Consider the following 57,671-nt stretch of genomic DNA (forward strand, 5'->3'; position numbering starts at 1 on the left):
TGTATTGGGTTCGCAATAACGAAGGGAAGGTTTGCTTCAGCACAGTGTATTGGGTTCGCAATAACGAAGGGAAGGTTTGCTTCAGCACAGGCCATAAYAAATGGCATTTCTAAGCGACCTGTTGCTTCAATAACGATGCGTTCAGGATGGTGTTTCTTGATTAAGTTAACAGCTTCTTTAATTCCTTTCTCATCGTTTTTGACGGTGAAAAAGATATCGAGAGGTCGGATATATATATCGAGCTGAAACTTACCCGTATCGACACCGATGTTAATGTTTTGATTAGTTTTTGAATTCATAATAAGCTAACTCTTGCTTGCAAATGCGGGTTCGAGACCCAGTAAACTATTCGAGTGTTTTGCTTGGAGTCCTTTGTCGCGTTCTTTCTTGTTATCGGTCTCTCAATAGAGGAGCCAGCAATCAATCGAACTACGACAAGGAAAGCTTTAGTTGCAGCTAAAGCCTGGGTCTCACATTACCCGAAACAGGGAAGTATTTGTAAATTAGGTGGGTTTATTATCCATACAAGCTAATAAATAAGGACAAAAAACAGTTTGCTGTTTTCGTTCCTCAACATTTTAGCAAACAATTTTTTGCCCATTATTAGGGCGTTAGATTTTTATGCCTACATCAGTATTCTAAGCTACTAAGGATAGTTTCAATGATTAAAAAAGTATTATTAGCTTCTTTGTTAATTGTATCAATTTCTGTTTCAGCCAAAGAGGTTGGAAATTCACCTGATAACTTATCAAATGAAGATAAGCTGTATGGTTTGTCATTATTTTGGAAAGAAGCAAGCGACAACTTTGCATTTTTTGATCAAGTACCTGATTTAGATTTTGATAGTGCATATAGAGAATATATCCCCAAGGTACTAGCTACTGAAACAACTTACGAGTATTACCGTGAGCTAATGAAATTTAATGCTTTATTACAAGATGGGCATACTAATATCTATTTACCTAAAGAACTTTCTTCGAAGCACGTAGGTTGGCCAGGTTTAAGTTTAACTGAGGCTGATCACCAAGCTGTAGTTACTAAAGTGGAAAAGGAACTACAATTTGAAATACCCTTAGGCTCTACTATTATCTCCGTTGAAGGAGTTGATTTAGAAACTCATTTGAAAATTAAAATCATGCCTTATATTGCAAGTTCAACCGAGCACATTTTATGGAACAATGCAGTAAGGGATATGTTAGATGGCGCACCTAACACCAAGGTTAATTTCACTATAAAAACTCCATCAGGGGAATTCAAAGACATAACTCTTACCAGAAATTCACGCCACCAACAAACAGATAAAGTATCTTTAAAACAACCAAGTTCCAATGGAGAACTACTTGAGTTTAAGTGGTTAGATAATGAAGTGGCTTATATAGCTTTGAACGGGTTTCATGATGAAGAAATTTTGCAACACTTTAATTCTGCTTACGAAAATATTAAAAAGTCTAAAGCTCTAATTATTGATCTTAGATTTAATGGAGGTGGCAACTCAAGCATTGCTGCTGAAATATTGTCTCATTTTACAAATAAAGACTTAGAAGGGGCAATTTGGAAAACCAGAAAACATATTGCTGCGTTTAAAGCATGGGGAAACTATAGTGAAAAATATAAAAGTTATGCCCAAGATAATGCATGGGAGGCAGGTGCTATGGAATCGCTCAAAGCAAAAGAAAATAGTCATATTGTACCTACCTACGTGTTGATTGGGAGGCATACCGCCTCAGCAGCAGAGGATTTTTTAATCTATGCAGATAAGCTAAAGCATTTTACTACCGTTGGTGAAAAAACATATGGAAGTACGGGGCAACCAATTTTCTTTGATTTACCAGGGGGTGGGTCTTTCAGAATTTGTACTAAAAGAGATACATACCCAGATGGGAGAGAGTTTGTAGGATATGGTATTACCCCACAAATTATTATTGATCGTATGCCTGAACATCTGAGATCAGAAAAAGATATTGTACTTTCTAGCTCTATTAAACAGCTGAAAGAAAAAATCTAACAAGAAATTCAACAAGGACTAAATACAGCGGGCTGTTCGCTTCGCTCCATTTTAGCCCACAATTTTTAGCCTGTTAATTAGGCGTTAAGTGCTTTGGAGATATCGCGCATTAAGATAGTAATAGGGAGTTTTTTTTGTGTTGGTCTCGTTGAGGCTTTAAGTGATTACCTCATTTATATTCAGGTAATTTTACCAATGTTACCTGAAGTTCAGGCTGTACCAGTTTTCTGGTGGCTTATCTTATTTTCTCCTCTTATTGTTGTCTGCATCGTTATCGGAGGGTTGTCTAAGTCGGTAAAAGGCATAGTTCCACTTGCCACTTCAGCTTCAATTTCTATACATTTATATAATCAAATTGCTGCAATACTTAATCTTCCTGGTCATGCTAAAAGTTGGGCATTTGAAGCTCCCTTAAAGTTTTGGTCTATTGGACTCGGCCTTCAGACAATGTTTTGCTTCTTATTAATGCTCATTGGGTATGCTATCGTAACGTATTATGTACATCGCAAAGTCAGTACTTGACAAGCGCCTGCAATCTGTCCTCCGGCCACTGTCACCTTTTGTGCAAAAGTAATATGTGGGTCAGTGTACACTTTAATTTATTACCTTTCCTAATCCCACGAGCGATTCTATCCCCTTTGCGCTTACAAGCTTCTGTTCAGAACCATACTAACTTTAAATCATTTATCTCCCCCACATGACTATATGCGAACAAATAAGTATGTTCGACACAGGTCGAACGCTACTTCTAGGCTAGAACAAATTACCAGCAATCTATTGCTGAGTGTGTGATACTTTAAAGTATTAAAAGACTGTTCAATTAAGTCATTAAAATAAACCTCAACTCTATGAATTATTGGGTATAAATGTATGTGGATAGCACTGACAATACTTGCCGCTTTTATGCAATCTTGGCGTAATGCATTTCAAAGTGAGCTGAGTCAGCAAGTGAAAGTCAGTGGTGTCACCTTGGCGCGCTTTATTTGGGCAGGTCCAATTGCTGCTTTATACCTTTTCAGCCTTTATCAATTTCAACCCAGTGAGCTTCCCAGTTTTAGTTATCAATTTTATGCTTTTGTCATTGGGGCATCTTTGATGCAAATTTTGGCTACGGGATTGATGGTTAAACTATTTCAGTTAAAGAACTTTGCTGTTGGTGCAGGGCTTGCGAAAAGTGAGGCCTTGGTCGCGGCGATATTAGGTGTGCTGTTTTTTGGTACGAGTCTGAGTTTGTTAGGCTGGATTGGTGTGATAATTGGTGCGGTGGCTGTAATGCTGTTAAGCACTCAACGGGGTGTTAAGCGATTATCGCTTAATACCATAGTGCTTGGTATTGGCAGTGGGGTTGCGTTTGCGTTCACATCCCTTTGGGTACGAGAGGCAAGCTTGCTGCTCATGACTGACTCAGCGATGTATGACCCTATTCCATTTACCCATAGAGCTGCTTGGGTGTTGTTATCTGTTATTGGTCTACAGACATTGATACTGGTCAGTTACCTTGGGATTAAAGACCGAGCGACATTACTGGCGCTTTGGCATAGACCAAGGTTAACGCTTTCAATCAGTGTGTGTAGCTGTATCGCTTCTATAGGTTGGTTTAGTGCAATGTCGTTGCAAGCTGTGCCTTATGTGAAAACCTTAGGTCAAATTGAAGTGTTTTTTACTATGCTCATTAGCGTATTTTGGTTAAAACAAAAAGTGAAGGTTAACGAAATATTGGGTTTAGTCTTAATAGCACTAGCTGCAATTTTGGTGATGTGGACTTAACATTTAGCTGCAGCTGACGGGGTAACCCCATTTGGGGTTTAATGCCTTATATTGATTTTAATTTGTTGTTTTTTCGTACTATACTAGCCTGAGTAAAACCAAGAAGTCTTATTCAGGGAGTGTTTTATGATTCACCTTGCTCGACAACTGAGTGTTGCCATAGGCTGCACTAGCCTCTTATTTACATTAAGTTCTAATGTTTACAGTGCCACTCTTTCGACAGAAAGTTTAGCGCCTGAAGGTAGCCAATTATCAGGTGCCGCAAATTTTACTCCCGAACAAGTTACCCCGCCTCAAGACAGTGAGTTTGATTGGCTACAGTTAACTTCGATGGAGCTGTTAAAAGGGGAAATAAAAAACCTGTATGATGATCAGCTTGAGTTTGAAAGCGATGAACTCGACACTCTTTTTATTGATTGGGATGACGTTAAAGTGCTGCAAAGTGCTGGCACGGTCAGTATTGGCTTTTTAGATTTAAGCACCCAAAGCGGACAGTTATTGGTGCGTGATGGTAAAATGTTTATTGACGGTAAAGAGTTTCAGCGAGAGCAAATTCTGACCATTATCGCAGGCGAGCAAACTGAATCTAATTACTGGTCGAGTAAAATTAGTTTAGGTGCCAACTTTAGATCGGGTAACACTGAGCAAATTGATTACAGTGCTATCGCGAAAACTAAACGCAGAACCACTGAGTCTCGATTTAATATCGACTATATCGGTAACTATTCTAAATCAGACAGTGAAGAGAAAATTAATAACAACCGTATTAATACCAACTTCGATTGGTTTTTATCTAAGCAGTTTTATTTGCGCCCTGTGTTTGCTGAGATTTATACCGATAAGTTTTTAAACATTGAATACAAGCTAACTTTAGGTTCGGGTTTAGGTTATAACATCATTGATACTTCGAAAACCGAGTGGAGTATTTCAGGTGGTCCAGCATATACCTATACTAAGTTTAATAATGTCGAAGCGGGAGAAAGCACAGACAGTAGCTCCGCAACTGTGGTAGTTGAGACGGTTTATGATACCGAAATAACCAGCGATATCGATTTTATCACTTCTTATCGTGTGCAATACGGTGATGATGATTCTGGTGGTTATACTCATCATGCTTTAGCGACACTTGAGATTGAGTTAACGGATATCTTCGATTTAGATTTATCGTTTGTCTGGGATCACACAGCGAGCCCTCAACCTGATTCTGACGGCAATACGCCAAAAGAAAATGATTACCAGTTTATCGTGGGTTTTGGTATCGATATCTAACCGTTAATCGCTCTCAGTTAAAGTCAACGAATCATCAAATTAGGACCTATTGAAAGGTCCTTTTTTATGTCTGAAATTCTTGTTGTGACAATAATAATTAATACTCAGTTGGCTTACGAGTAAACCAAGCGTTGCGCCCGCGAGAATATCGCCCAAATAATGATAATTTTGCAGTAATTGCCCTAGCACTACCGCCAACATCGCAAATATCCATACCAACTTAAAACGGGGGAAACATTGCCAAAACAACGATGCGAATGTAAACGTCAATAGGGTGTGTCCTGACGGGAAAGAATGAAAGCCTGCCGATAAAGAAAACGGATAAAATGCCTCTACGCCATGGGATATCCAAGAGAGGTTATTGTTAGTCCAAGTTTCTGGCCAAGTGCGGCCAAACACTATCTTGGCGCTGACTCTGATAATAGTGGCGTTGATTGCAACCAATAAGATGATATTTCTTAGATGATAAAGGCGCAGTTGATAGGGCTTAGTTAGGCTAAGCACAACGATGATGAAGGCCAATATTTCCAGCACCAAAGGACTTTTGGATAATGACTCTAGCACAGCATGTGTTTGGCTTGAGTAGGCAAAGCTGGCTATTTTTACATGCATTACATGATGTATATATTCAGCTAGTGGGCGGTCAAAGTAGGTTATACAAAATAAAACCCCAAGCAGCATGCTGATATACCCTGCAACAATGGCAGGCTTGAAAGGTTGGTAAGTGGGCGTAAAAGTCGGTTTGGTCATAAGACTAAGGCAGCTTTTTATTAGTGAGTACAAGGCTGTTTGTATAAGCTCAAGGTTGTTATTTTAAGGCTCAGGGCTGTTATCTTAAAGCTCAAGGCTGTTTATATAAGCTCAAGGCTGTTATCAATAAGTCTAGCGTCAATCCTATAATGAGCTGACATCATCCACGAGTTGGTCATTCACAGGGGTAGCAATATGATGATACTTCGCCCGTGACGTGACATAGCCATTAATTTGATGTATTTCAGTTTGGCGTTGGTGCGCAATATCTTGATGCATTGAGGAGTAGTTATTCGCCGTCAGTGCGATAACCTGATAGACGTATTCAACCATTGCTGGTTTGGATAGCATTACGCCGTCTGCATTAGCCACCATGATACATTCGTCGATAATATTATCTATGCGTGTTTGGTATTGCGGTTTGGCGAGTTGACCGTTACGGCACTGTTCTATGGCCGTAAGTGGATTAATCGCACAGTTGATGACCAGCTTTTGCCAGAGGGCTAAACGAATGTCCTCGCTTACGTGACAATCAGGTATTGCTTGGGTTAACAGTGCCAATTGCTTCTCTGTTAATTTTTTGCCTTTTAAATGGCCCAACATTGTCTTACCTGTACCGGTTTGACGCACATGAAGCTTGTTGCATTTTAATGCCGCTTGCGATGTTGTGCCAAGATAAAGGTTAATGTCGTCTCTTTGATGTTGTGCCAATAAAGCGAGGGTATCTAAATGCGGTCCCATGCCATTATGCAACAACAGCAATGTGCAGTGCTGCGGCAGGCTATCGATGAGTGGCCTGATGGCATGCGTTACTTGATAAGACTTTACACAAACGATGATTAACGAAACTGAGGCAAGTTGAGTGTGAGTTATCGTGTTTACATCGCACATCACCCCTTCAATGATCTGTGTCTCGTTGGTGGCTTCCTTTGAAAAAGGTTCAAATGTCAGTGCGTGTTCTTTGATTAAATCCCTACCGAGTAATATCGGCTGAGTGAACTCAGATAACTGCTTGTAAACCAACATGCCGATGGCGCCAGCACCAAGAATGGCAACCGTAGGTTTAGTGGCGGCAACCGTTTTGGTTGTGTGAGGTTGAAGCATAATGGGCTCGCTTATTATACTTTTGAAGCAGGTTTAGGGAGTAATTTAGCCGCTTGGTACTTTCTAAATACAAACAAAAATAGATAGAACAAAGCAATCCCCAGTACGTCAGCGACCACATCGGCTACCGAGGCACTTCGGTAAGGTATTTGGGATTGGATAACTTCAATTAAAATCGCATAAGCAGTGAGGACAGAGCACATCCAATACCATTTAGGCTTAAACGCAAAGTAGGCGAGAAACGCCAACCCTAAAAAGCTGACCGTATGGCCGACTTTATCCATATTTGAGAAGGTAACTGGGTAATTAGGTTTGGAAAAGACTAAGTAACTCACCACAAGTACTGCGACTACAAATGCGCCTGTAAAAAAAAGTTTTAATTTCATGCTGTGGTTAACTTAGCCTGATGCAATATCGTTTCGATGCAGCAATGATAGAAAATACCACGATTAATGTCATTAACTTCCAGATAATTATTGTTTTCTATTTTATGGAGGGTTTGCCCTGTGGTGGAAAATGCTAGAATAGTGGCATCGTAAATAGGGGAGAACTCCAATGCCATCTATGGATATTGTGTCAGAAGTTGATGAAGTCGAACTACGTAATGCTGTCGAAAACTCACGTCGTGAGCTTGCTGGGCGTTTTGACTTTCGTGGTAAAGAAGCTGAAATCGAACATAAAGATAATGTGGTTACACTGAAAGCTGAAGATGATTTTCAGTGTCGTCAATTGGTGGATATTTTACGTATACAATTAAGTAAACGTAACGTTGAACCATCAGCGATGGAAGTGGATGAAAAGTCAGTTCATAGCGGTAAAACCTTCAGTTTAAAAGTAAAGTTTAAGCAAGGGATTGATAGTTTAATTGCCAAAAAGTTGGTTAAACAAATCAAAGACAGTAAATTGAAAGTACAATCGGCGATTCAAGGCGACTCTGTTCGTGTGACGGGTAAAAAGCGTGATGATTTGCAAGCGGTCATGCGCTTAGCAAAAGAGTCCGAACTAGGGCAGCCTTTTCAGTTTAATAACTTTCGTGACTGATTAGTTTCAATTCGCTTATTTGAATGATGCAAGCGCCGTAGCCGTTAAAGGTTACGGCGTTTTTTATTATCTAAATCATTAATCGATAAAAATTCATTTTTTATTTAAGTTGTGAGCGTTTGTGGTCGCCTTGTTGCTGCACACCTTTCATTAAGACACTTTAAGATTCGCGTTATGAGCACTGCAAAAATGAAATTTGCCATCGATGATGGTTCTACCAATGTCAAAATCAGCTGGATTGAAAATGACAAAGTACATTGTGTGACTTCTCCTAATTCGTTTAGGAAAGATTGGAAAAGTGCTGCATTACTCAATGGAAAGAAGATATTTAATTATCAAATAGGTTCGACCAAATACACCTTTGATGCCACATCGGACAGAGCGTTATCAACCACTCATGTGGCATATCAGTACGATGATTTAAACCTATTATCAGTGCATCATGCCTTACTTCAAACGGGTGTAGCGCCATGCCCTGTGAGCATTTTGGTCACCTTACCAATTACTGAATATTACAATGCGGATGATTGCCAAAAGAATGAAGCCAACATCGCCCGTAAAAAAGAAAACTTATTGCGTGAAATTTCGCTCAATAAAGGTGAGTTATTCCAGATAGTGGATGTTGAAGTGCTGCCTGAAAGCTTGCCTGCGGTGTTAACAACGTTAGTGGATTCTGGTATCAATGCCTTTACTAAATCGTTAGTCATTGATGTTGGTGGCACAACCTTGGATATGGGTGTGATCGTCGGTGAATTTGATGACGTGTCGAGTGTATACGGCAATGCCACTATCGGCGTGTCTATGGTGACAGACGCCGCGAGAAAAGCCTTGGCAGCAGCTGATAGTGACGCAAGTTACTTGGTGGCAAATGAGCTAATTAAGCACCGTCATGACCGTGAGTTTGCTTGTGAAGTTATTAATGATTTAAGCAAAGTTGATTGGGTGCTTGAATGTATTGAGAACAAAATTCAAGAACTCGGTAATGCAATTGCTTATGAAGCCAAAACCTTTATGCGTAACCCTAACCGCGTTTATCTTGTGGGCGGCGGCGCTATGCTGATTGAAGAAGCTGTGCATGCCGTTTACCCAAGCTTAGGTGAAAAAATCGTGTTACTTGAACAGCCTCAAGAAGCCTTATCTCGTGAGATCTGTTGTTATCACGCAGCTTAATAGGTAACTTTTATGCGAATTCAGTGCACATTTAATTTAGCGCCAGAGCTACATAAGCAACATAGCTTTGCTATTGATAATTTAAGAGCTTGGCAAGAAACGGAAAAAAGCCGTGGTGATGATAAAGATATTGCCCTTCAGCGGCGCAGTCACTTTCATCGAGACATCTACCTCAGCGGCCTTTATTTGCACCAAGTCTCGGCTGATTTACCTAGGCTTATTAGTGAGCAATATCATGTGGATGGCGTCAGTGCTGCTCGATTAATGAAGCAAATAAGCTTATTTGATGACACTGAAAGTGAGCCAGCAATAGAGCCTAGCCTTGCCACATCGCATCAAGGTCTAGAGGAAGCTCAATGGCAACAGTTAGAAGTTATATTGGCAAGCCACCGAGAGGAAGTCTTAAAGCAGCAGGAGGCGAGTGCACAGCAAGCGCTTCAAGCGCAGCAAAGCTTGTATCAAAGCCATTTTGAAAAAATGCAGCTCAATACAACAGAAGCCGTCGGTGGATTAGAAACGTCGCTGTGTGGCAAGTTTACCACTGAACTGCAAGAGACAATTAACAGTGCTGATATTAATCGTGTTGATATTAATTGTGTTGAAATTAGTAATGCGCTAACGACATTAAGCGAGCAAGTAGCAACGGTTGAACACAATAACCAAAAAATGCTATCAGCTCTAACACAACAAATTGAATCAATGTCGGCAAGCTTGCCTGATAATGTGCTTTCAGCTCAAGATAATCTTGAGCCATTCACTGATATTCAAACCGCCATTGAGACTAATCAAAAAGCGATTCAGCAGTCTATTTTGCTATTACAACAACAGTTAACCAGCCAATTTCAAGCGGTAGCAGATAAGCTTAATCAAGGATTATCGATCAGTGGCTCCCAAATGGGCGCTACAGAGTTGGCTGAGTCTCAGCTAACGTCTCAATTGGCTCGAGCCAGCAAAGTTAAGTCAAAAGGCTTGTGGTAACTGCAGTGCTGTATATGTAATGCGTATAAAAAAGCCCAACCTTAAGTTGGGCTTTTTGTTGTGACTAATTGTATTCGATGACGTGTGAATGCTGCTGTGCAGTATACGTGTAGAGTCTGTTAACTCTGCTAAGTGAGTTTATTGGCATCACTGTTTACGTCAGCGCTTTTTTCGTTAGCGCTATTTGCATCAGGGTTTGCTGATGCTGTTTGCTTATCAGCCTGTTGGCAGGGGGGAGGGTAGCGCTGTAATAAGCTAATCATCAATAACACGGGGAAGCCAATTAAACTGGCAGCAATAAAGAAGTTAACGTAGCCAAATGCGTTTACATATACCCCAGAAAACCCTGCAATAAACTTAGGGAATAGCAGCATAATTGACGACAGTAATGCATATTGGCTGGCACTGTATCCGCTGCTAGTTAAGCTGGATAGGTAAGCAATAAAGGCGGCAGTTGCAATCCCTGCACTAAAGTTGTCTACCGAAATGGCAAAGGTTAAAAATGGCACGTTGTAACCAATATACGCCTGCCAAGCAAACAGTAGGTTGGTGACTGCAACAAGTAAAGCACCGACAAACAAAATCTTCATCGTGCCATAACGCATAATTAAAATGCCGCCCGCACCAGCACCGAGTAACGTCATGATTAATCCATATACTTTACTTAAAAACGCAATTTCTTCTTTGCTAAAGCCCATATCGACGTAAAACACATTTGCCATAATTCCCATCACAATATCTGAGATCCGATAACAAGAAATCAGTAATAAAATCAGGATGGCACTTTTACCGTAGCGCTTGAAAAAGTCGACAAATGGCAACACGCTTGCACTGTATAACCAGGCCATAGCACTTGCCATTTTAGTCGGGTATTTTTGAGCAAATTTTTGCTTTAATTGGCGTTCGTTCTCATCAGCATCTTTAGTATCAACTTGAGGCTCCTTACAGAATAAGGTGGTAATGAGCCCCACTGACATGAGCATTGCCATGACAAAGTAAGCGGTTTGCCAAGCCTCTAAATTATAGTCAGTGTTACCTGGGTCAACCCATGCGGCGATAGTTAATGCGCCAGCTGTGGCCACTATCATAGCGCCGCGATAACCCACTTGGTACGCAGCAGCTAATGCCGCTTGCATGTCTTGCGGTGCAGATTCTATTCGAAAGGCATCAATCACAATATCTTGAGTGGCAGAGGCAAAAGCCAGAATGAGAGCAAAAATGGCTAGCTGTTCTAAATCAACGAGGGGATCGCTTTGCGCCATACCTAATATCGCAGCTACAAGACCAAGTTGGGCAAAGATCATCCAACCTCGTCGCCGCCCAAATAACCGTGTAAATACTGGCAGTGCCATTCGGTCAACCAATGGTGACCAAGCCCACTTAAAGGCATAGGTGAGGGCTATCCAGCTAAAATAACCGATAGCCGCACGGTCAACACCGGCTTCTCTAAGCCAAAAGCTAAGAGTGGAAAACACCAGCATGAGAGGCAAGCCTGCAGAAAACCCAAGCAATAACATTGCAAGGACACGTTTGTGATAATAAACAGATAAGGCTTCACGGGTACGAGATAACAGTTCTGACATTAAGGCAACTGATTGAAGGAGAATGGCTCTAGCTTATGCTGCGCTGCTCATTGGTTCAAGCCATTCTGATTGGAAATTTAACCTATTATAAAAACAGGGATAACAAAGGGAAACTTTTGGTTAATTTGTCGGCCGTAAACCGATACAACCTGATGGCATTGTGCCACCTATATTAATGTAATCGCAGCAATCATCGACTTGTTGACGTAAGAATTGATTACCTCTAATTACAATCGCGGGCCATTGGTCAAAACAATGGAGAAGATGCCAAAATACTTTTTCTGTGTCGGTAGGAGTTTGGGGTTCGAAAGTCGGGCTATCGGCAATAGATTGCCACTCTTCGAGTACGTCCCACATGTAGAGCTTAATTTCGCTGTGCTCTAATTGGTTATTTAAAAATGCTTTCCCATAATAGGCAAGCTGCGGCGCCTTTGTTTCTATGAAGTCATTTGGGGTCATTGATGACATCCTTTTTTAAATACAATCCATGAACAAAATCTGATAAATGAATACAAGAGTGTGAGCTTGTGTTGTCACACGGAAATCAAAACACGGGAGTAAAACAGTGAATAGGTTAGGTAAGTATAGTCAGGATTGTTGAATATTTACTCGAATTTACATTGTCATCGAAAATTCAGTGTTTTGTTCTGGAATAATTTGTAAACCAAAGATAACAGGCTAAAAAAACTGGAGTAAAATCAATGTTTCACTCCAGCTGTTGTTGAAAAAATGATTTAATAAAAAGTGGTAATTATGGCCCTTTTTTATTTTTTCAGTAGTGTCGCTTTATTCAGTTTGATTTCTTTGATAGGAAAATCAGGCCAGTTTAATTCATCGTTATGGCCAGTCGGCACATAAGACATAGCTTCTAAAACTGCCATCCCTTCAATGACTTCGCCAAATACCGCATATCCCCAACGGCGTTTTGAAGGGTTAAGGTTTTTATTGTCACCGACATTAAAGTAAAACTGACGGGTCGCAGAATGCGGATCATTATCACGAGCCATGGCAATCGTGCCCATACTGTTTGATAACCCGTTTCCTGATTCGTTAAATAGCGGGTCCATAGATTCACGTTCTTCAAGCTCAGGGCTCAGGCCGCCACCTTGAACAACAAAATCAGCGATAATACGGTGAAAAATCGTATTGTCGTATTCACCTTTAACGACATAAGTAAGGAAGTTGTCGACAGTGAGCGGGGCACGGGTGCGATCCAATTCAACGACGATTTTACCCATAGTGGTATCAAACTCGACTTGTGGGTAAAGCGTGTTAGGTTGAATATCAATGGCGGCTTGGCTCACCATGGATGTCAGTAACAAAATGCTGGCAGCAATCCACTTTAGCATGAGATCTTCCTTATTCGGGGTGAGTGTTATTGTTGTAAAAACTGATGCAGTTCTGCATCGTTTATGATTTTAGTGGTTAACTCATCAATGAGTTTGTTCATGTCTAATTCAAGCGTGGCAAAGTCAGGGCTAAATGGGCCTTTTAACATACCTCTTGCGTTGTAAATCTTAGTGAATTCTTGGTTCTCGTTTTTTGCGACAACATTGATAGTTAGTGCTGTTTTTGCTTCAAAACCGAATGTTGACTCTGTGACATCTGTAAGTAGATAGTCTAATTGGAATTGTGCGGTATGGCTGGCCGCTGGGTCGACTTGATAACCAGCATTTCTCATTGCCTTTTTAAATACGTCATCAAGCTGTTGCCTAATAGGTTCACTTGGGCTGACCAATTTTGCAGCTTCGCCTTCTTTGTTAAATCTCACAATAAAGTTAGCTTTACGAACGTCAATGGTGCTGACTGCAACAGAATCAAAGCGATCAATTTTATACTCTGATACAGGCACATTGGGGTTTAGTGCAATATGAGTGGGAGTATGACTGGCGCAAGCGGTTAAAAATAGGGCGGAGCAAAGCACTAATGACAATGATTTCATAACTAAAAATAATAAAAAATGGTGGGCTCAGAATAACAGATTTTAAGCACCAATCCAGCCTAATTAGTGCAGTTAATTAGCGTAACCTGATATCTATATTGAGGATTTGAGCGGTAAGAATCTTATTCGCAAACTCACGCTATTTGACTTCAACTGTTAATTTGTTCACGTTAGAGTAATTAGTGCGCAAGCGTAATAAACCACATACAGAGATAACACACGGAATAAGTATGTCAATGAATCACTTACAACTTGCACCTGACAAGCTAATGAATGCTGAAGGACAACCTATATTTGGTCATTTTGATGGTGCGGTATCAGATCTAAGCATTAAACAGTTTCACTATTTCAATGAAATGGATAAGCCTTGCTCTTGGTGGGCAAAGTACTTTGATTATAAACAGTTTCAATTTATCAATATCACCACGCCTCGATATATCATTGGTGTTGCTATAGCTGATATCCGCTATGTTGGTAGTAGTTTTTGTTATTTGTATGATATTGAAAAAAACCGCTTAACTGAAACTCAAGCTTTAAAGCCACTGTCATGGGGAATGTCGGTTTCGCGCTCTCCTTTGCAAGGAAAAGCCCGTATTAAGCACAAGCAAGGTCCTATTGTTTTTTCCATCAAAGAAGGCGTATGGCAACTCAGTATTCAAACTGACGATATTCAGGCCGAGTTAACGTTAGAGCCGCCTGTGCTGAGTTTACCTATGAGCTTATGTACCCCAACGGGGTATAACGGCTGGACGTACACCCAAAAACACAATGGCTTAAAAGTTAAAGGCAGCTTAACCATTAAGCATGAGCCACAGCCTTTACAATACGCACTTGGCGGCTATGACTTCTCTGCGGGGTATATGCGCCGTGAAACGAGCTGGCGCTGGGCGTCAATCAATGCGCAGGTTGAGCATGGTGTGCTTGGACTTAATCTTGCTGCTGGCGTAAATGAAACCGGTGCAACGGAAAATGTGCTTTGGATAAATGGCGAGCGACATTTATTGCCTGCGGTTAAGTTTGATTTTAATCGACATGTAAGTGACGATTATTGGCAGCTTAGCACCGCTGATAACCAAGTGGATTTGACCTTTAGGGCGTTAAATTGTCGTAGTGAAAAACGCAATTTTGGCTTTTTGAAAAGTAACTTCAGGCAGTACATTGGTTATTTTAGTGGCCATATTATTGATAATAATAACCGTAAACATGTTTTACGAAATCAGCTTGGGCTGACAGAAGATCATTTTGCTAAATGGTAGGCCTTGTTTAATAACGACATGCAGGGTTCAGAAACTAACATCAAGAAACTAACATCAAAAAATAAGTTTAAAATAATAATAACTAGGATGGACATTCAATGGATTTGAATTCAATTATCGATCACCCCGAAGCACTACTTTTAGTACTTGCGCCTGTGTTCTTTATTTGCATTTTATTGGAGTGGTTTTTAGGGGATTTACGCCACAAATTACCGCTTTCTGCTCGTTATCAAAAAGCGGAGGTCTGGTGTAATGTTTGTTTAGCTGGCATGCATCAATTGACTGACATTCTTGCTGGCCTGTTAATCGCGAAAGTGTATTTATACTTTTTTGGTTGGAAGTTATTTGATATTGAGATGGGGGTACTCAGTTTTCTCTTATTGATGGTGTTACAAGACTTCTTTTATTACTGGTTTCATCGTGCAAGTCATCGGATCCGTTGGATGTGGGCCGCACATGTGGTGCATCACAGCTCTGAAAATATGAATTTTAGTACAGCCTTCAGGCAGAGCTTAATGTATCCATTGGCTGGAATGTGGTTATTCTGGCTACCCTTGATAGTGATTGGTTTTGAACCTAATTGGGTGGTGTTTGTGGTATTACTGAACTTAGGGTTACAGTTTTTTGTGCACACCCAAGCGGTGAAGACGCTTGGACCAATTGAGTGGATTTTTAACACGCCTTCCCATCACAGAGTTCACCATGGTCAAAACCCTGAGTATATCGATAAGAACTATGCTGGGGTGTTGATCATATGGGATAAGTTATTTGGTACCTTTGAGCCTGAAAAAGCGACGGTTATTTATGGGATTACAAAACCGGTAAATAGCATGAATCCGATAGTGGTTAGCTTTGCTGAATGGCGAGATATGTTCAAAGATGTCAGTCAGCCTGACTTATCGATTAAGCAGCGCTTGTCGGTGTTATTCTCGCCGCCACAACAAGAAACGTCTACAAAGAAGTAAGCACATAAGCTGCTAATTCCTGTCGCTAGATACTCTTTCAATGATATGCGTTTATGCACTTCTTAGATTGGGGATTTGGGTGATTGTGGCAAATGAAGCTTTATTGATCAGGTTAGGGGCGAGATAGGAAATGGCCTAACCTACATTATTGATACCTGAAAGGGAGTGGATACCAATAAAGTAGGTTGAGCCAAATAAAAAAGGGCTCTTTGGGTACAGCCCCAGCTTAAATTATCTTTAGCTAATTCATTAGCCTGCATTAATTGAACCGCTGAGCAATGAGTAGTTAATCGGCGACTCATCAACACGAGGACAAATGTTTTTTACGATAGAGATAATGTCTTGCTAAACTGATTAAACTCGACCTTGTCTACGATTGCGCCTTTATGCTGTATAACAAATGCAGCCGATTTAGAGGCGAGGTCAACGGCATCTAATACCGCAATACCATTCATTCTTGCCCCTAAATACACACCGTTAAACGAGTCACCAGCGGAGGTGGTATCCACCACATTCGTGACAGGTTTTACCTTAAATTCAACTGGCTCTGATTGGTTAAATAATGCAACGACAGATTCAGGGCCATTTTTAATGATGAGCTCGTCAATGCTGAATGGGGCTAAAAAACCTATCATGTCAGCAGCGTTATTTATGGCGTAAAGTTGTTCAAAATCGTCAATACCCGGTAGCAGAGTATCGGCGGCATGAAATGCCAGCTCAAATTGCGCTTTGGCTTCGTTCGGGCTTTGCCATAATCGAGGTCGATAATTTGGATCAAACACGATTTGCACACCGGATGCTTTTAATTGTTTCACCATAGACCAGAAATCATTTCTGGCCTGAGGCTCTACAACAGCTAATGAAATGCCTGAAAAGAAAAACATATCACCAGCAGACAATTGCGCTATTTGTTCAGATTGAATGTGCTGCATAACTTGACGGGCTGCAGCATTTTCACGCCAATAGGTAAAGCTACGCTCACCATATTCATCCAACTGTATCGAATATAAACCAGGGATCTTTGTGTCCGATGTAAACACTAAATCCGTACCAATGTTCTCATCTTTAAAATACTGAATCATATTAAGGCTGAATGGGTCTTTACCTACCGCTGTGACCAATTGCACGTTCACATCTGTAAACGTGCGCTTTAGGTAAACAGCCGTGTTAAAAACATCACCAGCGAATGATTGCTTCATGGTGTTTGATGAGGTTGTCATCAACTCAATCATACATTCGCCAAGTAAAAACATGTTTTTCATTTACGGAGCCTTATTCACAAGGATTAAAAAATATTGCTAAGTTATTGAGGCTTTTTGACAGGCTCAATTTTAGGAATCAACACCCAAACAGCAACAATGGCAATAACAGCTAATGACGCGCCAATAACAAACGCTGGTGTGTAGTTACCGTCTGCAGTGAGGTATGGCACTAACGCTGTTAAACCTAATGCACCTAATTTAGCAGCCATGCCAGAGAAACCTGCTAGTGAACCAACGGCTTTTTTACCGAATAAGTCACTAGGTAGCGTTTGCACATTACCAATAGCTGTTTGGAAGCCAAATAAGATCACCGCCATAATGATTACCGCAGTTGTTGGGCCACCAGGACTCGCCATGCTAATGAGTGCTGGGAGCATGATTAAACAACCTAAAGTGATCGTCAGTTTACGGGTCTTGTTAATATTCCAACCCGCTTTTATGCGATTTTGCGCTAGCAAACCACCAAACCAAGCTCCCAGCATTGCACCTACATATGGAACCCAACCGTAAATACCGATAGATTTAACATCCATACCGTAAACTTCGTTGAGGTAAATCGGGATCCAGAATACAAATAACCACCAAATAGGATCGATTGCAGCAGAGGCAATGATCACGCCCCAGCTTTGTTTGTGCTTTAACAGTTGACCTGTTGTTGGGTTATATTCTTCTTGGTCGCATTCACCTGAATCGTCAGTTACTTTTTGACCTGTAAGAATATATTCACGTTCTGCTTCGGTGATCCAAGGGTGAGACTTAGGTGGTGCTTTAACCAAGATAATCCATGGAATAAGCCACAATAGACCGACTAGACCGATAACCACAAAAATCATTTGCCAGCTAAAATAAACTGTCATGTAAGCAATGAGTGGAATAGAAATAATACCGCCAATTGCTGCACCAGAATTGAAGATACCTTGTGCTAAGGCACGTTCTTTAGCTGGGAACCAATCAGCGTTACTTTTAGCCGCTCCAGGCCAGTTACCTGCTTCTGCAACACCGAGTATGGCGCGGAAAAAACTGAAACTTAATGCGCCTTGAGCGAATGCATGTAACGCAGTCGCAATCGACCAAACACCAATTGATAGAACAAACCCTAGGCGTGTACCGACCCAGTCAAAAATTTTGCCGAATATGGCTTGACCAAAGGCATAAGATAAAATGAACACAATAGAGATATTGGCGTAAATCTGTTTACGTTCTAGGGCAGACTCGTCAGGGAAGATGTCTTCCACAATATCAGGCCACAGTACGCTAAGTGCAGAACGGTCAATGTAGTTAATAATTGTCGCAATGGCGATCAATAAAATTACCCACCAACGAAGGTTGTTGATTTTCATGCTAATCCCTCTACAAAATCTTCTCGAGCAGGACTGAAAGTATCAATTAAAATACCGCCAGTTGGGCAGGTTGCCCCATGGTCTGCATGGGGCGGAATGAAACAACTGTCTCCAGCTCTTAGGATTTTAGTGACACCATCGATATTGAAGTGAAATTCACCTTCAACAACATAAGTCACTTGAGAATGACGATGGGCGTGGTTATAACCAATAGCACCTTTCTCGAACCAAATTTTGACGGCCATTAACTCATGGTTAAAGCCAAGCATTTGGCGTTTAAGACCGCCACCGATATCTTCGATTTCCGTTTCATTGCCAAATGAAAAGTGTTCACTCTGTTTCATTGTTAACTCCTACTGCGAAATTTGTATTAACTGGTATCTAGTGTCAAAACTGTATGTTTTGCCTAGATAAGAAAAGCGCTGGGTTGTGTTGTTATCTTTGTTGTTGTCCAAGCTATTCTTGGTTTGGTGGTTTATGGCGAGTACAAAAGCTGTACTACCTTGATTACTGAGAACGCTAAACCCGACAATGCTGAGATCACCTTGACGTTCATAAGTTAGGGTCTCTAAATTGCTGGTGGCATTAAGGGTGTATTCAGCCGATGGGTTATATTCGCCATGGGGCTCCAATACGCTTACAAAACGATGTTGCTTGCTATTGGTACGTTGAATAAAGCTATGCTCATTACGTAGGTTAAAGTCAGGGTCATTGGCACCTAGCTGAGTAAATAACACGTCAGTATTGCCATCAACGATACTGCTATGGGTATAAAACAGACCGTTGTCGTTTAACCAAGTGACTTTTGCTACCCCTTTTTTAGGCGTCGCATTCGCTTTAAGCCACAGGTGTTGATAACCCGCTTGTTTACCCAATGGGGTTAACTTTTCCGTTGCAGCTTGACGAGCAAAGTTGCTGTCGATTAGTTGCCCTTGGTAGTGTAATGGCAGATCATATTGATGTGAGTTGTTGCTATTAACCTCGACGATATCAAAGACAAGTGGCGTGTCTTTGTCATCAACTTTGACAGAAACCAATGCCATGGTTCGGCTTATATTGACGTCATCATAAGCGGTATCGATATGAGCAGATGCTAGCGTTAATTTGTCATCATGATGATAGAAGTCGACGATAGGGTGATTTTTATTACCCACTTTTACATCACCTTTAAAATGACTGGTCTCGTCGACAACTAAGGTGTTGTGCGCAACGGTTTGTTTTGCCCATGTCTTATTTTCAGGTAGGTAACGTCCACCGGCTTTGGCTTCAATATTTAAGAATCTAGCAGCGCCATAATCTGAGACAATTTCTTCGCCTGCATCATAAAATTGCCATGTAAGCTTATCAAAATGACCGTGACCTAAGCCTTGAGCTGTTGCTTTGAATACGATTGCCTGATCAGTCGGGGTGTGCTGACGCATTACAATTAATGCACCTTCATCACCATTTTTACCATCAAGGAATTCACGTGAATTAAAAGGATAGTGGCTTGGCTTATTCGCATCGATTGCTTGCGCTAATTTAAGGCCATCTCCAGTGAGTAAGATTCTGTTTTGTTGTTTTGCAATATCAACTAAATCATTATTAGCTGTTAAGCCGTAAGCAATGCTGACCGCAATCACAAGTTCAGTGGTATCTATGCCTTTACTCTTAATTGCATCATTTAACGGAAAGAATAAACGGTTGTAGCTTAATTCAACTGTGCTGTAGATAGCTTTGAGTAAAATATTATTGCGGTACTCAAAAATCTTGCGTTCAGGTTGATTTTGCTCGATGGCTTTTGCAAAGGTAACGAAAGGTAGTAAGGCATAGCGTTGATAATATGGCCCTTCATTGTAATAGCCATCTGGTGAGAACAACTCATCTAGTTGACGTAAAAAACCGCCTTTGCCAGATTTTTCAAGATCAAGCAGTGCTGTTTCTACTAACTCAGGCTTATCTAACACAAAGCCTGTCATCCCCACAGCAGCAGTCGCCCAAGTACCATGATTATGAACCTTATTGAAGGTATGGGGTGATTGCACTGACAAGAAGTCTGCCACTGGAAGAAGAATGCCAGTTTCAATGGTTTTTCGCTGAGTGTCATCAAGCGAACTTACGATAAAGTCATACGCTTGGATGGTATAAACAAGCCATACCGCTTCATTCAACCCTTGCCAAAATAACTTACCTTCGTTGCGTGACTTACGCTTTGGATGTAAAGGAAGGCTTGGGTATAGTTTGGCATACTCAAGTAACATATCACGCACATAATCAGCGTATTTTTGTTGTTGAGTCAGCTGATACATCATGCCAGCGTCGTACATTTGTTGATAGTTTTTCTTGTGGCGTTCGTGCGTATAACCCCCGCCTGCATCGACAGGAACAGGCACTAAAATCGGCTGTGTTAATAAGCTATCGACTTGAGCTTTTTGAGCTTCAAATGCTTGTTTAAATGAACCTGGTTGTTTAATTGCTACACGCATAGTTAACACATCTTGCTGGTTTACAACTAAGTTTGGATGTGTCGATTGTGATGCATGTACTGGTGATAATAAGGCGCTCACAGACACTAACAAAGTGACTGAGAAAGCAAATACACCAGAACGTCGTATGCTTTTTACTAAAGCTGATTGTTTGATTAAGGCTATCGATAAAGAAATCATAATTACTGCGCTTTATTGTTAGTGTGGTTAACCGTGTTATCAGCGATTAATGCAGTGGTTTTACCAATTGCATATAACTCTGTGACTTTAGGCTTGGCGGTATTGGTAAACTGATTGTGAGTGACCTTAGTAATGGGCTCACCAGTGGTGTGTTCAATGTTGACGTACGCACTATCTACAAATTGATTTTTATTGATGTCAGCAACTTGAGCGCCATGGAGGAACAAACTTGCATGGGTTTTATTGCGTTTGCCATTGCCGACTTGTTTAACGTCGTTATTTTTAAAGCTTAGGTGTGGGCCAAAGGTGCTTTCATCGGTGCCACCTCGATACAACTTCACAATAGCGCCTTCAATTTGGTTGAAGTGATTGTTATTGATAGTCAGATATTCAGCGTTATAAATACCTAAGTCGTCAGTTTCTTTATTGAGTCTAAAAATATCACCGGTAATGAGATTAAAGTTGTTATTAATTATCTCGATGTTATTTGCAAACGCGCGTGCTCCAGAGTCAAAAAAGTGGAACGAATGGTTAATATTAAGCTGCTCGATATCACTGTTAAACATGCTGAAGCGGTAGTTGGTTAACATGCCCCATTTGCTGGTTCTAACAACGGTGTTGCCTGCAGAGTCTAAGCTGTTGGCACCACTAATTTTTACACTATCAAGCTTTAAGCTACCGCCATTTTGAATTTCAAATAAAGTTGGGCGACTAAAGGTGATCGTGGGCTTTTCTGTTTGCGCTGATTTAATGGTGAGTGTTTTATCAAGTTCAAGAATTTTCTCAATATGATACTGACCTGCTTTTAATAAAATGACATCACCATCTGCTGCTGACTTCACTTGATTAATAAAGGCTTCTGCATTAGCAACAGTATGCGTTTTTCCTGAATCAAATGCGGTTTCTGGCTCTGTTTTTGGGTACCAGTTAACACCTGTTTGCGACTTTAACGTTGGAGAAAGGCTTTTAGGAGCGCCAATGTTGTCATTACCTGACGTTGGGTAAAGTAAGCCATTTTTCTCGCGGGTTAATTTAATCTCTGTTGGCTTGATCCCTTGTTCAATCTCGTTATTCGATAGTTCATTAGAGATATTGTTTGAAAATGAAATTCCCGAAATATCGTCAAAAATAGAGAAGGGAGCTTGTTGATTATTATTAACAAATAGATTTTCAGAGACAGAAGAATCTTTTGGTACTGCTGAGCGTTCTTGATCGCTACCTGCAGCTAAATGAATGTGGTCGACATCGATAAAGCTATTATGGTGAACGTTAGCATTAACGACTTGGTGATAACGATTAATGGGTGAGTTAGGTACACCATTCATAATCGTAAAGCCGCTTCCGAATCGGTAACCTTTAAGACCTTCTAAATAGTTATTAGTAATGGTTTGGTCACGGTTAATAATACGAATGCCGCCTGTGTGGTCTACGCCATTACCCAAAAACACATTACTGTCGATGAGGTTACCATTGCCATGTCGTAAGGTAAGGGTTCCGCGTGATTCAAAAAATGTATTATTGCTAACTTTATTATTAGCAGACTTAATTGAGATGATTTCTACTTCACCATCACAACGGTCGAAATAGTTATTTTCAACAACGGTAAAAGAATCGCTCATCGAATAATGGCTGGTGCCAATGCGCAATGTTTCTCCGCCATTTGACCCAAGAATCGGTCTTGGACCAAAGTAGTTGTGATCAATTTTATGGTGATTTTCTTGGCTGGCTTCGGTATTTAATCTGACGGCTAATGTCACACCTTTATTGCGCTTTCCAACTAAATGGTTGTGGTCAAAACGGTTGTTTTTGCCATATAAAGACACCCAGTAATCAGACTCATGTCTATCTGGGTTGCTGTAATTATCAATCACGACTTCAGAAACGCGAGAGTTATTTGCGAGATCGTTTTTACTGGTTCTAAATGCAATGACTTCATTGCTTGGGGTGAAACCTGATTTAAAAACTAAGCCAGATACATGTAAATATTCACCTGACATTTTTAAGTTTGATTGACCAGAAAGGATAACTTTCCCTTTAGTCTCTGCCGTTAGTGAAATAGGGGCTTCTTTTGTACCTTGGCCTTTAAACTTAATTTCAAAATCCTGCCAAGTACCGTTAGCAAGAATAATGTTATCTCCAGCGACCAGCTTTTTTACTGTGTCTTTAAATTCATCAGGCGTGCTTACGGTATAGGAAGCGGCTTGAATATAGCTTGAAGAAAACACTAAACTCAGCATAAACGCGGACTTTAACGAAAGTGAGAACAACTTGTCATTGTTTATTGGGTTATTTGTCGACTTGCTTTGAAAACTCATAATGACTCTCTTTTTATATTTATTAGCGCTAGGTCGTTTGATTACTTTGTTCAATCTTTACCTTGGAAATAAACTCCTATCTCAATCATCGAGATAGGAGCTGTACGACTAAGTTTTACTTGAGGTTAAAACTTAACTTTTGCACCAAGGAAATACTTAGAGCCTGAGCGAGAATAATCAGCAACTGTGGTGTCATTACCACGTGTTATGATTTTCGGCTCATTGTGCCGCGAAGTCCGCTTACTTTAATGACTTCCATATCAGGGCTGTCATTTTTATTATCTGCTTCTTGTTCTGATACTTGCGCATTTGGCGTTGTGACTTTAACAGCGTCAACTTCACCTTGTGCGAAAGCTGGTGATGCGATAAAGGCTAATAGTGCTGAACTGTAGAGTGCAGATATTGGCTGAAAATGCCTTCTGCTTAATCTCAGTGCATTATTGATTTTATTGAGTTTCACGTTAATCTCCCCAGATTACATATTGTTTAATCAAAATGTGAACACAATCCTTTAAACACGATCTTTAAATACCACTCTATTTTAAATACAACTTTGTGTCTGAGTAGAAACTAACCAATGGTAAGGTGTTTTGTCAACCACTTTGTGTTACCAATTATGTAAATTGTTTTTATTTTTGTTATTGCCAATAACAAAATATTAACTAGACTTAAGCTAGTGCGAAAATCGTTCAAGTACAATAAAAATTTCAAATAGGATTTGCGTTGACTTAGTAAATCGATATGATGGTAAGTAATAACTAAATCTAATTGGTTTTAACTATTGAAGGACCAGACATGAAGAATAGGCGTATGTTTTGGCGCATCGTTGAAGAGATTGAAGCGTCTATTGCTAACGGCGAATATGCACCAGGTAGTCGCTTACCGCCAGAAAGAGAGTTAGCTGAAAAGTTTGATGTCAGCAGACCCACCATTCGTGAAGCAATTATTGCACTGGAAGTGCGCGAAAAAATTGAAGTTAAAACAGGCTCGGGCGTGTATGTATTACAATCTGTTGCGACCAATAACCCTGCAAACAAGATTAATGCATTTGAATTAACTCAAGCTCGCGCCTTAGTAGAAGGTGAAATTGCTGCGTTAGCTGCCAATACTATCACTGAAGAAGAATTGGTTGAGTTAAATAAAACATTGATAATGATGGAAAATAAGTCTTATGTCGAAGAGGCTGATGAAATGTTCCATCAAATAATTGCCAATGCGACTCGTAACGGCGCATTGATTAAGTCATTTCAAAACCTATGGGCATTGCGTGCATCAAGCCAAAAAATAATTACTGATTACGACAGTGTTTGTAGTAAAGATAATAAGAAAACACTTGATGAGCATACTTCCATTTATAAAGCGTTAGCTGCAAACGATGCATCAGAAGCACGTTTAGCAATGCATAAGCACTTTAATAGATTAATCAATGTGTTATTCGATACTGTTGAAGCTCAAGCACTTGAAGAAGTCCGTCGTAAGAACAGCGAAAAACGTGATTTATACTCGATTGATAATTTGGTTAACCGATTGGGTTAATTAGTCCCTAGTGAGTAAAAGCGCAGTCGCTTTCACTAACAGATTAAAAGCCTTCTTTAACGAGAAGGCTTTTTATTTTATAAACAGTATCTTATTTGTATTGAACTAAGATGATTCTGCCAATATTAGTAAAAAGGCCTCTCGATATGAGAGGCCTTTTTTTTCGCTCCAAACGAGGGGGGGATCTGGAGCGCACAACCTGGTTAAACTAATAAAATAGATGTTTTAAACAATTAACATAGGCGTTGTTGAACCAGTTTTTATTCCATAAAGGCATACTTTTTATGCTTAAAGGCTTAGTTGGTAAAGCTTTAACAGCTGTTTTATCTGCGTTTAAGTTCATTGAATTATATAAATGTTCTAAATTTGTAAACGCTGGAGGCCCTTGCAAGTGTGACTTGGCGCACGCTTTAAAACCAATAATATCTTTTAATAAAATCAATTGTCAACCAATTTGTTTTTCTTGTTATTACCAATTAATTGTTGTGGTGAATATTGACAGATTACGGGTTGATAGTTCGTTGAGTTTCGCGGCCATTTGAGGGAGAGTCATCATTGGTTTGTGCTACTACTGGTTGTTTATGGCTGGTTATGATGTGATCTAGCGAGGGCGTTAATAGTTATAGCACTAGATTTTATGTCAGCATGAATAAGACAAGCTTTAGCAGTTAGTCTATTTCGGCATGTTTACTCTTCACTAATTCGTAGCGAGAAAACTGACATCTCGCTGCGAGAATATCCCATTACCAAATCCATTGGACCTTGTTTTGAACAACTCGAATGCCCATTAAATTTGCCAGTTAGTCTGTTAATCTTGGAAAAGTATCGTTGAAATAGCCATGTTGACGAAAATTAATCGATGAGATTAACTTTCGTCTATTTAGTCGCTTGTAAAATGACAAACTTGCCATTTGATGCAACGGTAGTGCAATTTTTAAAAATACGTTTTAGTTTAATGTGGTAGGACAAATGACGGTTGCCAACAACATGTAAAATACCGCCTGTCGCTAATCGTCTTTTGGCATCAAGAAACATTTGCCAAGCAATATGATCGGTAATGGCTTCTCCTTGGTGAAAAGGCGGATTACATAAGACTAAGTCGGCACTGACGTTTTCATCTAAGTGGGTTAAACAGTCATCCCAATGAAAATGTCCTTGATCATGATTGAGTCCGTTTGCTTGCCAGTTGTACTGACTTGATGCAATAGCCATTTCAGAATCATCGACAAAATGGATATGCGCTTGTGGGTACAGTTGTGCCGCACGTAAACCTAAAATGCCATTTCCACATCCTAAATCGATGATGGTTTTAAAGGCGCCTTCTGGCATATTATCTAGCATAATACGTGCGCCGATATCGAGTTTGTTGGCAGCAAATACATTACTGAAGTTATTGATGGTTAAATTAAACTCTTTAACTGGCCAAGAGACTTCTTTAAGTAATGATCGCTTTATCCCGTCAGCAGTACAGGTAATGATACGTGTTTTTTTCCACGTTAAACTTGCAGAAGCTGGGCCTAAATTTTGTTCAATGAGGCCAAGTAATGATTTATTAATATTCTTTGCTTTAGCACTAATTAGAATTTGAGTGCCCTTAGCTAATACTTGCGATAAACGTTGTAATTGCTGAGTAAAATAAGTCAGATTTTTAGGCAGTTTAACAATGACCAATTTAATGTCATTAGGCAGTTGCTCTCGGCTATTAAGGCGGGTGATGTTCGTTGGTGCCAACTCATTAGCGCTGAGGTTGTACTCTGCGCCAAGTAAACTGGTTTTAGCATCAGTTTCAATCCACAACGGCCAGGTGTTGTCTAAACGAGTGAGGCCGCATTGAAGTGCGCCGAAATTGTCATTCAAAATAGCTGTATTAGCTGGAATATGTGCGGTTTCAACAAGGTGTTTTATTAAGTGCTCATCTGCGGCATCCCAAGCTTGCAGATTTGACTCTTGCTGCTTAGGGTAGCGAAATAACGCTAATTCAATACCTGCACAAGAAAACTCACTAACCGTCATTATTTTTTACCTAAAGCAACCATCATGAAATAGCCGGCAATTATCGCAGATAAGCTGTCAATGTGCGAGGGTAGAGTGTGAGGCAAGCCTGCAAAGGATGCTGTTGCACTAAATATTGAATGTATTGAAAAATGCGCCATCGATTACAGATGAAACAATATTGCTATTGTAGATCGCTGACAGTAACATCGAACACAAGATTACGTTTTTCTACAAAGGAGTTGTATGAACGGTGCAGGTGGTACATCAGGTGGAATTGGTTCGTTTTTTATCGGCTTAATCATGATGTGTGGCGGCTTTTACATGTTGCTAAAAGCAATAAAAGTTACCAGTTCTTTTGGTTTTAGTCATAGCTTATACAGTGTTGGTGGCATGAATCTAACGAGTGGGATGATTATGATCCCCTTCATGTTTGGTATTGGGCTAATGTTTTATAATGCGAAGAATATATTGGGTTGGATCTTAACCTTTGGTTCATTAGTCGGTTTAATATTTGGTGTGATAAGTTCTATTAACTTCCGCTTTAGCCATATGAGTGCATTCGATTTAATTGTGATTCTGGTATTAAGTGTGGGTGGTTTAGGGATCTTTTTGCGCTCACTAAAGTCAATTGATACCAATATAAAAGAGTAAGTTGGCGCTCAACTCATTCTTTGTTCAATGTGGTTACTCGTATCACTGTAACCACTTTTTTGACCATACAGCCAAACTGACTTCATGCATTAACTTGTTATTGTTATTGTTATTGTTATTCCTTCATTTTATTCGTTGTTTGTTGATACTATTGATGCCCTTATGTGTTTATGGGTATTTATTTTGAACTCTACCTCAACAAGTGATATCACCAACATCAAACCTGAACCCGCCACTCAATATGCCGTTTTTCCTTGGATTATGGGATTTTTAAAGCCCCATAAACTAAAAGTGGTTGCCGCTATTACTTTTCTTTTTATTGGCTCTTTTGCTTGGTTGTCTCTTGGCCAAGGGGTCAAAATGATGGTCGATGAAGGCTTTGTTGCAGATAATGCTGAACGACTCAACGAGATTGTTTTGTTTATTTTGGGCATCACAGCTATCAGCGGCACAGCGGTATTTTGTCGTTTTTATTTGATGACTTGGCTCGGCGAGCGTGTGATTGCGGATATTCGTCTCAAGGTCTATAACCATTTACTTAATTTATCCCCTGCTTTTTTTGCGGAGCAAAGAACGGGTGAAGTGATCTCTCGTTTTACCGCTGACAGTACCTTATTGCAAAGCGTGGTTGGTAGTAGTTTATCGATGGCATTTCGCTCATCAGTTACGGTTACTGGTGCCTTAGTGATGATGGCAATTACCAGCTTAAAGCTGACTGGCCTTGTACTGCTTGCTGTGCCTTTAGTGTTTGTACCTGTGATATTACTGGGTAAAAAAGTGCGTGAGTACTCGCGTAAGAGCCAAGATAAAGTTGGCGATTTAGGCGCTAATATTGATGAGACCTTGCATGAGATACACACAGTGCAAGCTTATGGTCACGAGCAACAAGACCGCAATGTATTTAATCAACAGGTTGAAGCGGTGATGTCTGTTGCTCAAACTCGTATTTTATATCGTTCGATATTAATTTCGTCGGTGATGTTTTTAAGTATTGCTGCAATTGCTGTCGTGCTTTGGGTGGGCGCTCAAGATGTCATGTTGCAAAATATTACCGCTGGAGAACTATCTGCATTTATGTTTTACGCTGTTATGGCGGCGGGCTCTGTGGCCACAATTAGTGAAGTTTTTAGTGAAATACAACGAGCTTCAGGTGCAGCTGAACGACTAATTGAGCTGGTCAATACCCCTATTGATATCCCTGAGGTTAAAGCGCCTAAGTCTTTGCCTGCTGCAATCAATGGCAGTTTGTCACTTGAGTCGTTAAGGTTTGCTTACCCAAGTAGTAATGAAGATGTGATTAAGGGAATTAATCTTGAGATCAAAGCGGGTGAAAGAGTGGCATTAGTTGGTGAGAGTGGCGCAGGTAAAAGCACCTTATTTGAACTATTACTGCGATTTTATCAACCTAAATCAGGCAAAGTGCTTTTAGACGGAGTGGATGTGGCTGAAGTCACTTTGCAGCAGCTAAGGGAGCAATATGCCTTAGTGCCGCAAGAGTCAGTTATTTTTGCCACTAATGTCTTTGAAAATGTCCGCTACGGGCGAGCTGATGCAACAAAAGAAGAGGTGATAAACGCCTGTGTAACAGCAAAAGCCCATGAGTTCATTAAAGAGTTGTCGGATGGCTATGATACGTATTTAGGGGAACGTGGGGTTAAGTTGTCTGGCGGACAAAAGCAGCGTATTGCCATTGCTAGAGCTATTCTTGCTGACAGACCAATCCTATTACTTGATGAAGCCACGAGTGCGCTTGATGCTGTTAGCGAAGTAAAAGTTAAGCAAGGCTTAGATAATTTGATGCAAGGTAGAACGACGTTAATTATTGCCCATCGATTAGCGACAGTGATCAATGCTGATAGGATTATTGTGTTAGAAAAGGGTCAAGTGGTGGCGATTGGTTCACATCAAGAGCTTATGCAATCGAGTGAGACCTATAAAGAGTTTGCTAGTTTGCAGTTACTGACTGACACATCAATATAAGGATTTGGTGAAAGCGCTAGGTTTAAAGAGCGAGATATGAATGACCAGCTATTTCAAACCATGTTTTGAATATTTGTAGGCTAATTACTTAAACCTTGAGTGCTTAAACCTTGGGTATGCATGCCTTGAGTGTTGATGGTCTAACGAACAGATAAGCAGCCCACTTTACTCATTGTCGTGGGCTGTTTATCAATAAGTGTTATTTTCTGAGTTCTCGTCTAAGAATTTTACCAACGGTACTTTTAGGTAGTTGCTCGGTAAATTCAATTAACCTTGGAATTTTATAGGCGGTTAATTGGCTGCGACAATAGTCTGAAATGAGCTGTTTTGTGGCTGCATCATCAGATGTTGGCTCTTTTAAAACGATTACCGCTTTAACTGCCTCACCAGATTTATCATCACTGACCCCAACGACAGCACATTCAAGGATTAATTCGTGCTGCGATAATACATCCTCAACTTCGTTAGGATAAACATTAAATCCTGACACAATGATCATATCTTTTTTGCGATCGACAATTTTATGAAAACCATCAGGCGTTGCAACTGCAATGTCACCGGTTTTGAAATATCCATCTTCGGTCATGACATTGGCCGTTTCTTGCGGTTTATTCCAGTAGCCTTGCATGACTTGCGGGCCTTTTACTGCAAGCTCTCCTGCTTCACCTAGCGGGACTTCATTATCATTGATATCGAGAATTTTTACCTGCGTTTCGAGAACGGGTTTACCAATCGTGCCTAATTGTTGATAACCAGGAGCATTTAAACTCACGACAGGTGAAGTCTCTGATAAACCATAACCTTCTGAAATCATACAACCTGTGGTTTTTTGCCATATGTTTGCTGCAGCACTTGTAAGCGCCGTTCCGCCAGAGATAGTAATGGTGAGTCGGCTAAAGTCTAGTGCTTGAAAATCTGGTTGGTGGCATAAACCAACAAATAACGTGTTAAGTCCTGCAAAGCCAGTGAAAGGGTAGCTACTCATGGTCTTAATTAACCCTGGGATATCTCTTGGATTTGGGATTAAAACTGAGCAACTTCCTGATTCGAAATAGAGTACTAGATTCACCATAAAGGCATAGATGTGATATATCGGTAATGGCGCAACGAAAACGTCTTTACCCGRTGTCATCGTGCTGGCAATTCTAGATTTTACTTGAGCCGAGTTAGCTAGCATATTGCGATGACTTAACATGGCTCCTTTTGATAAGCCAGTGGTGCCACCTGTGTATTGCAGTGCGGCTAGATCTGTTTGTTTTGGGTAAACTGCAGTGAAAGTGGATTGCTCACCTTCAAGTAGCATTTGATTAAATTCAATTTTATTGAATGGGGTATCTATTTGCGGTTGAGGCGAAATTAAATCCAAGGCGTGGGTACTAATGACTAATGAAATACCTGTATTTGAGACGACATTATTGAGCGTGGGTAGCAAATCAGAAAGCACAACCAAGGCTTTAGCGCCTGAATCATTAAATTGGTGGATCAATTCACGCTCTGTATAAAGTGGGTTTGTATTGACGATAACCAACCCTGCTCGCATGGCTCCGTATGCGGCAATGACAAACTGGGTAATATTGGGCAATTGAATAGCAATGCTGTCCCCAGCAGTTAAATCAGTGTGATTTTGTAGATACGCAGCAAAATGTCGTGAGGCGGACTCGATTTCTTTAAATGTGGTGTTCTTTCCTAAACACGCATAAGCAATGTTATTTCCGTACTGCTGACAGGTCTTTTCGATTAAATCGACTAGAGAGTGGTATTGATCTAAGTTGAGCTGTGATTCTGCGTCATACGCCATGAGACTGTCCCTTTTATTCATGATTTATTGTTATTCGAGAAAATCAAACACTTGTTTAGATTGGTTGAATTACATTAAAAGGTCTACTGAAAATAGTCAATCTTCATCTATCTTATTAATTAATCTAGAGTTTGTACTCTATTAACTTGTTGGTTGATCGAGCTTTTAAATTTGTGAGCTGTTGGTTTTTTAAACTAACTGTAACAGTAATATTAGTGGATTCTTTTTTAGCAAAAGCTTAATTGTGGTTAATGTAACTAAAATTGTAGGTTATTTTCATGAGGTTAAGTTATTTATCCTGATTTAGCCTGCTTATGGCGATTATTATTTTGAGTGGGAGTAGAAATAGTTAGCAATTACGTTTTATTTGTTATAGAAATGTAAATGAAAGTGAAATGATTTCATTTTGGGAGAGACGATTATTTAATTGTAAACACCTGATTAAATTACCCGTCACAAGCATAAATATAATAATTTGAGACAAAAAATGATGACTAATCTAAAGAAAAGGAAGTTTGGCTTAAATTCGTTAAGTCTTGCTGTAACGGTAGCTTTAGCAGGCTCAGTTATGTCTACAGCAGCAATGGCTGAGGATGAAGAAGTCGCCGAAAATGTTGAAAAAATTGCCGTAGTAGGTAGCCGAGCGGCGCCTCGCTCTGTTGGTGAATCACCCGTGCCAGTAGATATTATCAGTAGTGATGACCTGAGAAAAAATGGCTCAACTGATATGATTGATATGCTGGTGACATCAGTGCCTTCTTTTAACTCGCGTGCCCAACCTATTAGTGATGCCGCCACACTTGTTCGCCCAGTCAATTTACGTGGTCTTCCTTCTGACAGTACCCTGATACTTGTTAATGGTAAGCGTCGTCACCGTGCTTCTGTTATTGCTTTCCAAGGTGGTGGTATTAACGATGGTGCTCAAGGACCGGATATTTCTGTCATCCCAAGTATTGCGCTTAAGCAAGTTGAAGTATTACGTGATGGTGCCGCGGCACAATACGGTTCTGACGCTATTGCTGGTGTGATGAATTTCCAACTAAAAGATAGTGCTGAAGGCGGTTCAATCAGTATCAGTCAAGGCGAGTACTATGAAGGTGATGGCGCGACAACGACTATCGATGGCAACATTGGGTTACCTTTGACCGATGCTGGCTTTGTTAATATTAGTGCACAGTATAAAACCGCAGATGCCACCAGTCGCAGTGTGCAGCGTCCTGATGCTGGCAATTTAATCGCACAAGGCAATACTTACGTTAATGATCCTGCTCAAGTTTGGGGTAACCCAGAAATTAATGATGATTACACCGTTTTTGTTAATGCGGGTTTTGACTTAAATGATAACCATCGAATTTATGCATTTGGTAATGTGTCTTCTCGTGAAGCAATTGGTGGATTTTATTATCGTAATCCACATAACCGTGGCAACGTTTACTCAGTTGATGGCGGTGAAAACTTATTAGTGGGGGCTGTTAACGGCGACCAATCAACCTGTGCTCCAGTGCCAATCCCAAAAAATGCTGATGGTTCAGATGGCAACGTTTTAGACACTGCGGCATATCAAGCAATGGTTGCTGATGCTAATTGTTTCTCTATGAACCAAGTGCGTCCAGGTGGTTATACTCCGCAATTTGCTGGAACCATTGAAGATATGTCTTTCTTTGCTGGTATTGAAGGTGAGTTAGGTGAGTGGATGTATGATGCCAGTGCGGGCACAGGCTCAAACAAATCAAGCTTTAGCCTTTATAATTCATTAAACCCATCACTCGGTCTTGCTGCGAATCCTGAGGACACACAAACCGATTTTGATACTGGTGCTTATGAGCAAGTTGAAACAACGGTAAATCTCGATTTTTCACGTTACTTTACACTTGGCTCGATTGAAGATATTAGTTTTGCAACGGGTTTTGAGTGGCGAGAAGAGTCTTTTGAAATTACTCAAGGCGAAGAAGCATCTTGGATAGCTGGCCCTTATGCTGATCAAGGCTTCAATATTGGTTCTCATGGCTTTAAAGGGTTTGGACCAGAAGCTGCAGGTAAAAATGACCGTAGTAATATTGGTGTTTACGCTGATGTTGAAGCGTATTTAACTGATGACTGGTTGTTAGGGGTTGCACTTCGTTACGAAGATTTCTCAACCTTTGGCGATACACTAAACTATAAAATTTCGACCCAGTACTCTTTCACAGATTACTGGTCTATGCGTGCATCGCACAGCACAGGCTTTAGAGCACCAACTGTTGGTCAAGAAAATGTCGTGAATACTCAGACATCGATTGTTAACGGTGATTTAATTCAAACCTTTATCGCGCCTCCAACCGATCCGTTAGCAGCATTTTATGGCGGTGAAGTATTAGAGCCTGAAGAGTCAATTAACTATGCCATTGGTACTGTATTTGAGTATGACGACTTCTTCTTAACTGTTGATTACTACAATATTGAGGTGACAGGCCGTATTGCTCAGTCAAGTCAAATTGCAGTAGAACCAGAAGATTATGATGATTTAAGAGATGCTGGTGTTGAGTTCCCTGAGCTCATCTCTGCGGTGACTTATTATACCAATGACTTTGATACCACGACGCAAGGTATCGATATTGTCGGCTCTTACGAAACTGAGTTAATGTCAGGTGATACGATGTTCAGCTTAGCGTATGGCTGGACTGACACGAGTGTTGATAAGTTCGATCCTGAGACGACTGATGAAGGTAAAGTTCGCCGCTTAGAAGATGGCATTCCGGCTCACCGTGCGACATTGACTTGGGGGCAAACCTGGGATGATATCAGTGTGTCATTGCGTGGTAATTACTTTGGTGAATACTATGCAACCCATGCGGATGATACCTCAGATTGGGGCTCTGAAACGGCAGACTCAGCAGTTACTGTTGACTTAGAAGTCAGTTACACCATGTTTGATCAATTAACCCTTTCTGTTGGAGCAAACAACTTGTTTGACCAAGAAGCGCAAGAGTTAAAAGATGGTACTCAAGGCGTGCTAGGTGCAGTGTATTATGAAAGTGGTCCATTTGATTACAATGGTGGCTTTTACTACGGTAAGTTAAGCTATATTTTCTAAATCACGTTAACGTCGTACATAAAAGACTGCCTAGGCAGTCTTTTTTTTGCGTGGAGATTATTTAGCAGCTTCTAACGCCTGAAACACGGCGTTTATGGTTAACTCTACAGGTAATAAGATACCTTGAGGGTGTGATGGTCCATAGACTTTGTTAAAAGGCGTTCCTATTCCACCTTCTTTACCAACGTAATCCTCAATCATTTTATTAGGTTGACTCCAGTTACCTTTCATCAAAATAAGGTTATCTGCCTCAAGTGCGTTTACCACGATTTCACGATGGGTCACATTGGCTTTATTGGTGCGGCAAGGAAGACACCAGTCTGCATCGACATCGACAAATACGGTGTAGCCTTGCTCAACCAATGGCATAATTTGAGCTGGGTTAAGGGGTTGCCACTGCAATCGCTTATAGGCATTGTAGTCTTCGGTTTTTTCCAAAAAAGCATAAACCCCAGTAAAACAGATTGTCATAAAGCCCAATATTACGATTACGATACCAGGAATGTTTTTTCCTTTAATTTTAAAAAATATGAGTAGAGCAATTCCGGCAAGTAATAATCCAAGTAAAATTGGTAGCATTAATGACATTGTGGTTTCTCGAGTAAAAAGCATGTTAATACAGTGTACTATATCAAGGTTTGCTTAAATTGAGGTTAAATGAATGTTGTAAAGGCTCATTCATGATAACGTACGTTTTTTTTGCGGCATGATTTCAGTATTTTTATCTATTCTGCACGGAAATATAACGCTGAACTCATTAATAGGGCCTCAGAAATGCTCAAGCATAGTGAGCATGAATAATCACGGTAGAATGAAGGATTTATAAGTAATGGCATTAAGTACATGGCTTGGATTACTCGCCATCTGTTGTTTAGGAGCGATGTCTCCCGGTCCGAGTTTAGCTATGGTGCTAAGACATACGTTATCAGGAGGGAGATTACACGGCGTTGTGTGTGCTTGGGCTCACTCAATTGGCATTGGTGTGTACGCATTAGTAACGCTATTGGGCTTGGCCGTTGTGCTTGAAAAATCACCTTTAGTGTTTAATGGTATTGCTCTTATTGGAGCGTGCTATTTAGCGTGGATGGGATTTCAAGCCTTGCAATCTAAAGGGGGGATGGAGCAGAAATTACAGTCAGGTGAGTCAACTTCATTACTTCAAGCAGCTCGCGATGGTTTAGCTATTTCGTTATTTAACCCTAAAATTTTGTTGTTCTTTTTAGCGCTGTTTAGTCAGTTTGTATTGGCAGCTGAATCGCTAACGGGACAAACATTAATTGTATTAACCCCACTGGTTGTAGATGGACTCTGGTATACCATCATTGCGGTTGTATTATCTCATGGGCCGATATTGTCTCGCTTACGTGACAAGGCTGCGCTTATCGATAAGCTGTCAGGCATGGTGCTTATTCTACTGGCCTTAAGGGTCATTATAGATATTATTTAGTGATAAATTCTCCAACAAAAAAGCCATCGTAATGATGGCTTTTTTACATGCTTAATATCGGCATGCTTAATTTTTGAAGACCTGCACAGAATCGTCAGCTTTTTCTTCTTTGGCTTCTTGTTGACCACCCGGTGGGTTTTTAATGTGGTCATTTAAGTTTTCGTTCAACATGCCTTTGTATTCTTCAGTGAACCAGCTCAATGCATTTTCTTTTTCTGCTTCTAGATTGGCTGATTTAATCGCAGCTTCAAACGCATTGTAGCGCGCTGCAGCAAAACGCAAAGCAGTACCGACTTTACCGATATCATTTTCTGTTTGACCTAGTTGATTGGCTAGCGCAATAAATTGATCAGCTAGTTGGTACATGGTTGTTTCAGTTTTTTGTTCTGACATGAGTTCTACTCGTAATAGTGACTTAATTTAGCAATGAGTGTACCGATTTTATTGACAGAATAAAGTCTCAATTCGCTATCAGGGGCGGAATCTGTGATCACCTGTCCATTACGTGGATCATAATATATTGATAATGGCGTGAGAGGATTGTAGAGGTAGAGGCATTGAACAGGGTATTGTTAGTTACTAGATATAACGAATCGTTGCGATGCTTCAAAAGGAGCCCAGTTTTGTGCAGGGTAACCCCATTGATTGATAATGAGCTGGTCATTGTTACTTGGATTAGTGAAAATATGAACGTTATCAGCGGGGCCTGAATCACTTCACTCGGTCATTTTACTCAAACACTTCATATTAGCTAAAGCGACGACGGCTAATTGGCCGAGTATAATGATAACCATCACTAATGGATAAGTTTGAAACTTGGATGTTGATAGGTGTTCAGTGATTCATAGTATGCTTGAGCATCTTCTTAATTATTTGCTTCGACTCAACCTTTGTCTTAGTAAGTGTAATTGAAAGGCTGTATTTCGCGAATTAACACCATAATGAGATTGACTCTTTTACAAGGTAGCCCCCTAGATGAACGATTGGCAAACATTGATTAAAACGCAGCAAGCGGAGCCGTATTTTTGTGAATTAAATGAGTTTGTTGCTCATCAAAGACAGCTAGGAAAAACGGTTTACCCTGCCGATGAAGATGTATACCGCGCATTTGAATTGACTCCTTTGAGTGATGTGAAAGTGGTGATTTTAGGGCAAGACCCTTATCACGGAGCAGGTCAAGCTCATGGGTTATGTTTTTCTGTACAACAAGGAGTAAAAACACCGCCTTCTTTAGTGAATATTTATAAAGAACTCCAACAAGACATTAATGGCTTTGTCATTCCTGACCATGGTGATTTGACTAAGTGGGCTAAACAAGGGGTGTTAATGCTCAATACCGTATTAACAGTAGAAGAGGGAAAAGCGCATTCTCACTCAAAAGCCGGCTGGGAGACTTTTACAGATAAAGTGATGCAAACCCTTAACGATAAAGGTGAGCCTATTGTATTCATTTTGTGGGGCGCTCATGCCATTAAAAAGGGAAAGCTTATTACAGCAAAGCAGCATCACGTATTAACAGGGCCGCATCCTTCTCCACTGTCTGCTTATCGAGGCTTTTTTGGTAGTGGTCACTTCTCTAAAACAAATCAAATGTTAATAGAGTTAGGGCAAACACCTATAGATTGGCAAGTTTAACGATTTAAATTGTATTGATAGCAATAAAAATGCCCGCTACTAAGTTGTAGTGGGCATTTTATGATGGTTGGCTTAATTACGCTCAGATACCGGAGCGTAGATATTTAACCAAATACAGATTAGTTATTTCGTTGAACTGAAATTTTCGCTAACGAGATTAATGCTGTCTTATATTCACTATCGGCAATTGGGGCCAGTGCAGCAATCGCTTTGTCAGCTTCTTGGTTCGCTTTTTGTTTAGTGTATTCAAGGGCGCCTGAATCATTTAAGGCTGCAACAATTTCATCAATTGCTTTTGTGCCATCGCCTTTTTCAATCGCTTCTTTAATCAATGCTTTTGCTGTATCGCTACCGTGAGCCATAGCATAAATTAATGGCAGTGTAGGCTTACCTTCGGCCAAGTCATCACCAATGTTTTTGCCAAGTTCATCAGCATCGGCCGTGTAATCAAGTAAATCGTCGGTTAATTGGAAAGCGGTGCCTAAAAATTTACCGTATTCACCAAGGGCATGTTGTTGCTCTTCGCTTACGTCAGCAATAACACCTGTGAGCAAGGTTGCAGCTTCGAATAATTTTGCTGTTTTACAGTAAATTACCCGCATATAATTCTCTTCGGTGGTTTCTGGATCATTACAATTCATTAATTGTAAGACTTCACCTTCAGCAAGAATATTAGTGGTGTCGGCAAGGACTCTTAACACTTTCATGCTATCGAGTTCGGTCATCATTTGAAATGAGCGGGTATATAAAAAATCACCGACTAAAACACTTGCGCTGTTTCCAAATAAAGCATTGGCTGTTTTACGACCACGACGTAATGTTGATTCATCGACAACGTCATCGTGTAATAAAGAAGCAGTATGAATAAATTCAATAATGGCTGCTAATTTAAGATGCTCTTCACCTTTATAGTCGATAGCGCGAGCAGAAAGTACCGAAAGTAATGGGCGTAATCTTTTACCACCACCATTGATAATGTAAAAACCGAGTTGGTTAATTAGTGCAACATCAGACTCAAGTTGTTTGTAAATTAACTGATTTACGGCTTGCATGTCGTTATCAGCTAGTTGACGAATGGCGTTTAAATCCATAATGGTCTCTAGTTATTAGGCTATCAGGCAAATTATATTGCCCACTATATAAGGTTCAAATTGTATATTAACAAATTTTATCTAAAATTCATGCCTTAGACAGCTTTTGTTCTTAGATTGTGGGAGTTAAACCGAGCTTTTTTTATTGATTCACATTTAACACTTGCCAGATGGTAAATCTTAGCGTAGACTCCGCGCCCATTGTCATTAAAAGTTTTTAGCACCCGGTATCTACATATAATGAACCGGAGTGTTAGTCCATTTGGAGTGAAATAGCTATGTACGCTGTTTTTCAAAGTGGCGGAAAGCAACACCGTGTTGCTGAAGGTCATACAGTTCGTTTAGAAAAAATTGAAGTTGCTACTGGTGAAACTATTGAGTTTGACCAAGTATTATTGGTTGCTGACGGTGAAAATGTTCACGTTGGTGCTCCATTAGTCGCTGGTGGTAAAGTTGTTGCTGAAGTGGTTAGCCACGGTCGCGGTGAGAAAGTAACTATTCAAAAGTTCAATCGTCGTAAGCATCACGAAAAGAAAATGGGCCATCGTCAATGGTTCACTGAAGTTAAAATCACTGCGATTAGCGCATAATATTAGGAGTCTAACTCATGGCACATAAAAAAGCTGGCGGTTCTACTCGTAACGGCCGCGATTCAGAAAGTAAACGTCTTGGTGTTAAGCGTTTTGGTGGTGAATCAGTTGTTGCTGGTAACATCATCGTTCGTCAACGTGGTACTAAATTCCACGCTGGTGTAAACGTAGGTATTGGTCGTGACCATACTTTGTTTGCATTAACAGACGGTAAAGTTAAGTTTCAAGTAAAAGGTCCTAATAACCGTAAGTTTATTAGCATCGAAGCTTAATTCTAGACTTTAATCAGTCTTTGAAAGCCCCGCCTTCTGGCGGGGCTTTTGTGTTTTTTACTTCATTGTTGGAGTTAGTTAACTAAACTTCATTGAAGTATTTTCGGTGTGTTACACCGATGGTTATTTATTTTGCAGTAAGCGATTTATGGTGATTGAATCTTCTACGCTTCCCTGCACATCTCAGTCTTTTGAGGTTATAATTGGCACATTAAGTGGTGTCAGGAGTATGTATGAAGTTTATTGATGAGGCTAAAATCAGAGTTGAAGCGGGTGACGGTGGCAGTGGCTGCGTTAGCTTCAGACGTGAGAAATATGTGCCAGATGGCGGTCCTGATGGTGGTGACGGCGGTGACGGCGGTAGCGTATTTTTAGTCGCAGACGAAAACATGAACACGCTTATTGATTTTCGATTTGTACGTTCTTACATCGCTGAGCGTGGTAAGAATGGTCGTGGTCGTGATTGTACAGGTCATGGCGGCGAAGATATGTTATTAAAAGTGCCTGTGGGTACTCGCGCTGTTGATTTTGAAACAGAAGAGTTACTAGGTGACTTAACCACTCATGGTCAAAAACTGTTAGTGGCTAAAGGTGGTTTCCACGGTTTAGGTAACACGCGTTTTAAAAGCAGTACCAACCGAGCGCCTAGACAAAAGACATTAGGTACACCAGGCGAAGTACGCATGCTGAAGCTGGAACTATTGTTATTAGCTGATGTTGGCTTGTTAGGTTTACCGAATGCGGGTAAGTCAACTTTTATTCGTTCAGTTTCTCGTGCTACACCAAAAGTCGCCGATTACCCATTTACCACTTTGGTGCCTAATTTAGGTGTTGTCAGCCCTCGTCCTGGTCAGAGTTTTGTTATTGCTGATATTCCTGGCTTGATCGAAGGTGCGTCCGATGGCGCGGGTTTAGGCATTCGTTTCTTAAAGCATTTAGAGCGTTGTCGTGTGTTATTACACATTATCGATATCGACCCTATTGATGGAAGCGATCCGGTTGAGTCTGCGCGTTCAATTGTGGCTGAACTTGAGAAATATTCTCCTAAATTGGCTGCTAAGCCGCGTTGGTTAGTATTTAACAAGATTGATTTACTACAAGAAGATGAGCTTGCTGAGAAAATGGAGCACATCGTTAAGGAAATCGATTGGAAAGGTGACATATACACTATGTCAGCATTTAATCGCACCAATACTGAAGAGTTAAGTTTAAAACTTCTCGACTTTATTTCTGCATTGCCTGACGAAGATGAATCAATCAGCCCTGACGATGAAGTCGAGTTTAAGTGGGATAATTACCATCAAGCTAATGTTGAATCTGTTAACGAAGACTACGATGATGACTTCGATGACGATTTCGACGATGATGACTATGATGTGGAAATTATCTACCAACGTTAAATTGAGTTAAATAAGAGAAAAATTGTGTACGCCGACACTCAAAATGATATCACTCGTCTTGTAGTACGAAGTGCACAACTTCTCTTAGCTTATGGCGCTGAATCTGATCTTGTTGAAGAGATTAGCCAGCGCCTAGGCAAAGCCCTTGGCCTAGCCAGTGTCGAACTGTCGATTTCTTCAAATTCCCTCGTATTGACCAGCCTTGTCCATGGCCGTTGTATTACCACGACGCGCCGTTTACGCGAGCACGGCATTAACATGATGATTGTATGTGAAGTGCAACGCATCTGTATCTTGGCCGAAAAAGGCATTTACAACGACAAGCAAGTTAAACGCCGTTTAGAAAAAATTGAACCCAAAACGTATCCAGCCAAATATGTCATCGCGATGATTGGCTTGTCTTGTGCGAGTTTCTGTCATTTATTCGGTGGTGATTTAGCGGCATGCTTTATTACGTTTATCGCTTCAGCTGTCGGCATGTCGGTTCGTTTATCCTTAGTGAAAAAACATTTCAATCTGTTGATAATTTTTGCTATCACCGCCTTTATTACCACCTTGGTTGCGCAACTTGGTCACCTTTTGGAATTGACCTCAACACCGAAAATTCCAATGGCTGCAAGTGTGTTAATGCTTGTGCCGGGTTTCCCACTGATAAATGCTATTTCTGATATGGTCAAAGGCCATATGAATGTCGGTATATCTCGCTGGGGGCATGCCACTTTACTCACTCTGGCAACGGTTATCGGTATTACACTAGCGATGGCATTTGGAGGGACGTTGATCACATGAATCTTGTGCTGACTTTACTTAATGATGCATTCTTTTCTGCAATCCCAGCAATGGGGTTTGCGATGGTATTTAATGTCCCAAGACGGTTTTTACCTTATTGCGCTCTTGCTGGTGCAATTGGTCATAGTTTTAGAACCTTGTTATTGCACCTAGATATGCCAATTGAATGGGCCACATTTGCTGCTGCCGCGCTCGTTGGAGTGATAACCATCCGTTTTGCTAAAAGGCATCTTGCTCCACCGCTGATGTATGCAGTGGCAGCAATCATTCCCATGGTACCAGGGACTTATGCGTATAATACGTTAATTGCAATTGTTCAGCTAAGTGTGCAAGAGCAGGTGAGTTCAGATCTCACCACTATGGTTATTCAAAATGGGTTAAAAACAGTTTTCATTCTGGGGGCGCTGTCTGTAGGCTTGGCTATGCCGGCTTTGGTTTACTATCGCACTCGACCAATTATTTAATTTCTCCAGCATCAAATAAGGATTTTACATGCGCATCGCTATGATCGCCGCTATGGCCAATAATCGTGTAATAGGTAAAGACAACAAAATGCCATGGCACCTGCCTGAAGATTTAAAACATTTTAAAGCTATGACACTCGGCAAGCCTGTAGTGATGGGGCGTAAAACCTTCGAATCAATTGGTAGACCATTACCGGGTCGCCACAATATCGTCATTACCCGTCAAAGCGACTATCAACCAGAAGGCGTTTCTTGCGTCAATTCTTTTGAGGCTGCAAAAGCCCTTGTAACAGGTTGTGAAGAATTAGTTGTTATTGGTGGCGGACAACTCTATAAAGAAATTTTACCTTTGGCCGATACCCTATATCTAACCTTTATCGACTTAACGGTTGATGGTGATACTTTTTTCCCTGAATGGGATGACGGTAGCTGGACGTTAAAAGATAAGGTAGTTGAGATAAATGAATCACAATTGCAATATAGCTTTAACACTTTGGTGAAATAATGTTAAATTGTGGCCTGTGTTACCCTGAATAGATACTTGCCCTTGATGGCAGGTACAAAAATAAAAATACCTAAAAAGGAGTGTCAGATGCGTTTAATGCCTGTGGCCTTAGCAGCCCTAATTGCAGCATCTTTTGTGTCAACCCCTGCCGAAGCGAATACTGATCAACTTGTCGCGAACATTTGTGATTATGTAAAATCTAATGACAAAAACCGTTTACGTAAAAAGTTGAAGGAAAGCCGCGTAAAATTACGCAATATTTACACTGGTGTTTCTTGCGACGGTAATAGCTTATTAAGAACTGCATACAACTCTAACGCCTTAGAAGTGGGTGAGTACATTGCAAAACGTCTTCCTGCTGGAGATTTAAATACTCCTGAAGCAGACGGACAAAGCATTCTTGATTGGGCAAATGCAAATGGTCATAGCGGTAGTGCAATCACTGCTGCAGTACAACAACGAATCAGTAATGGCGAATAAGCCATCTCGTTGGAATGACTTGCTTTAGCATTATGTAACTGTTGTGAGTGTTTGTATTCATAACGTGTAAAGCAGACTCAGATACATCTGATTAAAAACCGCCTTTGGGCGGTTTTTTTATGGCTTAGCTTTTTCGTCTCGTTCATTTTACTAGCAAGAGTTCGCAAGAGCAGCACAGAAACCAGAATTTAAATAAAAGGAACATATAAAAAGGCTTGAATATAAACCGATAACAGTGAGCTATCATAAACAGTTATCACAGGCTGCTATCCAAGACTGTCACCCTAGATAGTTAATATAAATAGTCACCCTAGATACTTGTTACTGACACTGTTAAAACTTTATCGAAATCTAACTTAATGAGTGAGATGGGTTATTGGGGAAGCGTGGTTGAGTGAAATAATAACCGAGCTGATACGGTTCGGCATATTGGGTAATATGATTTTTATTCTGACAAGTTGAGTAAACTATATAAACTCAGGTAGAACTGAGTTTATATTATTAAGTTTAAGCCACTAAAAAAGGCTCCTGAGAGCCTTTTTAGTAAAAGATGAGTGTCTATAACAGTTAGACCTTAAATTCACCTACAGAGCCTTGTAGCTCTTCAGATAACATTGCAACTTGATGGCTTGATTGTGCAGTTTGATCAGCACCCGTCGCCGTTTCCTCTGATATTGCAGCAATATGTTCTAGCATCTCAGAAACTTGTTGGCTCACTAAGTTTTGCTCTTGAGCAGCTTGAGCAATGTGGTTACCCGAATCATAAGCTTTGTGCACTGACTGGCTAATCGTTTCTAGTGCTAAATTCGCTTGCTCTGTCTTATCAACACAACTTGTAGCTTGGCTGCGTCCTAGCTCCATCACTGATACCGCTTGTTGCGCGCCTTGTTGCAGCATTTCAATCATTTGCTGAATTTCGCTGGTTGATTCTTGTGTTCTAGAAGCAAGGCTTCGAACTTCATCAGCAACAACAGCAAAGCCACGACCTTGCTCACCTGCACGTGCAGCTTCAATTGCCGCATTAAGTGCAAGTAGGTTGGTTTGTTCTGCAATTCCTCTAATAACATCCAAAATAGAACCAATTGATGCGCTGTCAGAATGAACCTTGTTAATCACTTGTCCTGCTTTGGCGACTTCATCTGCAAGTGCGAGAATGGTGACTTTGTTTTCTTCTGCAAGTTTACGCATGTGCTGAGTTTCTTCGTCAGCTTGCTTAATTTGCTCTAAGGCTTGGTCAGCACTCATTGAAACCTGCTGAGCACTTGAACTTAATTCAGTTGTTGCTGTTGCCACTTGGTCGACTTGGCTCTTCTGTTCTTGAATGCCACTGGTCGTTTGCGTGGTAATTGCTGATGTTTCTTCAGCTGCTGCTGCAAGTTGGTTAGAGCGATCTAAGATACCTACAATCAGGTTTCGTAAGCTATCAACTAAGCTATTACAGTTCTTCGCTAACTCGGCAAACTCATCGTGACCTGAGTCGTCGAGTTTATGGGTCAAGTCACCTGAAGCAAGAATGTTAAGTGCTTGATTAACTTTGGCAAGTGAGCGAGTCAGTGGTTTTACTACTGCAATACTGACGATAATAGAAACCAAAATCGCTAAGATAACAACAAACATAGTTTTGAGGCTGGCTGAATCAATATTTTCAATAGCACTATTACCAATGTGACTAGTGAAGCTTTCGATATTATCGGCGAGACTAAACATTTTAGCGTTGACTTCTAAACGATCTTTGTCTGTTGCAGCTAATAGGTTGGCAGCTTGTTTATTGTGTTTAAGTTGTTGTCCTTTTAGGGCAACGATTGAGTTATTACCATTAATCAAAGCGAATACTGCGTTACTTTCAGTATTTAAATCGTCTAATGTACCGTCGCTGATAATGCCACGACCTTGAAGATTAATATGTTCAATCTTTCTTCTCGTGTCACTCACCATGTACTCAAGCTCTTTAACGATAACATTGTATTTACTGTCATCAGTAGCAGCAACTAAGTCATAAATGGTGGTGATAATATTAATAAAAGTACTGTCAACAACCCCTGCCGTTGCTGCAATGCTTTGTTCGGTCGTATCGTCACTCATTTCTAAATCGATCAGATCAAGTAAGATAGACGAGGCTTCGTCAGCACTGTCTTCAAGATCATCACGTAAAGATAATAATTGTTCATTCTTAATTAATGCATTTTCATGCTCTTTAAGCATTAATTTACCGTTCTTTTCAAAACCAGCGTAGCTAGATTTTAATTGCGATAAATTACTTGAGAATTCTTGTCTATCTGAAATCAGTGCAGTCAATCTGTTAAGCGTTTTATGAAATTCACTCGACTCTATTTGGATTTTTTTCTCAACAGCGGGGATTTTATTTGATTCATTAGTGTAATAACCAAATAGAATTTGGATTTGCTGGGCACTTAAATTTTTTGTTAATTCACCTGTTGCAGTCAGCGCGGGTAAGCTAACTTCTTGCAAAGTTGTTGTACTATCTTTAATGGTATTATTGGTCAGTAAAGATACGCCACCTAATACAATTAAAAGCAGTGTCACAACAGTAAAACCGCCAATAACTCTGGTGGCAACATTAATTTTCATAGCATACTCCGGCTGTTATTATTTTATCCCGAATTTGTCTCAAGATCGCTCAGGGTTATGTGATCATATGAGATCTAATAGCTTTATCGGCTAAGTTTATTATTAGTTTAACAATTTATTAATTATTTTAGTTTTGCTTGAGTGAGTTGTTCATTCGTTTCAGCATGCCAAAGTGTCATATATTCACCCCAGCAGCATCCAGTATCTAGTGCCTTTACATTTTCTTGGTGAGTGATTCCCATTAACGCAGCCCAATGGCCAAATACGAGTGTATGGCTAGATTTAAGGACTGAGTCGAATTCAAACCAAGGAGTTAATTCAGAAGGTTTATCACTGATTGGCGTTTTGCAGGCAAAATCCAAGCTGCCATCAGGAAATAAATAGCGCATGCGCGTGAGTGCGTTGATGCAATATCTCAATCTGGGTAAACCTTTTGCCTTACTATCCCATAAATCAGGCGCTTCAGTGTACATTTTCGAGATAAGTGTTTTTAAATAATCATCTCGTTTTAGCGCGTCGCTGACTGCTTTTGCTTCAGCTAACAAGGTCGTTAAACCCCATTGAGGCGGCACGCCTGCGTGAGTCATGATGATGTTGTGAGAAGGTAAGGTGTGAACTAAAGGTTGTTCACGCAGCCAATCAATTAACTGACTTAAATCATCGGCATTTAGGAGTTCAGTGAGATTATCTTTGGGGTTTGCTCTTTTGATTTTACCGTGTAGTGCCAGTAAGTGAAGATCGTGATTGCCTAAGGTGATTTTAGCGCTATTATCTAATGACTTTAAATACCTGAGCGTTGCAAGCGAGTCAGGTCCTCGAGCAACGAGATCCCCAACAGCCCAGATTTCGTCTTTTGACGGGTTAAAATCCACCGCAGCAAGTAAGCGTTGAAGTTCTTTAAAGCAGCCCTGAATATCACCAACAAAATAATGTGCCATAGGCTTACTGAAATATCCCTGGGACAGCGAGTCTGAATGTTGGGATCTGCGCACTAAAGCTTTCGCCTTGGTCTGTCACCATGCCATAGCTTCCTTCCATAAAACCGACAGGCGTTTCCATTACTGTACCGCTTGAATATTGATAAGCAGTATCAGGGTCTATGGTTGGGGTTTCACCTACCACGCCAGGTCCTTTCACTTCGCTTGTCTCACCGTTGGCATTAGTAATGATCCAGTGGCGATCTTTTAGTGTAACGGCAATTTCACTGAGGTTGATAATAGTGATGGTATAGCTGAATAAGTACTTTTCATCTTCTGCTGAAGATTGATCTTCGAGGTATTTTGTTTCAACTTTAATTTTGACGTTTGAGGCTACAGAGGTCATTCAACATCCTAAAAAGCAGAAGGGCATTTAACGATATAAATGCCCTTGAGGTGACTAACTTTTATCGCAAACTAAATTAGCGAGTGCAACGTATTGCTCGACGCTGATTTGTTCTGGTCGTAACGACGAGTCTATATTGAGTTGTGTAAACTCTTCGTCAGTGACCATTTGCTTTAAGTTGTTTCTTAATGTTTTACGGCGCATGTTAAACGCTGTGGTACAAACATGTCTTAATACATCGACATCTTTGCATGGGAATGGTTTTTCATCAAAAGGCAATAAACGTACTACCGCAGAATCTACTTTTGGAGCGGGTTTAAAGCTTTCAGGTGGTACTTCTAATACTGGAACGACTTTACAGAAGTACTGAGCCATAACAGTTAATCGTCCATAGGCTTTGGTGCCAGGACTGGCTGATAAACGAAGTACAACTTCTTTTTGCAACATAAAGTGCATTGTTTCGATAATTTCAGCGAATTCGAAAAGATGAAACATCAGTGGCGTTGATATGTTGTATGGCAAGTTACCAAACACCTTGAGCTTTTTATCACCTTGCTGCAGTTGGCTAAAGTCAAAATTAAGCGCATCACCTTGATTGATGGTTAACTTATCTTTTAATACAGGGTGGTTTTCTAAACGCTCAACGAGGTCTTTATCTAACTCAACCACGGTTAAGTTATCAACGGCTTCAGCCACAGGCTCAGTTAATGCACCTAGACCAGGGCCAATTTCGACCATGACATGATCATTATCCGGAGAAATTGCGCCCACAATTCTACTGATGACGCTTTCATCAGTTAAGAAGTTCTGTCCGAAACGTTTTCTGGCCGTGTGGCCTAAATGTACTTTATTGCTCATTGGAAAATTATTTACTTACTTTTGAGGCCAATTCAATGGCTTTATTTAATGCGCAGGTAAAACTACCGCAATCTGCTTCACCTGTACCTGCAAGTTCTAATGCAGTGCCATGATCGACAGAGGTTCTGATATACGGAAGACCTAAGGTAATGTTAACCGATTTTCCAAAACCTAATGATTTAAGTACTGGAAGTCCTTGGTCGTGATACATAGCAAGAACCACATCTGCTTCTTGTAAGTATTTAGGTTGGAATAAGGTATCCGCTGGTAACGGTCCTACAATATCAATATTTTGCTCTCTCAGCTCATCTAAAGCCGGGATCATTATATCAATTTCTTCTCTACCTAAGTGTCCATCTTCACCAGCATGTGGATTTAGTCCACAAACATATATTTTAGGTGAAGCAATACCAAATTTCTGCACTAATTCTCGGTGCAAAATTTGAATAATATGATGTAAACGATCGCGCGTAATCGCTTTAGCAACATAAGCTAAAGGAATATGCGTAGTCATCAATGCCACTTGTAAGCCTGGTGCTGCAAGCATCATGACCACATCTTGGCAATTTGCTTGTAATGCAAAGAACTCTGTGTGACCACTAAACGGAATACCCGCTTGGTTAATAATGCCTTTATGTACTGGGCCTGTTACAACAGCGGCAAACTCATTACTCATGTTTTTTTCACCAGCGTAACGCAAGGTGTCAACGACATAAGCACTATTTGCTTCGTCCAACTGACCACATTTAACCTCAGCAGCCAGTGTGAAAGGTGCAATGGTTAATGTGCCCGCTTCTTGAGGTTTTGGCTCAAGCGTTGGCTGATAAGGACGAAGGTTAAGCGGCAAGCCTAACATCTTAGCTCGGCTGATTAATAAATCAGGATCTGCACAAACAACTAACTCAGCAGGCCAAGCCTGCTGAGCAAGTTTTATAACGAGATCGGGGCCGATACTTGCCGGTTCACCCGGTGTTATCGCAATTCGTTGTGTCATTAAGTTAGCTTAACCTCGAATAATCTCTGGTTCAAAAACTTCAATGTAAGCTTCAGAACGCATTTCGTCTAACCAGTTCTGCAGTTCTTCATTGAACTTACGACGATAAATCAATTGGTGAGCACGATTACTATTAAACTGATCCGTTGCATCCGTTGTACGTTTTTCTTCTAACTGAGCAATGTGCCAGCCATGAGTTGTACGGAATGGTTCACTAATTTCGTTAATTTCTAAGCTATTTAATGTCTGTGCAAACTCAGGTACGTAGACAGTTGGTTCAGCCCAGCCTAATTCGCCGCCTTTTGCTCCTGAACCCGGATCTTCAGAGTATTGACGAGCAAGGTCAGCAAAGTCTGCTTCACCAGAACGAATTTGAGTTAGGAAGTTTTCTAACATCGCCTTAGCACGTTCTTCTGACAAAATTGGCGAAGGCTTTAGTAGGATATGGCGAGAGCGAACTTCATTAATTTCTTGAGTTTGTAAGCCTCGAGCATCCATGATTTTAATAATATGAAAGCCTGATGCACTTTTGATTGGCCCAATAACATCACCGGTTTTTGCATCAGTGACGACTTCTGCAAATAATGTCGGCATTTCATTAATGCTCATGTAGTCCCAGATACCGCCTTCAAGTGCTTTAGGACCAGACGATGATGCGATTGCAGTGCGGCGGAAGTCTTCACCATCATTTAGACGTTTTAACACGATGTTGGCACGTTTACTTGAGGCTTCAAGTTGCTCACTTGTTGGATTGCTTGGTACTTCAATAAGAATATGACCCATTTGGAACTCAACGTCTTTAAGACCTTGCTCTTGGATCATTTTTACGAGGTTATTGATTTCTTGCGGTGATACTTGAATACGACGTTGAACCTGAATACGTTGAATTTCACCTAGGGTGATTTCTTCACGTAGTTGCTCGCGGTATTGAGCAAAACTCATACCTTCGCTTTCAATCTGTTGTTTCATTTGGCTAACAGATAAACCTTGTTCTTTTGCGATGTTTTCAATGGTTTGGTCTAACTGTAAATCACCAATAGATAGACCGATTCGCTCAGCCATTTGTAGCTGTAAATGCGTTAGAATAAGTCGCTCGATAACCTGTGTACGCAGTGCGTTGTCAGAAGGAAGACCTTGACCGGCTTTTTGCGCATTGGCTTTAACCGAGGTAACCATGTGACTGATTTCGCTTTCGAGTATAATGCCTTCATTAATCTGCACAGCAACTCTGTCCAACTGAACAGGCGCCGCAACTGATACTTGGCTAACCGCCAGAGTAAATAAAGCAAAAATCATTTTCTTACAGTGTTTCATCCACAGAATCCTTGGCACTTAAATTTCTAATTATTGTTGGCGTTTCGCCAAAATAGTGTTGTTAACTTTTATTAGGACTATTTGTTTTCCACTAGGTTCAGCAATCTATCACAATTGATGGATAAATGATGGCTAATTCCTTAAGTAAAGCGGTTTACGGTAGTTAAATAACCCTTCGTTAAGCATATCTTCAACCCCTAATGGACCTGAACCGCCTAAGCCTTTAATAATAAAGTTTAGATAAACACCACTTTCAAATTCTTCACGAGCATCAACACTCGGGTTTAAATCATCATCGTAGTTGGTTTTAATACGGTAATGATAACTTAGGCGCATTGCCCAGCAACAAGATTCGTATTGCACCCCAGTATAAGTTTCAATACTACGAGATTCGTTCAAGTCGTAGTAAAAATTACCAACAAAGTAAAAGTCATCATTGATAGGCCAGGTGGTACGCATACCAAGCTGAGAAATATTCACTCTATCGTTGGTATTGGTATTTAATAAATCTGGCACGTAACGATAACTGAACTGAAGTAATTTATCATTACTTGGGCGAAAATCGAGTGTCATTTCGCTCTTCTTGGTATCACCGTTTTCAGTATCAAATTGAACTGCGCCACTAATAAACCAATCGTTATAAAGGTTGGCATCAAGCTCGGCTGCTAATACTGAGGTTGAAGGCGCTGCCTCAATATTTTCATCGGTGTAATTAATCTTACTGTCTTGGAAGAAGATAATTTGGCCTAGGCTAAACTTTAACTTCTCGATGTTAGCGTCATCAAATAGGCGTGTTGTTAATCCTAAAGTCATTTGGTTAGCATCAGCAATTCTATCTAACCCTGAATAACGTCTATCACGGAATAATCCGAAGTAATCTTCCTGGAGTTGTGCAGAATCATAGATACCAATGCCATCTTGGTTTTCATATCCTACATATAAGTATTGGAACTGAGGTTCCAGTGTTTGTTTATAATCCATTTCAAACATTTGAGTTTGACGCTCAAAGTTAACTTGGCCATGTACCCGGACTTGAGGAATAGTACGGCTAACGGAGTCATCTAGGTCACTATCATCGGCAATATCTTGCCAATATTGTGTCTGCATTAGTTTAACTTCACTGGTTAAAGAGCCTGCTGGTCCTTGAATAGGTAAGCTAATGCTTGGCTCCATATGGAAGCGGGTTGCAGTTGAATATTCGTTTTCTTTATGCTGGAAATTGGTCAATTCTGAATTAAATTTAAAGTCCAAACTGTTCCAAAAGTCATTGGTTTGGTAATTAAAATTAAGTTGTGGCATGACTTGATAAGGCACTTCATCTTCGCCCAAAACTTTAATGTCTTGCACTTTCATGCCGAAATCCCAATCTCGCTCAAAATAGCTTATTTCACCCACTCGAGATAATTGGTTGTCAGTTGAGCGGTTGACGTCAGAATTCAAATCATTGAAATAGTTGTTATCTGATACATCAGTGAAGTTAGCTTGAACACGCCAGTTGTCATTGATGGCACCTTGATGGCGCCAATGGTAAAGGTAACGGTCTGGGCTGTTATCTAATTTATCGTCGTTAGCTAAGTATTCGAAGTTTAATTGACCATCTTGATTCTCACCCGCTAAATAACGGAACTCGGTTTTTGAATAAAAGCCGCGAGCTGACATATAGGTTGGGGTGAAAGTGAGGTCAAACTCCGGTGAGATATTCCAGTAATAAGGGGTACTGACTTCAACACCGTTAGTTGTACTGGTACTAAAATCTGGAAATAAAAAACCAGATTTACGCTTGTCAGAAACGGGAACGGTCATGTAAGGAATATACATCACAGGCACACCGCCAATACGCATTTTAGCTTCCCAAATTTCTCCCCACTCTTCAGTGCTATCAATGCGAATTTCTTTGGCTTCTAATAGCCAAGATTCATCGCCAACAGGGCAGGTAGTGAAATTGGTATTGGTTAACTCTAAGTTATTTTGCTCGGTAATGTTGAGTTGCTCTGCATCACCGTGAATTTGTTGGCCGTGCAACCAATATTTAGCGCCTTTCAAGGTTGCGCTATTGGTAACCATTTGGGCATTTAATGAATCAGCGGTAACGGTAAATAGTTCGTCCGAAAAAATGAGATTGCCGTTGGCATCTAATTTTTCGTTTCGTTGATCAAGAATTGCTTCGTCTGCACTGATGTGTCTTGAACCTTGACTAAAACTCACATTACCGGAGAAGTGGGCTTTGTCACCCATAGCAGCTTCAGAGCGATCAGAAATGATGACAATATCTTCAGGAGATAAATTAGTCAGTTGTTGACGGTCATCAACAGAACTAGAAACAGGCGGTTGAATCACACATTGAAGTTGAACCGATTCTGTTTCAGAAGGTTCTTGCGCCGAGACTAGGTTTGGTAACAGGCTTAGTGCCAGAAAATAGCGGATCTGCATTTTAATTAATGATTATGAATTCTTAGTCTAGACAAAATGAATCGAAAAAAAGCCGCAGCTAAACAAGTTATCTTTAGCTGTTTCCAAGTGTTATGTTGGCTATAATAAAGCAATTTTCCCATAAGAGCCATTGAGATGACTTTATCTGATACAAGATTTATTTTACTTAGGAAGTGGTTAAGTCAATATTTTAAGACAGAAGTCGAGATAGAGCTAATCTGTGGAGACGCAAGTTTTCGCCGTTATTTTAGAGTTAAACATTTAGCAAAGTCTTATATAGTCTCAGATTCACCGATCGAGCTTGTGCCAATACAACCTTTTATTGATATGGCAATTTCGTATCAAAATGTCGGATTAGTTGTACCTGAAATTATTGCTCAAGATAATGTGTCAGGATTTGTTTTGCAGTCTGATTTAGGTGATGAGCAGCTAATTAATCTGTTAAATCTGCAAACAGTTAAGCCGCTTTATACTCAAGCGCTCGAATTACTACCTAAAATTGCGCAAGTCAAAGCCACCGCCTCTGGTGAGCTGCCTTTATATGATCGTCAATTTGTTGAGCGTGAATTAGCGATTTTTAGTGAATGGCTATTAGGAACACATCTGAAATTAACTTTATCAGACCATGATAAGCAAATTATCTCACACGCATTTAGTGTGCTGATAGAAAATGCTATCGCTCAGCCACATGTCGGCATGCATCGAGATTATCATAGCCGCAATATTTTAGTGGCGGATAAGCAACTCGGTGTGATTGATTTTCAAGATGCAGTGATAGGCCCTGTGACTTATGATGCCGTGTCTCTTTTACGGGATTGCTATATCAAATGGCCAAAAGACATCGTTGATGAGTTAAAGCAATCTCATTTTCGTCTTTGTCAGCAACATCAGTTCATTGATGAGTCTGTGTCATTTGAGCAGTATGAGTCTTGGTTTGATTTAATGGGATTACAACGCCATATCAAAGCCGCAGGTATTTTTGCAAGGTTACATCACCGAGATGCAAAATCAGGTTATTTAAAAGATATTCCGTTAACACTCACTTATATCGTCGAGGTCTCGGCGCTTTATCCTCAGCTAGAAGAGTTTGGCTTATGGGTTAAAGAGCGAGTGATCCCTCTGATATCAAAATAAAGAAATCAGTAGCGAATTAATACGTTATCTATTTTGTTGGAGATAGAATGAAAGCAATGATTTTAGCTGCTGGCCGTGGTGAGAGATTACGACCTTTAACTGACACATTACCTAAACCAATGGTAAAGGCGGCTGGAAAAGCATTAATTGAGTACCATTTAGACAAATTAGCTCAAGCAGGATTTCAAGACGTTATTATTAATCATGCTTGGCTTGGGCATAAGCTTGTCGACAGTTTAGGCGACGGAAGTCGATGGGGCATAACGATTAAATACAGTGCCGAGCAAACAGCACTGGAAACGGCAGGTGGTATTAAGCAGGCATTGCCTCTTATCGGTCATGAGCCGTTTTTTGTCATCAATGGTGATATTTATATCGATAAGTTACCTGATATAACGCAGGCAATAGATGTGATGGCGTCAAATTCAGCATTAGATGCTTTTTTGTGGTTAGTGGATAATCCTACGCATAATCCTAGCGGGGATTTTGCTATAATAGACAATATGCTAGCTGAAAGTGAACAGGACAAATTAACCTATTCAGGTATGGGAATTTATCACCCTAAGATGTTCACAGAACTAACAGCGGGTAAAAGTGGTTTAGGACCATTGTTAAGGCAAAAACTAGCGAGTGAAACATTGGCGGCGAGCCACTTTCAATCCTATTGGTGTGATGTCGGTACAATCGAGCGATTAACACAGTTAACACATTATATTGAGAATCAATAAATTCATTACATGGTGAGCTCATGTTTACCATGATTAATTAGCAGGAAATTCAATGCGCATTTGGGGTAAGTTTTTTGGGTTTGTCATTGGATTTATGGCGGGCAAATTTTTTGGCGCTTTAATCGGTTTATGGCTGGGGCATGCTTTTGATAAACGGGCAGGGTTGGCCGATTTAGTGCGCAAAGGACATGAGAGGCAAGCTCAATTTTTTAACACTACATTTATGGTGATGGGTCATGTTGCTAAAGCATCTGGACACGTAACCGATGTGGATATTCGTATTGCTACTATGCTGATGGACCAAATGAAACTCACCGGTGATGCGAGGCGTGATGCACAAGCGGCCTTCAGAGCTGGTCGAGATGCACAATTTGATTTGGTTAAAACCTTGCAAGAATTTCGAGCTATGGCGCAAGGCCGTCGTGAAATTCTACAAATGTTTTTAGAAATACAAATTCAAACAGCGCTTTCAGATGGTGAATTACACAGTAAAGAAAAACAAATTTTATCTACAGTTGCCAAAGAGTTAGGTTTGGGGCAAGCTCACTTAGACGCACTACTTAGTCGTTGGCAAGCTGAGTTTCATCATCACCAATCAGGCAAAGGCAACAATATGCAGTTGGATGATGCGTATTCTTTACTGGGTAAGCAGGAGTCCTCCAGTGACCAAGAGATTAAGCGTGCTTATCGTAAATTAATGAATGAACATCACCCTGATAAGTTACTTGCAAAAGGCTTACCTGAAGAAATGATGGAGCTTGCTAAATCTAAAGCCCAAGATATTCAATCTGCGTATGAAACGGTTAAAGCGTCAAGAGGGATGCGTTAGTATTCGATTAATGCGGTATTTACCGTGTTTTGCTTATGACATTGGTTGTAGTACATGGAGTTACACATGAAATTACGTTCTTTTATTTGCGCCCTATCTTTATCCGCTGCGGCTTTGCCTGCAAGTGCCGAGATATATGTATCACCTTTTGGCGGCTACAGTTTTGGTACATCTGAATTTGATATTTCAGAAGTGAGTACCGATGAAACTGGCAAACTGAAAATATCAGAATCAGAGCACTATGGTGTCATGATAGGTACAACCACAAAAGATCCTGGCAATATCTACTTCCTTTATAGTACACAAGCGACAGATGTTAGAAGTGGCGCATTTAGTGATGAAATTTTTAATGAACTGGATGTCGATTATTTCCATTTAGGTGGCAGTCTATATTTCCCTAATGGCAAATTTAAACCTTATGTCACTGCCACTGTCGGTGCAACTCATCTTAGACCAAGCGGTAACTACTCATCTGAAACGCGATTTTCAATGGGATTTGGTGGCGGCGCAGCATTTGAAATAACTCCACAAGTTGCTTTATTTGCTGATGTGAGAGGTTATGCCACCTTTATAAATTCCGATAACACCTTCCTTTGTGGTCCTAATGAATGTCTTTGGCATATTTCGGGAGATGTTATGTGGCAAGGGCAAGCGAATGTGGGTTTAGAGGTTAGATTCTAAAAACGCTTTTTAGCACGGTCAAATTCAAGCACTGTAAAATTATAGGTGGGTGAGCGAGTATGAAAATTGTAGTGCTTGATGGTTATACGCTTAACCCAGGCGACCTAAGTTGGGATGCGCTTTCACAGTTCGGGGATATAGAGGTGTTTGAGCACACTGAGCATGATCAAATCATTTCTCGAAGTCGTGATGCCGATATAATACTAACCAATAAAGCCGTTATAACGAATAAGGTTATTGAGCATTGCCCAAAGCTTAAATATATCGGTGTGACGGCAACAGGAACCAATGTCGTTGATATGACTGCGGCCAGTTCCCGTAATATCGTTGTGACGAATGTGCCAGCATACGGTCCTGATGCAGTTGCGCAAATGGTGTTTGCTCTTATTTTGCAGCATAGCCAGCAAGTGTCTTTGCATGATGAGGCGGTTAAGCAAGGTCAATGGTCGAATGCGAGAGATTTTTGTTTTACCTTATCACCATTAATGTCACTAAAAGGCAAAACCATTGGCATTGTGGGTTATGGGGATATTGGTCAACAGGTTGCTACATTGGCCTTAGCATTCAATATGAACGTCATTATTACTAGTGGCTCAAAGAAAACCAATTTACCTCTTAATGTAAGTTGGCAGCCCTTAGCGTTATTACTGACTCAAGCTGATATTGTTTCTTTGCATTGCCCGCTAAATGAGACGACAGATAAACTCATTAACAGTCAGAGTTTAGGTTTGTTAAAACCTGGTGCGCTATTAGTCAATACAGCTAGAGGCGGATTGATTGATGAGGATGCACTGGCATTAGCGCTAAATCAGCGTAAGTTATTTGCCGCTGTGGATGTGCTTTCGACTGAACCCCCAGCAAAAGATAACCCCTTGTTATCAGCTAACAATATTGTCATTACTCCGCATATTGCTTGGGCGACGATAGAAGCAAGACAAAACCTGTTAACAATAGCGGTTAATAACATAGAGCAATTTTTACAGGGTAAGCCTTGTCATCAAGTTAACTAGACTTTGCTGGATAAATTAGCACGGTCTGCAAGATGCAGTGATAACCAACAATCATAAAAAAGCCTAACAACAGATGTTAGGCTTTTTTAATTTTAAAGCTAACGTCACTTAGTTAATGTCACTTAGCTAACGTCACTTAGTTAATGCCAGTAAGCTCAATGTCGGCAAGAGAGAGGCCATAAGTCGCCAAGCCCTAGGCAATCACTTTTACTTTTGCAGCTGCTCGTTTAGCTTTAGCTATTGCTAAATCAATATCGGTATCTCTAGCTAATGCAACGCCTAATCTTCTGCGGCCGTCGATATCTGGCTTACCAAATAACTTAACTTGAGTATCAGGCTCAACTAATGCGCTGGCAACGCCTTGGTAGCGAATATTATCTGAGCTACCTTCAGCTAAAATGACTGCAGAAGCACTCGAACCATGTTGCTTAATTTGCGTAATAGGTAAGCCCAAAATCGCACGTACATGTAGCGCAAATTCTGATTCATCTTGGCTAATTAACGTCACCAGCCCGGTATCGTGTGGACGAGGAGATACTTCTGAAAAATACACATCATCGCCTTTAATGAATAATTCAACGCCAAATAAGCCGAAGCCGCCTAATGCCTTGACTACCGCTTGGCCGATTTCTTGCGATTTTGCTAATGCAATGGCTGACATGGCTTGCGGTTGCCATGATTCA

52 protein-coding genes and 1 pseudogene (1 of these 53 running past the window's edge) are annotated in these 57,671 nt (G+C 40.5%); 26 read left to right on the top strand and 27 right to left on the bottom strand.

What is annotated here, in order from left to right; genetic code table 11:
* Positions 1 to 299: pseudogene (locus A9267_RS09035) on the bottom strand (hypothetical protein); the annotation flags it as partial.
* A 362-nt stretch (positions 300 to 661) separates the two neighbouring features.
* Between A9267_RS09035 and A9267_RS09040 the strand changes: the two are divergent.
* The 3 genes from A9267_RS09040 (at position 662) to A9267_RS09055 (ending at position 5,041) form a co-directional block, all read left to right on the top strand.
* Positions 662 to 2,005, top strand: a complete 1,344-nt coding sequence (locus A9267_RS09040; RefSeq protein WP_065108951.1) for a S41 family peptidase — start codon at positions 662 to 664, stop codon at positions 2,003 to 2,005.
* Between the two features lie 870 nt (positions 2,006 to 2,875).
* On the top strand, positions 2,876 to 3,772 hold the full coding sequence (locus A9267_RS09050) for a DMT family transporter (protein WP_065108953.1): 897 nt from the start codon (positions 2,876 to 2,878) through the stop codon (positions 3,770 to 3,772).
* A gap of 126 nt (positions 3,773 to 3,898) precedes the next feature.
* The gene (locus A9267_RS09055) at positions 3,899 to 5,041 is read left to right on the top strand and encodes a DUF481 domain-containing protein (protein ID WP_082972313.1); all 1,143 of its coding nucleotides are present in this window, start codon (positions 3,899 to 3,901) and stop codon (positions 5,039 to 5,041) included.
* A 39-nt stretch (positions 5,042 to 5,080) separates the two neighbouring features.
* On the opposite strand, the gene A9267_RS09060 is transcribed toward A9267_RS09055, so the two are convergent.
* The 3 genes from A9267_RS09060 to A9267_RS09070 all read right to left on the bottom strand — a co-directional run bounded on the left by A9267_RS09060 (position 5,081) and on the right by A9267_RS09070 (position 7,281).
* Positions 5,081 to 5,791, bottom strand: coding sequence for a phosphatase PAP2 family protein (locus A9267_RS09060; RefSeq protein WP_065108954.1), 711 nt, complete (start codon positions 5,789 to 5,791; stop codon positions 5,081 to 5,083).
* Positions 5,792 to 5,935: 144 nt separating this feature from the next.
* Complete coding sequence (locus A9267_RS09065) at positions 5,936 to 6,895, bottom strand: ketopantoate reductase family protein (protein WP_065108955.1); 960 nt, start codon at positions 6,893 to 6,895, stop codon at positions 5,936 to 5,938.
* 14 nt (positions 6,896 to 6,909) lie between these two features.
* Positions 6,910 to 7,281 carry a VanZ family protein gene (locus A9267_RS09070; protein ID WP_065108956.1) on the bottom strand — a complete coding sequence of 124 codons (372 nt, stop codon included), beginning with the start codon at positions 7,279 to 7,281 and terminating at the stop codon, positions 6,910 to 6,912.
* Between the two features lie 169 nt (positions 7,282 to 7,450).
* On the opposite strand from A9267_RS09070, the gene A9267_RS09075 reads away from it, so the two are divergent.
* The 3 genes from A9267_RS09075 (at position 7,451) to A9267_RS09085 (ending at position 10,084) form a co-directional block, all read left to right on the top strand.
* Positions 7,451 to 7,936 carry a YajQ family cyclic di-GMP-binding protein gene (locus tag A9267_RS09075; protein ID WP_055024353.1) on the top strand — a complete coding sequence of 162 codons (486 nt, stop codon included), beginning with the start codon at positions 7,451 to 7,453 and terminating at the stop codon, positions 7,934 to 7,936.
* A 174-nt stretch (positions 7,937 to 8,110) separates the two neighbouring features.
* Entirely contained in the window at positions 8,111 to 9,106 is a 996-nt protein-coding gene (gene parM / locus A9267_RS09080; protein WP_065108957.1) for a plasmid segregation protein ParM domain-containing protein, read from the top strand.
* Between the two features lie 12 nt (positions 9,107 to 9,118).
* Entirely contained in the window at positions 9,119 to 10,084 is a 966-nt protein-coding gene (locus A9267_RS09085) for a hypothetical protein (protein ID WP_065108958.1), read from the top strand.
* 128 nt (positions 10,085 to 10,212) lie between these two features.
* Here A9267_RS09085 and A9267_RS09090 read toward each other — a convergent pair whose 3' ends face one another.
* The 4 genes from A9267_RS09090 to A9267_RS09105 form a co-directional block, all read right to left on the bottom strand.
* Entirely contained in the window at positions 10,213 to 11,667 is a 1,455-nt protein-coding gene (locus A9267_RS09090) for an AmpG family muropeptide MFS transporter (RefSeq protein ID WP_065108959.1), read from the bottom strand.
* A gap of 120 nt (positions 11,668 to 11,787) precedes the next feature.
* Positions 11,788 to 12,126 (bottom strand): hypothetical protein, encoded by a 339-nt coding sequence (locus A9267_RS09095; RefSeq protein WP_055024350.1) that lies wholly within the window; start codon positions 12,124 to 12,126, stop codon positions 11,788 to 11,790.
* 305 nt (positions 12,127 to 12,431) lie between these two features.
* Complete coding sequence (locus tag A9267_RS09100) at positions 12,432 to 13,016, bottom strand: peptidylprolyl isomerase (RefSeq protein WP_055024349.1); 585 nt, start codon at positions 13,014 to 13,016, stop codon at positions 12,432 to 12,434.
* A gap of 26 nt (positions 13,017 to 13,042) precedes the next feature.
* On the bottom strand, positions 13,043 to 13,609 hold the full coding sequence (locus tag A9267_RS09105) for a YajG family lipoprotein (protein WP_055024348.1): 567 nt from the start codon (positions 13,607 to 13,609) through the stop codon (positions 13,043 to 13,045).
* Positions 13,610 to 13,839: 230 nt separating this feature from the next.
* Here A9267_RS09105 and A9267_RS09110 point away from each other — a divergent pair, with 230 nt between their 5' ends.
* Positions 13,840 to 14,865, top strand: coding sequence for a DUF2804 domain-containing protein (locus A9267_RS09110; protein ID WP_055024347.1), 1,026 nt, complete (start codon positions 13,840 to 13,842; stop codon positions 14,863 to 14,865).
* 98 nt (positions 14,866 to 14,963) lie between these two features.
* Positions 14,964 to 15,830, top strand: a complete 867-nt coding sequence (locus A9267_RS09115) for a sterol desaturase family protein (protein ID WP_055024346.1) — start codon at positions 14,964 to 14,966, stop codon at positions 15,828 to 15,830.
* A 323-nt stretch (positions 15,831 to 16,153) separates the two neighbouring features.
* On the opposite strand, the gene A9267_RS09120 is transcribed toward A9267_RS09115, so the two are convergent.
* The 6 genes from A9267_RS09120 to A9267_RS09145 all read right to left on the bottom strand — a co-directional run bounded on the left by A9267_RS09120 (position 16,154) and on the right by A9267_RS09145 (position 23,852).
* The gene (locus A9267_RS09120) at positions 16,154 to 17,092 is read right to left on the bottom strand and encodes a sugar kinase (protein ID WP_065108960.1); all 939 of its coding nucleotides are present in this window, start codon (positions 17,090 to 17,092) and stop codon (positions 16,154 to 16,156) included.
* 41 nt (positions 17,093 to 17,133) lie between these two features.
* Positions 17,134 to 18,432: an MFS transporter gene (locus A9267_RS09125; protein ID WP_055024344.1), complete on the bottom strand. Its 1,299-nt coding sequence runs from the start codon at positions 18,430 to 18,432 to the stop codon at positions 17,134 to 17,136.
* On the bottom strand, positions 18,429 to 18,776 hold the full coding sequence (locus A9267_RS09130) for a cupin domain-containing protein (protein WP_055024343.1): 348 nt from the start codon (positions 18,774 to 18,776) through the stop codon (positions 18,429 to 18,431). The genes A9267_RS09125 and A9267_RS09130 overlap by 4 nt, the downstream gene beginning before the upstream one ends.
* A 9-nt stretch (positions 18,777 to 18,785) precedes the next feature.
* Positions 18,786 to 21,077 (bottom strand): heparinase II/III domain-containing protein, encoded by a 2,292-nt coding sequence (locus tag A9267_RS09135; protein WP_082972315.1) that lies wholly within the window; start codon positions 21,075 to 21,077, stop codon positions 18,786 to 18,788.
* Between the two features lie 2 nt (positions 21,078 to 21,079).
* Complete coding sequence (locus tag A9267_RS09140; protein ID WP_082972317.1) at positions 21,080 to 23,392, bottom strand: polysaccharide lyase 6 family protein; 2,313 nt, start codon at positions 23,390 to 23,392, stop codon at positions 21,080 to 21,082.
* A 205-nt stretch (positions 23,393 to 23,597) separates the two neighbouring features.
* Positions 23,598 to 23,852, bottom strand: coding sequence for a hypothetical protein (locus tag A9267_RS09145; RefSeq protein ID WP_065108961.1), 255 nt, complete (start codon positions 23,850 to 23,852; stop codon positions 23,598 to 23,600).
* A gap of 335 nt (positions 23,853 to 24,187) precedes the next feature.
* Here A9267_RS09145 and A9267_RS09150 point away from each other — a divergent pair, with 335 nt between their 5' ends.
* Positions 24,188 to 24,928 (top strand): FadR/GntR family transcriptional regulator, encoded by a 741-nt coding sequence (locus A9267_RS09150; RefSeq protein WP_055024341.1) that lies wholly within the window; start codon positions 24,188 to 24,190, stop codon positions 24,926 to 24,928.
* An 876-nt stretch (positions 24,929 to 25,804) separates the two neighbouring features.
* On the opposite strand, the gene A9267_RS09160 is transcribed toward A9267_RS09150, so the two are convergent.
* A complete protein-coding gene (locus A9267_RS09160; RefSeq protein WP_065108963.1) occupies positions 25,805 to 26,941 on the bottom strand; it encodes a methyltransferase in 1,137 nt (378 codons plus the stop codon).
* 225 nt (positions 26,942 to 27,166) lie between these two features.
* On the opposite strand from A9267_RS09160, the gene A9267_RS09165 reads away from it, so the two are divergent.
* Entirely contained in the window at positions 27,167 to 27,574 is a 408-nt protein-coding gene (locus tag A9267_RS09165; RefSeq protein ID WP_055024338.1) for a hypothetical protein, read from the top strand.
* Positions 27,575 to 27,736: 162 nt separating this feature from the next.
* Positions 27,737 to 29,554 carry an ABC transporter transmembrane domain-containing protein gene (locus A9267_RS09170; protein ID WP_082972319.1) on the top strand — a complete coding sequence of 606 codons (1,818 nt, stop codon included), beginning with the start codon at positions 27,737 to 27,739 and terminating at the stop codon, positions 29,552 to 29,554.
* 199 nt (positions 29,555 to 29,753) lie between these two features.
* Here A9267_RS09170 and A9267_RS09175 read toward each other — a convergent pair whose 3' ends face one another.
* Positions 29,754 to 31,352 (bottom strand): AMP-binding protein, encoded by a 1,599-nt coding sequence (locus A9267_RS09175; protein WP_065108965.1) that lies wholly within the window; start codon positions 31,350 to 31,352, stop codon positions 29,754 to 29,756.
* 487 nt (positions 31,353 to 31,839) lie between these two features.
* Between A9267_RS09175 and A9267_RS09180 the strand changes: the two genes are divergently transcribed.
* Positions 31,840 to 34,425 carry a TonB-dependent receptor plug domain-containing protein gene (locus A9267_RS09180; RefSeq protein ID WP_065108966.1) on the top strand — a complete coding sequence of 862 codons (2,586 nt, stop codon included), beginning with the start codon at positions 31,840 to 31,842 and terminating at the stop codon, positions 34,423 to 34,425.
* A 57-nt stretch (positions 34,426 to 34,482) separates the two neighbouring features.
* On the opposite strand, the gene A9267_RS09185 is transcribed toward A9267_RS09180, so the two are convergent.
* Positions 34,483 to 35,013 (bottom strand): thioredoxin family protein, encoded by a 531-nt coding sequence (locus A9267_RS09185; RefSeq protein WP_080915139.1) that lies wholly within the window; start codon positions 35,011 to 35,013, stop codon positions 34,483 to 34,485.
* A 241-nt stretch (positions 35,014 to 35,254) separates the two neighbouring features.
* Here A9267_RS09185 and A9267_RS09190 point away from each other — a divergent pair, with 241 nt between their 5' ends.
* Positions 35,255 to 35,872 (top strand): LysE family translocator, encoded by a 618-nt coding sequence (locus A9267_RS09190; RefSeq protein ID WP_065108967.1) that lies wholly within the window; start codon positions 35,255 to 35,257, stop codon positions 35,870 to 35,872.
* A 66-nt stretch (positions 35,873 to 35,938) separates the two neighbouring features.
* Here A9267_RS09190 and A9267_RS09195 read toward each other — a convergent pair whose 3' ends face one another.
* Positions 35,939 to 36,265: a DUF3144 domain-containing protein gene (locus A9267_RS09195; RefSeq protein ID WP_055024332.1), complete on the bottom strand. Its 327-nt coding sequence runs from the start codon at positions 36,263 to 36,265 to the stop codon at positions 35,939 to 35,941.
* Between the two features lie 582 nt (positions 36,266 to 36,847).
* Between A9267_RS09195 and ung the strand changes: the two genes are divergently transcribed.
* On the top strand, positions 36,848 to 37,507 hold the full coding sequence (ung, locus tag A9267_RS09200) for a uracil-DNA glycosylase (protein WP_065108968.1): 660 nt from the start codon (positions 36,848 to 36,850) through the stop codon (positions 37,505 to 37,507).
* 119 nt (positions 37,508 to 37,626) lie between these two features.
* On the opposite strand, the gene ispB is transcribed toward ung, so the two are convergent.
* Positions 37,627 to 38,598 carry an octaprenyl diphosphate synthase gene (gene ispB / locus A9267_RS09205; protein ID WP_055024330.1) on the bottom strand — a complete coding sequence of 324 codons (972 nt, stop codon included), beginning with the start codon at positions 38,596 to 38,598 and terminating at the stop codon, positions 37,627 to 37,629.
* Between the two features lie 278 nt (positions 38,599 to 38,876).
* Between ispB and rplU the strand changes: the two genes are divergently transcribed.
* The 7 genes from rplU (at position 38,877) to A9267_RS09240 (ending at position 43,098) form a co-directional block, all read left to right on the top strand.
* On the top strand, positions 38,877 to 39,188 hold the full coding sequence (gene rplU, locus A9267_RS09210; protein WP_055024329.1) for a 50S ribosomal protein L21: 312 nt from the start codon (positions 38,877 to 38,879) through the stop codon (positions 39,186 to 39,188).
* Between the two features lie 17 nt (positions 39,189 to 39,205).
* Positions 39,206 to 39,460, top strand: coding sequence for a 50S ribosomal protein L27 (gene rpmA, locus A9267_RS09215; protein WP_055024328.1), 255 nt, complete (start codon positions 39,206 to 39,208; stop codon positions 39,458 to 39,460).
* 233 nt (positions 39,461 to 39,693) lie between these two features.
* Positions 39,694 to 40,860: an Obg family GTPase CgtA gene (cgtA, locus tag A9267_RS09220; protein WP_055024327.1), complete on the top strand. Its 1,167-nt coding sequence runs from the start codon at positions 39,694 to 39,696 to the stop codon at positions 40,858 to 40,860.
* A gap of 24 nt (positions 40,861 to 40,884) precedes the next feature.
* Complete coding sequence (locus tag A9267_RS09225) at positions 40,885 to 41,649, top strand: threonine/serine ThrE exporter family protein (protein WP_082419968.1); 765 nt, start codon at positions 40,885 to 40,887, stop codon at positions 41,647 to 41,649.
* A complete protein-coding gene (locus tag A9267_RS09230; protein ID WP_055024325.1) occupies positions 41,646 to 42,113 on the top strand; it encodes a threonine/serine exporter family protein in 468 nt (155 codons plus the stop codon). Before A9267_RS09225 ends, A9267_RS09230 begins: the two co-directional genes overlap by 4 nt.
* A 28-nt stretch (positions 42,114 to 42,141) precedes the next feature.
* Positions 42,142 to 42,618 carry a dihydrofolate reductase gene (locus tag A9267_RS09235; protein ID WP_055024324.1) on the top strand — a complete coding sequence of 159 codons (477 nt, stop codon included), beginning with the start codon at positions 42,142 to 42,144 and terminating at the stop codon, positions 42,616 to 42,618.
* Positions 42,619 to 42,705: 87 nt separating this feature from the next.
* Complete coding sequence (locus A9267_RS09240) at positions 42,706 to 43,098, top strand: DUF3718 domain-containing protein (RefSeq protein ID WP_065108969.1); 393 nt, start codon at positions 42,706 to 42,708, stop codon at positions 43,096 to 43,098.
* 567 nt (positions 43,099 to 43,665) lie between these two features.
* On the opposite strand, the gene A9267_RS09245 is transcribed toward A9267_RS09240, so the two are convergent.
* The 7 genes from A9267_RS09245 to lptD all read right to left on the bottom strand — a co-directional run bounded on the left by A9267_RS09245 (position 43,666) and on the right by lptD (position 52,606).
* Positions 43,666 to 45,687 carry a HAMP domain-containing methyl-accepting chemotaxis protein gene (locus A9267_RS09245; protein ID WP_065108970.1) on the bottom strand — a complete coding sequence of 674 codons (2,022 nt, stop codon included), beginning with the start codon at positions 45,685 to 45,687 and terminating at the stop codon, positions 43,666 to 43,668.
* A gap of 122 nt (positions 45,688 to 45,809) precedes the next feature.
* Positions 45,810 to 46,625 carry a symmetrical bis(5'-nucleosyl)-tetraphosphatase gene (locus tag A9267_RS09250; protein WP_065108971.1) on the bottom strand — a complete coding sequence of 272 codons (816 nt, stop codon included), beginning with the start codon at positions 46,623 to 46,625 and terminating at the stop codon, positions 45,810 to 45,812.
* A gap of 4 nt (positions 46,626 to 46,629) precedes the next feature.
* Positions 46,630 to 47,010: a Co2+/Mg2+ efflux protein ApaG gene (gene apaG, locus A9267_RS09255; RefSeq protein ID WP_065108972.1), complete on the bottom strand. Its 381-nt coding sequence runs from the start codon at positions 47,008 to 47,010 to the stop codon at positions 46,630 to 46,632.
* A 54-nt stretch (positions 47,011 to 47,064) separates the two neighbouring features.
* A complete protein-coding gene (rsmA, locus tag A9267_RS09260; RefSeq protein WP_055024319.1) occupies positions 47,065 to 47,868 on the bottom strand; it encodes a 16S rRNA (adenine(1518)-N(6)/adenine(1519)-N(6))-dimethyltransferase RsmA in 804 nt (267 codons plus the stop codon).
* Between the two features lie 7 nt (positions 47,869 to 47,875).
* Positions 47,876 to 48,862, bottom strand: a complete 987-nt coding sequence (pdxA, locus tag A9267_RS09265; protein WP_065108973.1) for a 4-hydroxythreonine-4-phosphate dehydrogenase PdxA — start codon at positions 48,860 to 48,862, stop codon at positions 47,876 to 47,878.
* Between the two features lie 9 nt (positions 48,863 to 48,871).
* Positions 48,872 to 50,176 carry a peptidylprolyl isomerase SurA gene (gene surA / locus A9267_RS09270; RefSeq protein WP_055024317.1) on the bottom strand — a complete coding sequence of 435 codons (1,305 nt, stop codon included), beginning with the start codon at positions 50,174 to 50,176 and terminating at the stop codon, positions 48,872 to 48,874.
* Between the two features lie 132 nt (positions 50,177 to 50,308).
* Positions 50,309 to 52,606, bottom strand: a complete 2,298-nt coding sequence (gene lptD / locus A9267_RS09275) for an LPS assembly protein LptD (protein ID WP_065108974.1) — start codon at positions 52,604 to 52,606, stop codon at positions 50,309 to 50,311.
* Between the two features lie 135 nt (positions 52,607 to 52,741).
* Here lptD and A9267_RS09280 point away from each other — a divergent pair, with 135 nt between their 5' ends.
* From A9267_RS09280 to A9267_RS09300, 5 genes are all read left to right on the top strand, one after another.
* The gene (locus A9267_RS09280; protein WP_065108975.1) at positions 52,742 to 53,740 is read left to right on the top strand and encodes an aminoglycoside phosphotransferase family protein; all 999 of its coding nucleotides are present in this window, start codon (positions 52,742 to 52,744) and stop codon (positions 53,738 to 53,740) included.
* Positions 53,741 to 53,787: 47 nt separating this feature from the next.
* Positions 53,788 to 54,468 (top strand): N-acetylmuramate alpha-1-phosphate uridylyltransferase MurU, encoded by a 681-nt coding sequence (gene murU, locus A9267_RS09285; RefSeq protein ID WP_055024314.1) that lies wholly within the window; start codon positions 53,788 to 53,790, stop codon positions 54,466 to 54,468.
* 52 nt (positions 54,469 to 54,520) lie between these two features.
* Complete coding sequence (djlA, locus tag A9267_RS09290) at positions 54,521 to 55,297, top strand: co-chaperone DjlA (RefSeq protein ID WP_055024313.1); 777 nt, start codon at positions 54,521 to 54,523, stop codon at positions 55,295 to 55,297.
* Positions 55,298 to 55,363: 66 nt separating this feature from the next.
* Positions 55,364 to 55,978 carry an outer membrane beta-barrel protein gene (locus A9267_RS09295; RefSeq protein ID WP_055024312.1) on the top strand — a complete coding sequence of 205 codons (615 nt, stop codon included), beginning with the start codon at positions 55,364 to 55,366 and terminating at the stop codon, positions 55,976 to 55,978.
* Between the two features lie 59 nt (positions 55,979 to 56,037).
* The gene (locus A9267_RS09300; protein ID WP_065108976.1) at positions 56,038 to 56,988 is read left to right on the top strand and encodes a D-2-hydroxyacid dehydrogenase; all 951 of its coding nucleotides are present in this window, start codon (positions 56,038 to 56,040) and stop codon (positions 56,986 to 56,988) included.
* 193 nt (positions 56,989 to 57,181) lie between these two features.
* On the opposite strand, the gene purT is transcribed toward A9267_RS09300, so the two are convergent.
* A protein-coding gene (purT, locus tag A9267_RS09305) for a formate-dependent phosphoribosylglycinamide formyltransferase (protein ID WP_065108977.1) crosses the window boundary here: on the bottom strand, positions 57,182 to 57,671 show its 3' end. The gene runs 707 nt beyond the window's last position; 490 of the gene's 1,197 nt are visible here — the last part of the coding sequence; its start codon lies beyond the right edge, outside the window; it ends in the stop codon at positions 57,182 to 57,184.

Source organism: Shewanella sp. UCD-FRSSP16_17, from assembly GCF_001675935.1.
Taxonomy (GTDB): Bacteria; Pseudomonadota; Gammaproteobacteria; order Enterobacterales; family Shewanellaceae; genus Shewanella; species Shewanella japonica.

Excerpts from the sequence above, each read along its gene's own strand:
- A9267_RS09040 (WP_065108951.1), top strand. The coding sequence starts at position 662 with ATGATTAAAAAAGTATTATTAGCTTCTTTGTTAATTGTATCAATTTCT.
- A9267_RS09050 (WP_065108953.1), top strand. The coding sequence starts at position 2,876 with ATGTGGATAGCACTGACAATACTTGCCGCTTTTATGCAATCTTGGCGT.
- A9267_RS09055 (WP_082972313.1), top strand. The coding sequence starts at position 3,899 with ATGATTCACCTTGCTCGACAACTGAGTGTTGCCATAGGCTGCACTAGC.
- A9267_RS09060 (WP_065108954.1), bottom strand. The coding sequence starts at position 5,791 with ATGACCAAACCGACTTTTACGCCCACTTACCAACCTTTCAAGCCTGCC.
- A9267_RS09065 (WP_065108955.1), bottom strand. The coding sequence starts at position 6,895 with ATGCTTCAACCTCACACAACCAAAACGGTTGCCGCCACTAAACCTACG.
- A9267_RS09070 (WP_065108956.1), bottom strand. The coding sequence starts at position 7,281 with ATGAAATTAAAACTTTTTTTTACAGGCGCATTTGTAGTCGCAGTACTT.
- A9267_RS09075 (WP_055024353.1), top strand. The coding sequence starts at position 7,451 with ATGCCATCTATGGATATTGTGTCAGAAGTTGATGAAGTCGAACTACGT.
- parM (WP_065108957.1), top strand. The coding sequence starts at position 8,111 with ATGAGCACTGCAAAAATGAAATTTGCCATCGATGATGGTTCTACCAAT.
- A9267_RS09085 (WP_065108958.1), top strand. The coding sequence starts at position 9,119 with ATGCGAATTCAGTGCACATTTAATTTAGCGCCAGAGCTACATAAGCAA.
- A9267_RS09090 (WP_065108959.1), bottom strand. The coding sequence starts at position 11,667 with ATGTCAGAACTGTTATCTCGTACCCGTGAAGCCTTATCTGTTTATTAT.
- A9267_RS09095 (WP_055024350.1), bottom strand. The coding sequence starts at position 12,126 with ATGACCCCAAATGACTTCATAGAAACAAAGGCGCCGCAGCTTGCCTAT.
- A9267_RS09100 (WP_055024349.1), bottom strand. The coding sequence starts at position 13,016 with ATGCTAAAGTGGATTGCTGCCAGCATTTTGTTACTGACATCCATGGTG.
- A9267_RS09105 (WP_055024348.1), bottom strand. The coding sequence starts at position 13,609 with ATGAAATCATTGTCATTAGTGCTTTGCTCCGCCCTATTTTTAACCGCT.
- A9267_RS09110 (WP_055024347.1), top strand. The coding sequence starts at position 13,840 with ATGTCAATGAATCACTTACAACTTGCACCTGACAAGCTAATGAATGCT.
- A9267_RS09115 (WP_055024346.1), top strand. The coding sequence starts at position 14,964 with ATGGATTTGAATTCAATTATCGATCACCCCGAAGCACTACTTTTAGTA.
- A9267_RS09120 (WP_065108960.1), bottom strand. The coding sequence starts at position 17,092 with ATGAAAAACATGTTTTTACTTGGCGAATGTATGATTGAGTTGATGACA.
- A9267_RS09125 (WP_055024344.1), bottom strand. The coding sequence starts at position 18,432 with ATGAAAATCAACAACCTTCGTTGGTGGGTAATTTTATTGATCGCCATT.
- A9267_RS09130 (WP_055024343.1), bottom strand. The coding sequence starts at position 18,776 with ATGAAACAGAGTGAACACTTTTCATTTGGCAATGAAACGGAAATCGAA.
- A9267_RS09135 (WP_082972315.1), bottom strand. The coding sequence starts at position 21,077 with ATGATTTCTTTATCGATAGCCTTAATCAAACAATCAGCTTTAGTAAAA.
- A9267_RS09140 (WP_082972317.1), bottom strand. The coding sequence starts at position 23,392 with ATGAGTTTTCAAAGCAAGTCGACAAATAACCCAATAAACAATGACAAG.
- A9267_RS09150 (WP_055024341.1), top strand. The coding sequence starts at position 24,188 with ATGAAGAATAGGCGTATGTTTTGGCGCATCGTTGAAGAGATTGAAGCG.
- A9267_RS09160 (WP_065108963.1), bottom strand. The coding sequence starts at position 26,941 with ATGACGGTTAGTGAGTTTTCTTGTGCAGGTATTGAATTAGCGTTATTT.
- A9267_RS09165 (WP_055024338.1), top strand. The coding sequence starts at position 27,167 with ATGAACGGTGCAGGTGGTACATCAGGTGGAATTGGTTCGTTTTTTATC.
- A9267_RS09170 (WP_082972319.1), top strand. The coding sequence starts at position 27,737 with ATGTGTTTATGGGTATTTATTTTGAACTCTACCTCAACAAGTGATATC.
- A9267_RS09180 (WP_065108966.1), top strand. The coding sequence starts at position 31,840 with ATGATGACTAATCTAAAGAAAAGGAAGTTTGGCTTAAATTCGTTAAGT.
- A9267_RS09185 (WP_080915139.1), bottom strand. The coding sequence starts at position 35,013 with ATGTCATTAATGCTACCAATTTTACTTGGATTATTACTTGCCGGAATT.
- A9267_RS09190 (WP_065108967.1), top strand. The coding sequence starts at position 35,255 with ATGGCATTAAGTACATGGCTTGGATTACTCGCCATCTGTTGTTTAGGA.
- A9267_RS09195 (WP_055024332.1), bottom strand. The coding sequence starts at position 36,265 with ATGTCAGAACAAAAAACTGAAACAACCATGTACCAACTAGCTGATCAA.
- ung (WP_065108968.1), top strand. The coding sequence starts at position 36,848 with ATGAACGATTGGCAAACATTGATTAAAACGCAGCAAGCGGAGCCGTAT.
- ispB (WP_055024330.1), bottom strand. The coding sequence starts at position 38,598 with ATGGATTTAAACGCCATTCGTCAACTAGCTGATAACGACATGCAAGCC.
- rplU (WP_055024329.1), top strand. The coding sequence starts at position 38,877 with ATGTACGCTGTTTTTCAAAGTGGCGGAAAGCAACACCGTGTTGCTGAA.
- rpmA (WP_055024328.1), top strand. The coding sequence starts at position 39,206 with ATGGCACATAAAAAAGCTGGCGGTTCTACTCGTAACGGCCGCGATTCA.
- cgtA (WP_055024327.1), top strand. The coding sequence starts at position 39,694 with ATGAAGTTTATTGATGAGGCTAAAATCAGAGTTGAAGCGGGTGACGGT.
- A9267_RS09230 (WP_055024325.1), top strand. The coding sequence starts at position 41,646 with ATGAATCTTGTGCTGACTTTACTTAATGATGCATTCTTTTCTGCAATC.
- A9267_RS09235 (WP_055024324.1), top strand. The coding sequence starts at position 42,142 with ATGCGCATCGCTATGATCGCCGCTATGGCCAATAATCGTGTAATAGGT.
- A9267_RS09240 (WP_065108969.1), top strand. The coding sequence starts at position 42,706 with ATGCGTTTAATGCCTGTGGCCTTAGCAGCCCTAATTGCAGCATCTTTT.
- A9267_RS09245 (WP_065108970.1), bottom strand. The coding sequence starts at position 45,687 with ATGAAAATTAATGTTGCCACCAGAGTTATTGGCGGTTTTACTGTTGTG.
- A9267_RS09250 (WP_065108971.1), bottom strand. The coding sequence starts at position 46,625 with ATGGCACATTATTTTGTTGGTGATATTCAGGGCTGCTTTAAAGAACTT.
- apaG (WP_065108972.1), bottom strand. The coding sequence starts at position 47,010 with ATGACCTCTGTAGCCTCAAACGTCAAAATTAAAGTTGAAACAAAATAC.
- rsmA (WP_055024319.1), bottom strand. The coding sequence starts at position 47,868 with ATGAGCAATAAAGTACATTTAGGCCACACGGCCAGAAAACGTTTCGGA.
- pdxA (WP_065108973.1), bottom strand. The coding sequence starts at position 48,862 with ATGACACAACGAATTGCGATAACACCGGGTGAACCGGCAAGTATCGGC.
- surA (WP_055024317.1), bottom strand. The coding sequence starts at position 50,176 with ATGAAACACTGTAAGAAAATGATTTTTGCTTTATTTACTCTGGCGGTT.
- lptD (WP_065108974.1), bottom strand. The coding sequence starts at position 52,606 with ATGCAGATCCGCTATTTTCTGGCACTAAGCCTGTTACCAAACCTAGTC.
- A9267_RS09280 (WP_065108975.1), top strand. The coding sequence starts at position 52,742 with ATGACTTTATCTGATACAAGATTTATTTTACTTAGGAAGTGGTTAAGT.
- murU (WP_055024314.1), top strand. The coding sequence starts at position 53,788 with ATGAAAGCAATGATTTTAGCTGCTGGCCGTGGTGAGAGATTACGACCT.
- djlA (WP_055024313.1), top strand. The coding sequence starts at position 54,521 with ATGCGCATTTGGGGTAAGTTTTTTGGGTTTGTCATTGGATTTATGGCG.
- A9267_RS09295 (WP_055024312.1), top strand. The coding sequence starts at position 55,364 with ATGAAATTACGTTCTTTTATTTGCGCCCTATCTTTATCCGCTGCGGCT.
- A9267_RS09300 (WP_065108976.1), top strand. The coding sequence starts at position 56,038 with ATGAAAATTGTAGTGCTTGATGGTTATACGCTTAACCCAGGCGACCTA.